General features: G+C 48.9%; 59 protein-coding genes, 1 other RNA gene, 1 pseudogene and 1 riboswitch (1 of these 62 running past the window's edge). Of the genes and pseudogenes, 43 read left to right on the top strand and 18 right to left on the bottom strand.

Annotated features, from left to right (window positions below; all coding sequences use genetic code 11):
* Positions 1-105: 105 nt before the first annotated feature.
* Both rpmE and O9X78_RS05285 read left to right on the top strand, forming a co-directional pair.
* Positions 106-324 (top strand): 50S ribosomal protein L31, encoded by a 219-nt coding sequence (gene rpmE / locus O9X78_RS05280; RefSeq protein WP_219042889.1) that lies wholly within the window; start codon positions 106-108, stop codon positions 322-324.
* Between the two features lie 322 nt (positions 325-646).
* A complete protein-coding gene (locus O9X78_RS05285) occupies positions 647-1,894 on the top strand; it encodes a malic enzyme-like NAD(P)-binding protein (RefSeq protein ID WP_269618571.1) in 1,248 nt (415 codons plus the stop codon).
* A gap of 83 nt (positions 1,895-1,977) precedes the next feature.
* Here O9X78_RS05285 and O9X78_RS05290 read toward each other — a convergent pair whose 3' ends face one another.
* Positions 1,978-2,886 carry a LysR family transcriptional regulator gene (locus tag O9X78_RS05290; RefSeq protein WP_269618572.1) on the bottom strand — a complete coding sequence of 303 codons (909 nt, stop codon included), beginning with the start codon at positions 2,884-2,886 and terminating at the stop codon, positions 1,978-1,980.
* Between the two features lie 126 nt (positions 2,887-3,012).
* Between O9X78_RS05290 and O9X78_RS05295 the strand changes: the two genes are divergently transcribed.
* From O9X78_RS05295 to O9X78_RS05315, 5 genes are all read left to right on the top strand, one after another.
* Entirely contained in the window at positions 3,013-4,233 is a 1,221-nt protein-coding gene (locus tag O9X78_RS05295; protein ID WP_269618573.1) for an acyl-CoA dehydrogenase family protein, read from the top strand.
* A gap of 30 nt (positions 4,234-4,263) precedes the next feature.
* Positions 4,264-5,079 (top strand): SDR family oxidoreductase, encoded by an 816-nt coding sequence (locus O9X78_RS05300; RefSeq protein ID WP_269618574.1) that lies wholly within the window; start codon positions 4,264-4,266, stop codon positions 5,077-5,079.
* A gap of 7 nt (positions 5,080-5,086) precedes the next feature.
* Positions 5,087-6,157 carry a phosphotransferase family protein gene (locus O9X78_RS05305; protein ID WP_269618575.1) on the top strand — a complete coding sequence of 357 codons (1,071 nt, stop codon included), beginning with the start codon at positions 5,087-5,089 and terminating at the stop codon, positions 6,155-6,157.
* Positions 6,157-6,858 (top strand): histidine phosphatase family protein, encoded by a 702-nt coding sequence (locus O9X78_RS05310; protein WP_269618576.1) that lies wholly within the window; start codon positions 6,157-6,159, stop codon positions 6,856-6,858. The genes O9X78_RS05305 and O9X78_RS05310 overlap by 1 nt, the downstream gene beginning before the upstream one ends.
* Positions 6,859-6,938: 80 nt before the next feature.
* The gene (locus O9X78_RS05315) at positions 6,939-7,685 is read left to right on the top strand and encodes an SDR family oxidoreductase (RefSeq protein WP_269618577.1); all 747 of its coding nucleotides are present in this window, start codon (positions 6,939-6,941) and stop codon (positions 7,683-7,685) included.
* A gap of 92 nt (positions 7,686-7,777) precedes the next feature.
* Here the strand turns inward: O9X78_RS05315 and ettA are convergent, their stop codons facing one another.
* Positions 7,778-9,439: an energy-dependent translational throttle protein EttA gene (ettA, locus tag O9X78_RS05320; RefSeq protein ID WP_269618578.1), complete on the bottom strand. Its 1,662-nt coding sequence runs from the start codon at positions 9,437-9,439 to the stop codon at positions 7,778-7,780.
* 409 nt (positions 9,440-9,848) lie between these two features.
* On the opposite strand from ettA, the gene glyA reads away from it, so the two are divergent.
* The 19 genes and pseudogenes from glyA (at position 9,849) to O9X78_RS05410 (ending at position 27,785) form a co-directional block, all read left to right on the top strand.
* Positions 9,849-11,111 carry a serine hydroxymethyltransferase gene (gene glyA, locus O9X78_RS05325; RefSeq protein ID WP_269618579.1) on the top strand — a complete coding sequence of 421 codons (1,263 nt, stop codon included), beginning with the start codon at positions 9,849-9,851 and terminating at the stop codon, positions 11,109-11,111.
* A 136-nt stretch (positions 11,112-11,247) separates the two neighbouring features.
* Positions 11,248-11,727 (top strand): transcriptional regulator NrdR, encoded by a 480-nt coding sequence (gene nrdR, locus O9X78_RS05330; protein WP_269618580.1) that lies wholly within the window; start codon positions 11,248-11,250, stop codon positions 11,725-11,727.
* Positions 11,724-12,887: a bifunctional diaminohydroxyphosphoribosylaminopyrimidine deaminase/5-amino-6-(5-phosphoribosylamino)uracil reductase RibD gene (gene ribD / locus O9X78_RS05335; RefSeq protein ID WP_269618581.1), complete on the top strand. Its 1,164-nt coding sequence runs from the start codon at positions 11,724-11,726 to the stop codon at positions 12,885-12,887. Before nrdR ends, ribD begins: the two co-directional genes overlap by 4 nt.
* Positions 12,888-13,547: a riboflavin synthase gene (locus O9X78_RS05340; protein ID WP_269618582.1), complete on the top strand. Its 660-nt coding sequence runs from the start codon at positions 12,888-12,890 to the stop codon at positions 13,545-13,547.
* 36 nt (positions 13,548-13,583) lie between these two features.
* Positions 13,584-14,714: a bifunctional 3,4-dihydroxy-2-butanone-4-phosphate synthase/GTP cyclohydrolase II gene (gene ribBA, locus O9X78_RS05345; RefSeq protein WP_269618583.1), complete on the top strand. Its 1,131-nt coding sequence runs from the start codon at positions 13,584-13,586 to the stop codon at positions 14,712-14,714.
* 50 nt (positions 14,715-14,764) lie between these two features.
* On the top strand, positions 14,765-15,226 hold the full coding sequence (gene ribH / locus O9X78_RS05350; protein ID WP_269618584.1) for a 6,7-dimethyl-8-ribityllumazine synthase: 462 nt from the start codon (positions 14,765-14,767) through the stop codon (positions 15,224-15,226).
* Positions 15,227-15,333: 107 nt separating this feature from the next.
* Positions 15,334-15,837: a transcription antitermination factor NusB gene (gene nusB, locus O9X78_RS05355; protein WP_269618585.1), complete on the top strand. Its 504-nt coding sequence runs from the start codon at positions 15,334-15,336 to the stop codon at positions 15,835-15,837.
* Positions 15,838-15,852: 15 nt separating this feature from the next.
* A complete protein-coding gene (gene thiL / locus O9X78_RS05360) occupies positions 15,853-16,821 on the top strand; it encodes a thiamine-phosphate kinase (RefSeq protein WP_269618586.1) in 969 nt (322 codons plus the stop codon).
* 19 nt (positions 16,822-16,840) lie between these two features.
* Positions 16,841-17,317, top strand: a complete 477-nt coding sequence (locus O9X78_RS05365; RefSeq protein ID WP_269618587.1) for a phosphatidylglycerophosphatase A family protein — start codon at positions 16,841-16,843, stop codon at positions 17,315-17,317.
* 47 nt (positions 17,318-17,364) lie between these two features.
* Positions 17,365-18,561 (top strand): formate-dependent phosphoribosylglycinamide formyltransferase, encoded by a 1,197-nt coding sequence (gene purT / locus O9X78_RS05370; RefSeq protein WP_269618588.1) that lies wholly within the window; start codon positions 17,365-17,367, stop codon positions 18,559-18,561.
* Between the two features lie 77 nt (positions 18,562-18,638).
* Positions 18,639-18,754, top strand: a riboswitch (TPP riboswitch).
* Positions 18,755-18,890: 136 nt separating this feature from the next.
* On the top strand, positions 18,891-20,789 hold the full coding sequence (gene thiC / locus O9X78_RS05375) for a phosphomethylpyrimidine synthase ThiC (protein ID WP_269618589.1): 1,899 nt from the start codon (positions 18,891-18,893) through the stop codon (positions 20,787-20,789).
* 6 nt (positions 20,790-20,795) lie between these two features.
* Positions 20,796-21,872, top strand: a complete 1,077-nt coding sequence (gene thiO, locus O9X78_RS05380) for a glycine oxidase ThiO (protein ID WP_269618590.1) — start codon at positions 20,796-20,798, stop codon at positions 21,870-21,872.
* A 16-nt stretch (positions 21,873-21,888) separates the two neighbouring features.
* The gene (gene thiS, locus O9X78_RS05385; RefSeq protein WP_269618591.1) at positions 21,889-22,092 is read left to right on the top strand and encodes a sulfur carrier protein ThiS; all 204 of its coding nucleotides are present in this window, start codon (positions 21,889-21,891) and stop codon (positions 22,090-22,092) included.
* Positions 22,093-22,122: 30 nt separating this feature from the next.
* On the top strand, positions 22,123-22,923 hold the full coding sequence (locus O9X78_RS05390) for a thiazole synthase (protein ID WP_269618592.1): 801 nt from the start codon (positions 22,123-22,125) through the stop codon (positions 22,921-22,923).
* Between the two features lie 132 nt (positions 22,924-23,055).
* The gene (locus O9X78_RS05395) at positions 23,056-23,697 is read left to right on the top strand and encodes a glutathione S-transferase family protein (protein ID WP_269618593.1); all 642 of its coding nucleotides are present in this window, start codon (positions 23,056-23,058) and stop codon (positions 23,695-23,697) included.
* A 244-nt stretch (positions 23,698-23,941) separates the two neighbouring features.
* Positions 23,942-24,772 (top strand): LLM class F420-dependent oxidoreductase, encoded by an 831-nt coding sequence (locus tag O9X78_RS05400; RefSeq protein WP_269618594.1) that lies wholly within the window; start codon positions 23,942-23,944, stop codon positions 24,770-24,772.
* Positions 24,773-25,104: 332 nt separating this feature from the next.
* Positions 25,105-26,220, top strand: a pseudogene (locus O9X78_RS21010) (monovalent cation:proton antiporter-2 (CPA2) family protein); the annotation flags it as partial.
* A complete protein-coding gene (locus O9X78_RS21015; protein ID WP_435056046.1) occupies positions 26,212-26,904 on the top strand; it encodes an NAD-binding protein in 693 nt (230 codons plus the stop codon). The pseudogene O9X78_RS21010 and the gene O9X78_RS21015, both read left to right, overlap by 9 nt.
* Positions 26,905-27,020: 116 nt before the next feature.
* Positions 27,021-27,785: a sulfite exporter TauE/SafE family protein gene (locus tag O9X78_RS05410; protein WP_269618596.1), complete on the top strand. Its 765-nt coding sequence runs from the start codon at positions 27,021-27,023 to the stop codon at positions 27,783-27,785.
* 7 nt (positions 27,786-27,792) lie between these two features.
* On the opposite strand, the gene O9X78_RS05415 is transcribed toward O9X78_RS05410, so the two are convergent.
* Entirely contained in the window at positions 27,793-28,197 is a 405-nt protein-coding gene (locus tag O9X78_RS05415; protein ID WP_269618597.1) for a PaaI family thioesterase, read from the bottom strand.
* Between the two features lie 226 nt (positions 28,198-28,423).
* Here O9X78_RS05415 and O9X78_RS05420 point away from each other — a divergent pair, with 226 nt between their 5' ends.
* The 4 genes from O9X78_RS05420 to ribA all read left to right on the top strand — a co-directional run bounded on the left by O9X78_RS05420 (position 28,424) and on the right by ribA (position 32,023).
* Positions 28,424-29,035, top strand: coding sequence for an outer membrane beta-barrel protein (locus O9X78_RS05420; protein WP_269618598.1), 612 nt, complete (start codon positions 28,424-28,426; stop codon positions 29,033-29,035).
* 190 nt (positions 29,036-29,225) lie between these two features.
* The gene (gene thiE, locus O9X78_RS05425; protein ID WP_269618599.1) at positions 29,226-30,707 is read left to right on the top strand and encodes a thiamine phosphate synthase; all 1,482 of its coding nucleotides are present in this window, start codon (positions 29,226-29,228) and stop codon (positions 30,705-30,707) included.
* Positions 30,704-31,348, top strand: coding sequence for a retropepsin-like aspartic protease family protein (locus O9X78_RS05430; RefSeq protein ID WP_269618600.1), 645 nt, complete (start codon positions 30,704-30,706; stop codon positions 31,346-31,348). The genes thiE and O9X78_RS05430 overlap by 4 nt, the downstream gene beginning before the upstream one ends.
* 90 nt (positions 31,349-31,438) lie before the next feature.
* Positions 31,439-32,023, top strand: coding sequence for a GTP cyclohydrolase II (gene ribA, locus O9X78_RS05435; protein WP_269618601.1), 585 nt, complete (start codon positions 31,439-31,441; stop codon positions 32,021-32,023).
* Positions 32,024-32,108: 85 nt separating this feature from the next.
* Here ribA and O9X78_RS05440 read toward each other — a convergent pair whose 3' ends face one another.
* The 6 genes from O9X78_RS05440 to O9X78_RS05465 form a co-directional block, all read right to left on the bottom strand.
* Entirely contained in the window at positions 32,109-32,534 is a 426-nt protein-coding gene (locus O9X78_RS05440) for an energy transducer TonB (protein WP_269618602.1), read from the bottom strand.
* 95 nt (positions 32,535-32,629) lie between these two features.
* Positions 32,630-33,190 carry a hypothetical protein gene (locus O9X78_RS05445; RefSeq protein WP_269618603.1) on the bottom strand — a complete coding sequence of 187 codons (561 nt, stop codon included), beginning with the start codon at positions 33,188-33,190 and terminating at the stop codon, positions 32,630-32,632.
* 79 nt (positions 33,191-33,269) lie between these two features.
* The gene (locus tag O9X78_RS05450) at positions 33,270-33,656 is read right to left on the bottom strand and encodes a tautomerase family protein (protein ID WP_269618604.1); all 387 of its coding nucleotides are present in this window, start codon (positions 33,654-33,656) and stop codon (positions 33,270-33,272) included.
* A 650-nt stretch (positions 33,657-34,306) separates the two neighbouring features.
* Complete coding sequence (dxs, locus tag O9X78_RS05455) at positions 34,307-36,235, bottom strand: 1-deoxy-D-xylulose-5-phosphate synthase (RefSeq protein WP_269618605.1); 1,929 nt, start codon at positions 36,233-36,235, stop codon at positions 34,307-34,309.
* A 142-nt stretch (positions 36,236-36,377) separates the two neighbouring features.
* On the bottom strand, positions 36,378-37,292 hold the full coding sequence (locus O9X78_RS05460) for a polyprenyl synthetase family protein (protein WP_269618606.1): 915 nt from the start codon (positions 37,290-37,292) through the stop codon (positions 36,378-36,380).
* 3 nt (positions 37,293-37,295) lie between these two features.
* Positions 37,296-37,529: an exodeoxyribonuclease VII small subunit gene (locus tag O9X78_RS05465; RefSeq protein WP_269618607.1), complete on the bottom strand. Its 234-nt coding sequence runs from the start codon at positions 37,527-37,529 to the stop codon at positions 37,296-37,298.
* Between the two features lie 147 nt (positions 37,530-37,676).
* Between O9X78_RS05465 and O9X78_RS05470 the strand changes: the two genes are divergently transcribed.
* Positions 37,677-38,216 carry a DUF924 family protein gene (locus tag O9X78_RS05470; protein ID WP_269618739.1) on the top strand — a complete coding sequence of 180 codons (540 nt, stop codon included), beginning with the start codon at positions 37,677-37,679 and terminating at the stop codon, positions 38,214-38,216.
* Between the two features lie 156 nt (positions 38,217-38,372).
* Positions 38,373-38,894, top strand: a complete 522-nt coding sequence (locus O9X78_RS05475) for a hypothetical protein (protein ID WP_269618608.1) — start codon at positions 38,373-38,375, stop codon at positions 38,892-38,894.
* Between the two features lie 51 nt (positions 38,895-38,945).
* On the opposite strand, the gene mscL is transcribed toward O9X78_RS05475, so the two are convergent.
* From mscL to O9X78_RS05490, 3 genes are all read right to left on the bottom strand, one after another.
* The gene (mscL, locus tag O9X78_RS05480; RefSeq protein ID WP_269618609.1) at positions 38,946-39,401 is read right to left on the bottom strand and encodes a large-conductance mechanosensitive channel protein MscL; all 456 of its coding nucleotides are present in this window, start codon (positions 39,399-39,401) and stop codon (positions 38,946-38,948) included.
* A 131-nt stretch (positions 39,402-39,532) separates the two neighbouring features.
* Positions 39,533-39,922, bottom strand: a complete 390-nt coding sequence (locus O9X78_RS05485; RefSeq protein WP_269618610.1) for a hypothetical protein — start codon at positions 39,920-39,922, stop codon at positions 39,533-39,535.
* A gap of 53 nt (positions 39,923-39,975) precedes the next feature.
* Positions 39,976-41,037, bottom strand: coding sequence for an NAD(P)H-dependent flavin oxidoreductase (locus O9X78_RS05490; RefSeq protein ID WP_269618611.1), 1,062 nt, complete (start codon positions 41,035-41,037; stop codon positions 39,976-39,978).
* 277 nt (positions 41,038-41,314) lie between these two features.
* Here O9X78_RS05490 and O9X78_RS05495 point away from each other — a divergent pair, with 277 nt between their 5' ends.
* From O9X78_RS05495 to O9X78_RS05505, 3 genes are all read left to right on the top strand, one after another.
* The gene (locus O9X78_RS05495; RefSeq protein WP_269618612.1) at positions 41,315-42,091 is read left to right on the top strand and encodes an SDR family NAD(P)-dependent oxidoreductase; all 777 of its coding nucleotides are present in this window, start codon (positions 41,315-41,317) and stop codon (positions 42,089-42,091) included.
* A 64-nt stretch (positions 42,092-42,155) separates the two neighbouring features.
* Positions 42,156-43,103: an alpha/beta hydrolase gene (locus O9X78_RS05500; protein WP_269618613.1), complete on the top strand. Its 948-nt coding sequence runs from the start codon at positions 42,156-42,158 to the stop codon at positions 43,101-43,103.
* 80 nt (positions 43,104-43,183) lie between these two features.
* Entirely contained in the window at positions 43,184-43,813 is a 630-nt protein-coding gene (locus O9X78_RS05505; protein ID WP_269618740.1) for a DUF998 domain-containing protein, read from the top strand.
* A 267-nt stretch (positions 43,814-44,080) separates the two neighbouring features.
* Here O9X78_RS05505 and O9X78_RS05510 read toward each other — a convergent pair whose 3' ends face one another.
* Entirely contained in the window at positions 44,081-44,452 is a 372-nt protein-coding gene (locus O9X78_RS05510) for a hypothetical protein (RefSeq protein WP_269618614.1), read from the bottom strand.
* Between the two features lie 33 nt (positions 44,453-44,485).
* On the bottom strand, positions 44,486-45,712 hold the full coding sequence (gene serA / locus O9X78_RS05515; RefSeq protein ID WP_269618615.1) for a phosphoglycerate dehydrogenase: 1,227 nt from the start codon (positions 45,710-45,712) through the stop codon (positions 44,486-44,488).
* 92 nt (positions 45,713-45,804) lie between these two features.
* On the opposite strand from serA, the gene O9X78_RS05520 reads away from it, so the two are divergent.
* Complete coding sequence (locus O9X78_RS05520; protein WP_269618616.1) at positions 45,805-47,217, top strand: FAD-binding oxidoreductase; 1,413 nt, start codon at positions 45,805-45,807, stop codon at positions 47,215-47,217.
* Between the two features lie 36 nt (positions 47,218-47,253).
* The gene (locus tag O9X78_RS05525) at positions 47,254-47,913 is read left to right on the top strand and encodes a fumarylacetoacetate hydrolase family protein (RefSeq protein WP_269618617.1); all 660 of its coding nucleotides are present in this window, start codon (positions 47,254-47,256) and stop codon (positions 47,911-47,913) included.
* A 117-nt stretch (positions 47,914-48,030) separates the two neighbouring features.
* On the opposite strand, the gene rpiA is transcribed toward O9X78_RS05525, so the two are convergent.
* A complete protein-coding gene (gene rpiA, locus O9X78_RS05530) occupies positions 48,031-48,702 on the bottom strand; it encodes a ribose-5-phosphate isomerase RpiA (protein ID WP_269618618.1) in 672 nt (223 codons plus the stop codon).
* A 127-nt stretch (positions 48,703-48,829) separates the two neighbouring features.
* Between rpiA and O9X78_RS05535 the strand changes: the two genes are divergently transcribed.
* The 6 genes from O9X78_RS05535 to O9X78_RS05560 all read left to right on the top strand — a co-directional run bounded on the left by O9X78_RS05535 (position 48,830) and on the right by O9X78_RS05560 (position 54,335).
* Positions 48,830-49,033 carry a hypothetical protein gene (locus tag O9X78_RS05535; protein WP_269618619.1) on the top strand — a complete coding sequence of 68 codons (204 nt, stop codon included), beginning with the start codon at positions 48,830-48,832 and terminating at the stop codon, positions 49,031-49,033.
* Between the two features lie 155 nt (positions 49,034-49,188).
* Entirely contained in the window at positions 49,189-50,706 is a 1,518-nt protein-coding gene (ilvA, locus tag O9X78_RS05540) for a threonine ammonia-lyase, biosynthetic (protein WP_269618620.1), read from the top strand.
* A 406-nt stretch (positions 50,707-51,112) separates the two neighbouring features.
* On the top strand, positions 51,113-51,616 hold the full coding sequence (locus O9X78_RS05545) for a hypothetical protein (protein ID WP_269618621.1): 504 nt from the start codon (positions 51,113-51,115) through the stop codon (positions 51,614-51,616).
* A 142-nt stretch (positions 51,617-51,758) separates the two neighbouring features.
* Positions 51,759-52,886, top strand: a complete 1,128-nt coding sequence (locus tag O9X78_RS05550; protein WP_269618622.1) for a DUF3800 domain-containing protein — start codon at positions 51,759-51,761, stop codon at positions 52,884-52,886.
* Positions 52,887-53,000: 114 nt separating this feature from the next.
* Positions 53,001-53,837: a GIY-YIG nuclease family protein gene (locus tag O9X78_RS05555; protein ID WP_269618623.1), complete on the top strand. Its 837-nt coding sequence runs from the start codon at positions 53,001-53,003 to the stop codon at positions 53,835-53,837.
* Positions 53,838-53,942: 105 nt separating this feature from the next.
* Positions 53,943-54,335, top strand: a complete 393-nt coding sequence (locus O9X78_RS05560) for a hypothetical protein (protein WP_269618624.1) — start codon at positions 53,943-53,945, stop codon at positions 54,333-54,335.
* A 166-nt stretch (positions 54,336-54,501) separates the two neighbouring features.
* On the opposite strand, the gene O9X78_RS05565 is transcribed toward O9X78_RS05560, so the two are convergent.
* From O9X78_RS05565 to O9X78_RS05575, 3 genes are all read right to left on the bottom strand, one after another.
* Positions 54,502-55,092, bottom strand: coding sequence for a 5-formyltetrahydrofolate cyclo-ligase (locus O9X78_RS05565; protein WP_269618625.1), 591 nt, complete (start codon positions 55,090-55,092; stop codon positions 54,502-54,504).
* An 84-nt stretch (positions 55,093-55,176) separates the two neighbouring features.
* Positions 55,177-55,357, bottom strand: a non-coding RNA gene (ssrS, locus tag O9X78_RS05570) — 6S RNA.
* Positions 55,358-55,423: 66 nt separating this feature from the next.
* A protein-coding gene (locus O9X78_RS05575) for a cell division protein ZapA (RefSeq protein ID WP_103683104.1) crosses the window boundary here: on the bottom strand, positions 55,424-55,600 show its 3' portion. The gene runs 132 nt beyond the window's last position; only the last 177 of its 309 coding nucleotides appear in the window; the start codon falls outside the window, past its right edge; the stop codon is at positions 55,424-55,426.

Below are 55,600 nucleotides of genomic sequence, written 5' to 3' on the forward strand. Positions count from 1 at the left end.
TCTGTTAATATTCGCCGCCTGAATTTCAAGCTATTTTTGAAGCTTGTCAGCCCTGCGCGGTGCCCGGCAAAAGATCGGGTGGCGGCGACCAATGAGGAAAGACCCATGAAAGCAGATATCCATCCGAATTATGTTGCTATCAACGTAACGTGCAGCTGTGGTAACGCCTTTGAAACGCGTTCTACTCTCGGCCAAGCGCTTCACGTTGACGTATGTGCAGCGTGTCACCCGTTCTATACCGGTAAGCAAAAAATGCTTGATACTGGCGGCCGTGTTGATAAGTTCCGCAAGCGTTTCGGCAGCCGTGGTACCACTAAAGCGTAATATCGCCGTAGTGCTTGGTGGCCTGCTTAGGCAGCCACTCAAAGAAAGTGCCTGGTTAATCAGTTGACCGGGCATTTTTGTTTACAGCTTTTGTGTTTGAGCACCTAGTTACAAAACGTTGCTATAGCGAGGTGCATTTTTCGCGTTATTAGCAGCAGTCGTGCAAAGTACGCTGATGGATCTGTTGTCGATTCCTTTGCGCAATAGCGTATTTTCATTTGGCTGCAATGCGGCGCTGTCACACTGCTGTTATTGCTAGCGCGAATACTTTTACACATGCTTTTCCACCCTTTGTGAAAAAGCGAAAATCGGGAAAAAAAGAATGTCCAAAGATGTGAAACAAGCGGCTCTGGATTACCACTCTCTCCCCACGCCGGGCAAAATTGGCATTACGCTAACCAAGCCTGCTGAAACGCAGTATGACCTGTCATTGGCGTACAGCCCAGGTGTTGCTGAGCCGGTGCGTGAAATCGCAAAAGACCCTGCCAATGCCTATAAATACACCAGTAAGGGTAATTTGGTCGCGGTTATTTCTAATGGCACAGCAATTTTGGGACTGGGTGATCTCGGTCCGCTGGCGAGCAAACCTGTTATGGAAGGTAAGGCGCTTCTATTTAAGCGTTTTGCTGATATAGATTCGATCGATATCGAGGTCGATGCCGAAGACAGTCAGGCATTTATCGACACCGTTAAACGTATCGCCATTACCTTCGGCGGCATCAATCTAGAAGACATAAAAGCACCAGAGTGCTTTGAGATTGAGCGTGTGCTCAAAGAGCAGTGCCCAATTCCCGTTTTTCATGATGACCAGCATGGCACGGCCATTGTGACAGCGGCGGGTATGCTGAATGCGCTAGAAATTCAAGGCAAACGTCTTGAAACTGCAAAAGTGGTTTGTCTTGGCGCGGGCTCGGCAGCGATCGCCTGTATGCGTTTACTAGTGAGCTTGGGCGCGAATTATCAAAATATTTATATGATCGATCGTCGCGGTGTTATTTATCCTGGCCGTGCCGGTTTGAACAAATATAAGGAAGAGTTTCAGAACGACACCGATGCGCGGACTTTAAGTGATGCGATTAAAGACGCTGATGTCTTTGTAGGTTTGTCGGGTGCGAATTTACTCAGCGCCGACATGCTGCGTTCTATGGCGCCTAAGCCTATTGTATTTGCCTGCTCAAATCCCGATCCAGAGATTGAACCCGAATTGGCCCTGTCTGTGCGTGATGACTTAATCATGGCGACCGGCCGCTCTGATTATCCTAATCAGGTAAATAACGTTTTGGGTTTTCCGTTTATTTTCCGTGGCGCTTTGGATGTGCGTTCATCGGCGATTAACGAAGAAATGAAAATCGCGGCAGTACATGCAATTCGCGAATTGGCAAAAGAAGACGTACCGCAAGCTGTTATTGATGCCTGTGGCGTGGACGAGCTTAAATTTGGTCCAAACTATATTATTCCTAAGCCAGTTGATCGCCGTTTATTGGGCAAGGTATCTGCAGCGGTAGCGCAGGCTGCTATCGATAGTGGTGTGGCCCAACTTCCTTATCCTGAACATTACCCTTTGAGTTAATCAAAGACCTTGTTCGGCTAAAAAGCCGCCTTGCGAAAATCGCGGGCGGCTTTTTATTTTCTTAATTATTAATTTCTCTTGCTTCAGCCTGTCGCGCTGACGTCATTTTTTGCGATCACTCGTTCGATACAGGCTCTCAGCCATTCATGCGCGTTGTCATTACTCGCACTGCGATGCCAATACATCATCATTTCTAGCGCTGGAATTTTTAATGGCAGCGGTGTGATGTGCAGCGGTAAAAACTCTTGAAAACGCAGTGCTAGATGTTTTGGCAGTGTTAGAAGTAGGTCAGAGGTGGCGACAATATGACTCGCGGAATAATAGCTTTGGCCACGGAAAATGATATTTCGACTCAAGCCTTTGCGATTCAGCGTGGCATCTTCCAGTACAGTTCCTCGGCTCCGTCCAGATACGGTGATATGTCCAGTATTTAAATACTGTTTTAAGCTAAGCGTGTCTCTGCTTAGCGGGTGGTCATGGCGCATTAGTACACATAAATTATCTTTGAATAAAAATTGTTGTTGGATGCTGCTATCGACAGACTGCGGTATATCTACCGCCATAGATACTTCACCACTGATCAGTTGACGGCTTAATTGATCGCGAACTAAACGCTGGCTTTGCAGGCGAATGCCGGGTGCGTACTGCTGTAGTTGCGAAATGAGCTCTGGTAGCGCGACAAATTCTATTGGGTCACCCATGCTGATAATAAAGCGGCGTTTTGATGTGCTCGGGTCAAATTCCTGTCCCTTATGCAGGCTTTCCTGCAGGGACATAAGTGAATTGCTGATGTCGCCTGCGATGCTGTCGGCAAGGGGAGTCGGGGCAATGCTACGACCTCTGCGCACGAACAGTGGGTCGTCAAAATGCTCTCGCAGCCTTGCAAGGGCATTGCTTACTGCGGGTTGGGTGATGTGTAAATCTTTGGCGGCCTCGGTTAATGAATTGGCTCGGTAGACGGCGTCAAATACTTTAAACAGGTTCAAATCCATAGCACTGCCTAGGTCTTGGTAGGTTTTAAACATTCACACAGATGATTATAAGGCATTTATATAATAAATTAGACTGATGTATTGATGGGGGCTATCGTTAACTGGTTAATAACAGGAGAACACACCATGGATTTTAGCCACAGCCCACGTTGCCAAGAACTTATTGAGCGGGTTCGCAGTTTTATTAAAGAGCGAATTGTGCCGCTTGAAACCGATTTAATGCCTGAGATTCTTGCCGGAAACAGCGGGGGAGATTGGACGCAGTGGCGAGTTGATCCGCGAATTGAAACACTCAAACAAGAAGCGCGGGATGAGGGGCTGTGGAATTTGTTTTTACCAGATGCTGAGCGTGGCGCCGGTTTGTCTACCTTGGAATATGCGCCCTTGGCGGAAGAAATGGGTCGCTCTCATCTCGCGCCGCAGATATTTAACTGCAATGCGCCCGACACCGGCAATATGGAAGTACTCTGGAAATACGGCAGCGAAGAGCAAAAGCAGCGTTGGCTTGAGCCCTTATTGAATGGTGAAATTCGTTCAGTATTCTTTATGACCGAACCGGACGTGGCGTCTTCCGATGCGACCAATATGGAAGCCACCATCATTGAAGATGGTGACGAGCTTGTTCTTAACGGCAAAAAATGGTGGTCCAGCGGTGCCGGTGATCCGCGCTGTGAGATCGGTATTTTTATGGGAGTGAGTAATCCCGACGCAAATCGCCACAACCGCCACTCAATGGTGCTGGTGCCGATGAATACCCCAGGTGTCACCATCAAACGGATGTTGCCGGTATTTAATCACTATGATGCCCCCGAAGGACATGGTGAGGTGTGGTTCGATAATGTACGGGTACCTAAAAGTAATATGATCTTGGGCGCTGGGCGGGGTTTTGAAATCGCGCAGGGGCGTCTCGGGCCTGGTCGTATCCACCACTGCATGCGGGCCTTGGGTGCCGCAGAACATGCTCTTGAGTTGATGATAAAGCGCGGTCGTTCACGTATCGCCTTTGGTAAGCCGCTAATCAACTTGGGCGGTAATCAGGAGCGGGTGGCCAATCTTCGTATCGCGATTGATCAGGCGCGATTGTTGACCTTATACGCCGCGTGGAAAATTGATTCTGTCGGGGCGCTAGCGGCGCTAACCGAGATATCGGCGATTAAGGTAGTTGCCCCCAATGTGCTGCAAGATGTGGTTGATGCGGCGATTCAGATTCACGGTGGTGCGGGTGTTTCTAACGATACCCCGCTGGCCAATATGTTTGCTATGGCGCGGGTGTTGCGTTTAGCCGACGGCCCGGATGAAGTCCATCGTGGCTTAATCGCCAGAATGGAATTGGCCAAGTATAAATAACAATAAATATGACGCGGGAGCGGATTGAATATGGGATCTAAACGAGTTTTTATTACCGGTGGTGCGTCGGGCTTGGGTCGCGCTCTAGCAAATCGTTTTGCTGACGCGGGATATTGGGTTTGTATTGGCGACGTTGACGATGGTCGTGGCGCAGAGGCGCTTGCGGAATTAAAGGCCAAGGGCAAAGCGCATTATGTGAATTGCGATGTTACCAAAGAGCACGCTTTACAAAGTGTTGCGGATTGGTTGCTTAGTAATTGGGGTGGTGTAGACGTTGTTATTAACAACGCGGGCGTTGCTTCAGCCGGCGGTATTGCCGAATTTTCCATGGACGATTGGGAGTGGATTGTAAATATTAATTTGCTCGGTGTAGTGCGTGGCTGCAAGGTTTTCACGCGTTTGATGCGTGAGCAGGGCAGCGGTCATATTGTGAATATTGCATCGCTTGCCGGTTTAATTTATCCACCGAAAATGGCGTCTTACTGCGCCACTAAGGCAGCTGTTGTGGCTCTGTCTGAGACCATGACACTTGAGTTAGATGCCGACAATATCAAGGTGTCGGTAGTCTGCCCGAGCTTCTTTAGAACCAATCTCGCCGAGTCTGTGCGGGCCTCGGACGCGGATAGTCAGGCGGCAACGCAGCGTTTGGTAAACAAGGCGAAGTTAGGTGCCGAGGAGATTGCTGGCCGTGTGTTTAGCTCAATAGAGAAGGGTGATTTCTATATTCTGCCGCACCCAGAGGGGCGCACTATTTGGCGTTTAAAACGCTGGCTGCCATTCAAACGTTATCGCGCCATGATGCTGAAACAAACAGCTCGAATGATGACGAACAAGCGCAGGGGTTGAGCGCGAAATGGAAACTAAGGCAGTGATCGATGTGGCAGGCACCGTGCGCAGCGGCGAAGAGTTGGATATTGCTGCAGTGGATGCATGGTTAAAACCACGGATTGATGGGTTATCTGGCGACGCTGTCGTCACGCAATACAGTGGTGGCGCATCGAATTGGACTTATCGGCTGGAATATCCCAGTCACGACCTTATCTTGCGGCGTCCGCCGAAGGGCACCAAGGCGAAGTCGGCCCATGATATGGGGCGAGAGTTTAATGTGCAGTCAGCCCTCGCTCCGGTATTTCCTTTTGTGCCGGAGATGCTTGCGTTTTGTGATGATGCCTCGGTTATTGACTGCGATTTTTACGTGATGCGTAGAATCGAGGGTTTAATCCCCCGCGCCAATATGCCAAAAGGCTTAGCGCTTAGCCCAGGTCAAACTCGCGACCTGTGTTTGTCGGTTGTTGATAAACTCGTGGCATTGCATCAGGTGGATTATGAGGCGGCGGGCTTATCATCGCTGGGTAAAGGTGATGGTTATTGCGAGCGTCAGGTGCGCGGTTGGACGGGGCGTTATCAAAAATCAAAAACCTGGAATGTGCCGAGCTTTAAAAAGGTAATGACATGGTTGGCGAATAACACTCCCAAAGATGTGCGGACTTGCGTTATTCACAATGATTTCCGCTTTGATAATGTGGTGTTGAACCCTGATGATCCCTCTGAGGTTTTAGGTATTCTCGATTGGGAAATGGCGACTCTTGGCGATCCCTTGATGGATTTGGGCAGCGCTCTAGCGTATTGGGTGCAGGCCGATGACGATAAGATATTACGTGCCACGCGCCGCCAACCGACCCATCTACCGGGCATGTTAAGTCGTGATGAGGTGGTGTCTTACTACTGCGAAAAAATGGGATTGAGTGCTGATAACTGGGCGTTTTACGAAGTGTTTGGTTTGTTTCGATTAGCCGTCATTATTCAGCAAATTTACTACCGCTATCATCACAAGCAAACTAGTAACCCTGCCTTCAAAAACTTTTGGTTAATTGTCTGGTATCTCGATCGCCGTTGTCGACGAATTATTCGGGAGCAGCGCTAATGCCTGCTTTGTATTTAATTCGCCACGGTCAAGCCTCATTTGGAGCGGAAGACTATGACCAGCTTTCCGAGCTTGGTATGCAGCAGTCGTGGCACTTGGGTGAGTTCTTCGCTGCCCAGAGTGTCATTCCGACCTCTGTTATTTGTGGTGGTATGAAGCGCCATAAGCAGACAGCTGAGCAATGTCTGACTGCAATGGGTTTGAGTGCCAATGTTCAAGATGAATCGATGAATTTGTCCTTCGATGCCGATTGGAATGAATACGATCACCTGCAAATACTAGAAACCTATACTGCCTTGCCCGGAGTGGGTGACCGAATGATTCAGGATATGGCGGGGGATAATCCCAAAGCCGGTTTTCAAAAACACTTTTCTCTTGCAATGCAGCGCTGGTGTGACGGTGAGCATGATTCGGAATATGCGGAAACGTGGTCAGCGTTTTGTCTTCGTGTTGAGCGGGGATTAGCCGCAGCGGCAAATGGTAGTGGCAATGTATTTATTTTTACTTCCGGCGGCGCTATTTCCGCGGTAAGCAGGCGGTTACTGGAATTAAGCGACGCCAAGTCTTTGGCGCTGAGTTGGACGTTGGCGAATGCCGCGTATAGCAAAGTGCTAGCAGGACGTAGGGGTTTGGTACTGGCCAGTATGAATGAGCACAGCCATTTGGATGGTAAAAACAAAGAGCTACTCAGTTATAGATAGTGTTGGCTTGGGCGAGGTTTTATCTCTTAGGCGTCGTTCACTTCTGTTAACACTACGAACCAAAATGATAGGAATTTGAAATGCGTAAAAATATATTAATTACCGGCGCGAGTTCGGGGCTGGGCGAAGGCATGGCGCGGCAATTTGCGGCGAGTGGTTGTAACCTCGCGCTGTGCGCAAGGCGCATGGAGCCAATGCAGGCATTGAAGGCAGATATTGAGGCGAGCTATCCTAATGTGAAGGTAACTATTCGCGAGTTGGATGTTTGTAATTACCCGCAGGTATTTGACGTATTTCGCGCGTTTCAAAAAGACATGGGCACGATCGATCGTGTGATAGTAAACGCCGGTATGGGTAAGGGCGCATCCCTTGGAACCGGTTATTTTGACGCAAATCGTCGCACCGCCGAAACTAATTTTGTGGGTGCTCTGGCCCAGTGCGAAGCTGCCTTAGAAATCTTTAGAGAACAAAACAGCGGCCACTTAGTGACGGTATCATCAATGAGTGCAGTACGCGGCATGCCGCGCGCGATTAATATTTACGCAGCTAGCAAGGCGGGTTTGCGTACTCTTAGTGAAGGTATTCGTGCTGATTTGATTGGTAGCCCGATAAAAGTGAGCTGCATATTACCTGGTTTCATATTGACTCCGATTAATGAGAATTTAAAAAAGGCACCTTTGCGCGTCGATTTAGAAACCGGCTGCAAGGCCTTGGTTAAGGCGATAAATAAAGAGCCAGCCGAAGCCAAAGTGCCTGCGTGGCCATGGGTGCCGATGGGTTTGATTATGAAATTGGCGCCATTAAAAATGGTCGCTAAAATGACGTAGGTATTCAGGGAGACGCTTGATGGGAGGCGGTAAACGCAAAGAATAAGCGGCGCGCAAAAAAGCGTCTCCCATCCTCCGTCAAGCATTTAGCATCACTTCAGTTTCTTATACTTCACCCTCTTTGGTCCCGCATTTTTGCCTTTTCTCGCGACAAAGTCTGCGTGGTACTCGGTGTAGTTTCCTTCAAAGAAGACAATATCGCTGTCGCCTTCGTAGGCTAAAATATGCGTCGCAATGCGGTCGAGGAACCAGCGATCATGCGAGATGACCATGGCGCAGCCGGGGAAGTCGAGTAGGGCGTCTTCCAGTGCACGCAGAGTTTCTACGTCTAAATCGTTTGAGGGTTCATCGAGCAGCAATACGTTGCCGCCTTCTTTAAGCGTACAGGCTAAGTGTAAGCGGCCGCGTTCACCACCCGACAATTCGCCCACTCTTTTTTGCTGATCGCTACCTTTAAAGTTGAAGCGGCCGATATAGGCACGGGATGGTACTTCGTAGCTACCAATGCGCAAGATGTCTTGGCCTTCTGAAACCGCTTCCCAAACGGTCTTTTTGTCGTCGAGGCCGTCGCGCATTTGTTCAACTGACACTAGCTTTACGGTTTCGCCGATATCAATGCTGCCGCTATCGGGGGTTTCTCTGCCGGTGATCATGCGTAGCAGGGTAGATTTACCCGCGCCGTTACCACCGATAATACCGACGATCGCGCCCTTGGGTATCGACATGCTTAAGTTGTTGATCAGTAAGCGGTCGCCGTAGCTCTTACTCACGCCGTTCACTTCAATGACTTTGTCGCCCAAGCGTGGTCCTGGTGGTATATAAATTTCGTTAGTTTCGCTGCGGCTTTGGAATTCCTGCGAATTCATTTCTTCAAAACGCGCTAGACGTGCCTTGCTTTTGCTTTGGCGGCCCTTGGCGTTGCTGCGCACCCACTCCAATTCGGCGGCGATGGTCTTTTTGCGCGAGGCATCGGATTTCGCTTCTTGCGCTAGGCGGGCATCTTTGGCTTCAAGCCAGTCGGAGTAATTTCCCTCGTAGGGAATACCGCGACCGCGATCCAGTTCTAGAATCCAGCCGGCGGCGTTATCGAGGAAATAGCGGTCATGGGTTATCGCCACCACTGTGCCGGGGAAGTCGCATAAAAAGCGTTCCAGCCAATGTACCGATTCGGCATCCAAATGGTTGGTGGGCTCGTCAAGCAATAACATGTCGGGGTTAGAAAGCAGTAATTGGCAAAGCGCAACACGGCGGCGCTCACCGCCAGATAGCGTGGTGACGTCAGCATCCCAAGGTGGCAGGCGCAGTGCGTCAGCGGCGACTTCGAGTTTATGGTCGAGGTTGTGTGCGTCGGTAGCTTGAATAATGTCTTCTAATTGAGCTTGGCGCTTGGCCAGTGCATCGAAGTCGGCATCCGGTTCGGCGTAGGCGGCATATACTTGGTCGAGTTCGGTCAGTGCATTCTTAGCCTCCGCGACACCTTCTTCGACGTTGCCGCGAACATCTTTATTTGGGTCTAACGGTGGCTCCTGTGAAAGGTAGCCGATTTTGGTGCCGGGCTGGGGCCGCGCTTCGCCATTAAACTCGGTATCGAGGCCGGCCATAATTTTAAGTAGTGTAGATTTACCGGAACCGTTTAGGCCTAGTACGCCTATTTTTGCGCCGGGGAAGAAGGATAAAGATATATCGTGAAGAATTTCGCGCTTGGGCGGTACAACTTTGCTCACGCGGTTCATGGTAAAGACGAATTGCGCCATGCTGACTCCTGAAAAACACCTTGCCATCGACGCTTCGGTGGCAATGAAATAGCGGAAAAGGTACCGAAAGCGGCGGTGTTCCGCAATGGTTTTCGGGGCTTGCGATGAGGAGTGCATCTACGGCTAATTAGTCATGATACTGGGTGGCGCTCTGGGCCAAGTTCTGGACTAGCCTTTAGGTGACGTTATGCCTGAGCTCAAGTTGGCTCCTGTTCTTATGGGCGTCGCTCCGATATTAAAGTGCACTTTTTAGACCTGAATTGCGTGAGTTGACGATTTTCGAACGAATTTACGCCCAATGTCGCATACGGGCTTTTTCAATTTTACCGACGTATAAACGGTGCCGATAACGTGCATTTATTGTACAATGCGCGGCTTTTCAAAGCCTGTGTATGCCTCGGGGGTAGTAATGTTTAGCAAAGAGATGACAATTGCCGGTTTCGACGATGAAATCTGGTCTGCGATTCAGGAAGAAGAGGTGCGTCAGGAAGAGCATATCGAGCTGATCGCTTCTGAAAACTACACCAGCCCGGCAGTGATGCAGGCGCAGGGTACCGTTCTGACCAATAAGTACGCTGAAGGTTATCCTGGCAAGCGTTACTACGGTGGTTGCGAATACGTCGATAAGGCTGAAACACTGGCCATTGAGCGCGCTAAGAAATTGTTCGGTGCAGATTATGCCAACGTGCAACCCCACTCGGGTTCGCAGGCGAATGGCGCGGTTTATCAAGCCTTAGTATTGCCGGGTGAGACTGTTCTGGGCATGAGCCTAGATGCTGGTGGTCATTTAACCCACGGCGCTAAACCCAATTTCTCGGGCAAAACCTATAACGCTGTTCAGTATGGTTTGAACAACGAAACCGGCGAGATCGACTACGCGCAGGTTGAAGCGCTGGCCCTTGAGCACAAGCCAAAAATGATTGTTGCGGGCTTCTCTGCTTACTCAGGTATTGTTGACTGGGCTAGATTTCGCGAAATCGCCGACATGGTTGGTGCCTACCTGATGGTTGATATGGCCCACGTTGCCGGTTTAGTGGCGGCGGGTGTCTATCCCAACCCAATGAAATACGCGGATGTGGTAACCACCACAACCCATAAAACTCTACGTGGTCCACGTGGCGGTTTGATTCTGGCCAAGGCCAATGAAGAGATTGAGAAAAAACTAAATTCGGCGGTATTCCCCGGTGGTCAAGGCGGTCCTTTAATGCACGTGATAGCGGCGAAGGCTGTGAGCTTTAAAGAAGCGATGACGCCTGAGTATGTGGTTTACCAAAAGCAGGTTGTGACTAACGCTAAGGCAATGGCCAAGACCTTCATTGAGCGCGGTATAAACATTGTGTCTGGCGGTACTGAAAACCACTTGATGCTAGTTGATCTGATCGGTAAGTCATACACAGGTAAAGATGCTGATGCGGCGCTGGGCGCGGCAAACATTACCGTTAACAAAAATGCGGTTCCTAACGATCCACGTTCACCGTTCATCACTAGTGGTCTGCGTGTAGGTACGCCTGCGGTGACAACTCGTGGCTTTAAAGAAGCCGAATGTATCGAGTTGGCGAACTGGATGTGCGACGTACTAGAAGCGCTAGAGGCAGGCGATGCTACTGCCAAAATCAATGAAGTGAAAGCCAAGGTGCTGGAAATTTGTAAGCGTTATCCTGTTTACGCTTGATGCTGGACGGGAGATGGGAAACGCTAAGATCACGGCGCGATAAGCGCCGCAAACGCTTTGCGTCTAACGTCTCCCATCAAGCGTCTCCCGCTATATGCTAGACTTCAGCAATATCCCCAGCCCTTGAGGCAGAGTCATGCGTTGTCCGTTTTGTAATTTTGACGATACCAAAGTAATCGATTCTCGCTTGGTCGCCGACGGTGGTCAGGTTCGTCGTCGTCGCGAGTGTTTGTCGTGTTCTGAGCGCTATACAACCTACGAAAGCGCCGAGTTATTAATGCCTAAAATCATCAAAACAGATGGTTCACGGGAACCCTTTGACGAGGCAAAGCTGCGTTCTGGGGTATTGAAGGCGCTAGAAAAACGGCCAGTCAGTGTTGAGCATATCGAAGCTGAAATAAGTGGTATTAAACGTCGCTTGCAGGCCACCGGCGAGCGTGAAATTGATAGTCGCGACGTGGGTGAGCAAGTGATGGAGGCGCTTAAGGCATTGGATCATGTTGCTTATGTACGTTTTGCGTCGGTATATCGCAGTTTCCAAGACCTAGAAGAATTCCGTGCTGAAATTGATCGACTCTCCGCTGAACCACGTTCAGGCTGTAGTGAATTGAAATGAGCTTTAGCGACGTGGATCGGCAGATGATGGCTGAGGCGCTTCGCTTAGCGGAGCATGGTCGTTATTCTACTAGTCCTAATCCTCGCGTTGGCTGTGTGATTTTTCGTGATGGTCATATTGTTGCCCGGGGCTGGCATCAGCGAGCGGGCGAGGGCCATGCCGAGGTCAATGCCTTGGCGCAGTTAAGTGATGCCCGCGCCAGTACAGTGTATGTCACCTTGGAACCCTGCAGCCACCAAGGCAGAACACCGCCCTGCGCAGATACCTTGCTCAATGCCGGGGTGCGCCGCGTTGTTGTTGCCATTGAAGACCCAAATCCCTTAGTTGCAGGTCGGGGTATTACGCGTTTGCGCGAAGCGGGTGTTCAGGTCGATGTGGGTTTGATGGCGGAGCAAGCGGCCCTATTGAATGTGGGTTTTATGCGCCGTATGCGCGGTGGCTTGCCTTGGCTGCGATTGAAGTCGGCTAGCAGTATTGATGGCCGCACGGCGATGGCATCGGGTGAGAGTCAGTGGATCACCGGCCCTGCGGCGCGTGCCGATGTGCAAAAATTGCGCGCCCAAAGCTGCGCAATTTTGAGCGGCGTAGAAACTATTTTGCACGATGATGCGGCCCTGACCGTGCGGCCTGAAAATTTTTCCGCTAATGATGTGTCGGCACAGAAATTAGCAAATGGATGGCGTCAGCCTATACGGGTGATCGTCGATTCGGCACTTCGTACGCCAACGACGGCAACGCTATTTAAGGCGGGCGGCGAAGTCGTGATCGCAACGAAAGTGGCTAATAGTAAGCGTCATGCACCACTGATTGCCGCGGGTGCAACGGTCGTCGTCCTAGAAGATGACGGCAGTGATAAGGTGTCATTGCCAGCGCTAATGCAGTATTTGGCTGAGCGAGGCTGCAATGAAGTGTTGCTTGAGGCTGGCGCGGTCTTGGCTGGCGCTGCCTTGCGAGCAGGTTTGGTTGATGAATGGTTTGTGTATATGGCACCGTGCATTATGGGCAGTAGTGGTCGTCCATTACTCGATTGGCCGATGGCGGCGATGGCAGAGCAGCAGGCGATTGAGATAATTGATATTCGGGCGGTTGGTAAAGATTGGCGAATACAGTGTCGTGTGCCGACGACAAGTCAATCCGATAACGCGGCGGGACAGCTATAAATGTTCACCGGTATTATTGAGGCCTTGGGCAGTATTGCCGCGACTGAAATGCGCGGTGGCGATATGCGTTTGCGCATCAGTAGCGCAAGCTTACCGATGGCTGAGGTGAAGCTAGGTGATAGCTTTGCCACCAACGGGGTGTGCTTGACGGTTGTTGCGGTGCTGAGTGACGGTTTTTGGGCGGACGTATCAAATGAGACCCTGTCGCTGAGTACCTTTGCTAATGCAAAGCCAGGACAGGTGGTGAACCTAGAGCGAGCGATGTTGGCAAGCAGTCGTTTAGATGGCCATATTGTGAGTGGTCATGTTGATGGTGTTGGGCGAGTGCTGTCCTACACAAACGATGCGCGGTCGATCAGAGTTGGCATAGAAGCGCCGGCTAACTTGGCGCGTTATATTGCGACCAAGGGATCTATTTGCGTCGACGGTGTTAGTCTCACCGTAAATCGTATTGATGGTAGCGTATTTGAGTTGAATGTTGTGCCTCATACCGCAGCGGAAACGATTATTCAGCAATATCGTGTGGGCACGCAGATTAATTTGGAAGTGGATGTGGTTGCGCGTTATCTTGAGCGCTTATTACAAGCCGACAAACCTACAGAGAGTGGGATTTCAATGGCCACTTTGGCCGACAATGGATTTTTGAGAGCACGTAAATAAACGCGTTTAGCGTGTTTTAAAAAACAAGGCATCACTATGGCAATGAGCAAAATAGAAGACCTGATTCAAGATATCCGTCTGGGTAAGATGGTTATATTAATGGACGACGAAGATCGCGAGAACGAGGGCGACTTGGTGATGGCCGCGGAGTGCGTGCGTCCGCAAGATATTAATTTTATGGCTAAGTTTGGTCGTGGTTTGATTTGTATGCCGATGACCCGCGAGCGCTGCAAACAGCTAGCCCTGCCGCTTATGGTAGATCGCAATGCTTCTGGTTTTGGTACCAAGTTCACCCTGTCGATAGAAGCGACCAAGGGCGTGACGACGGGTATTTCTGCTGCGGATCGCGCGCATACAGTAAGAACCGCTGCCGCTCGCAATGCTGTTGCTGCTGATATTGTGCAACCCGGCCATATCTTTCCGCTGATGTCGGAGCCGGGTGGTGTGCTTAGTCGCGCCGGTCATACGGAAGCTGCCTGTGATTTAGCGCGCTTAGCCGGTTTTGAAGCGACGGGTGTTATCTGTGAAATTATGAATGAAGACGGCACGATGTCCCGTCGTGCGGATCTGGAAATTTTCGCTGCCGAACACGATTTGAAAATGGGCACCATTGCGGATCTGATTCATTACCAAGTTTTGAATGAGCAGACTATTGAAAAAATCAGCACTGGAACGATTTCAACTGACTTTGGTGATTTTCTTTTGCACGCCTACAAAGACTCCGTTGCCGGTGATATACATTTCGCGGTTCAGAAAGGTGATATTAGTTCTGACGTGCCGACCTTGGCGCGGGTGCATTTAGGGTCGTCAGTGCGGGATTTACTGCAAACTCAACCACCTGGTTCAACAACCGGCTGGAATATGCACCGCAGTTTGCAAACTGTGGCAAAGCACGGCGGGGTAGTTGTGCTTGTGGCGAACAGAGAAACACCAGATTCGATTCTGGCAGACCTTGGGATTGCGCAGGGCACAAAGTCACCACTTCAGGGCGATAGCGTGCAGTATCAAACCACCTATTTTAATATTGGGCTTGGTTCGCAAATCCTGCGCGATGTTGGTGTGGGTAAGATTCGCTTGATGGGGGCGCCGGTTAAATACAATGCAATCTCCGGTTTTGATTTGGAAGTGGTGGAATTTGTCAGCCCTGATGATTTTGCCGCCAGCTAATTGCTGAATGAACATGTAGCCGTCGCTATAAATTGGAAAGGATATAAAGTATGAAAACTATCGAAGGTAACTTTGTTGCGGTAGCCGGAAAATTTGCGATTGTTGTAGGTCGTTGGAATAGCTTTGTCGTTGAAAGTTTGTTGGAAGGCGCATTAGATACACTGCGTCGTCACGGCGTTGCCGAGGATGATATTACTATCGTTCGCGCACCCGGTGCGTTTGAAATACCGCTGGTTTGTCAGAAAGTGGCAGACAGTAAAAACTACGACGCCATTATCGCCCTTGGCGCAGTGATTCGAGGTGGCACTCCTCATTTTGAATACGTTGCTGGTGAGTGCGTTAAAGGTCTAGCCCAAGTTACCATGCAATATAGTGTGCCGGTTGCCTTTGGTGTGTTGACGGTTGATAGCATTGAGCAGGCTGTTGAGCGCGCGGGTACTAAGGCGGGTAATAAAGGCGAAGAGGCGGCAATGTCTGCTATTGAGATGGTCAGCCTTCTCAAACAGTTGTAATTTTTGTAGTAAGAACTGAGCGCAAGCTCGGTATTGTTTCGTACAGCCTTAACGCGCTAGTACGGTTTTTTAAGTGTGGTTGTATCCACTGAGCATGAGAATAGTTTGTGGCTAATCGTCTAGAGAATCCATCCCGTAATCAGCTTGCAGCAGATCGGCGTAAAGCGCGTCATTATGCTATGCAGGCATTGTATCAATGGCATATGGCTGGCCAGGCATTAAACGAAATCGAAGCACAGTTTCAAACTGACTACGATATGACCCATGTTGATAAAGAGTTTTTTCACGACCTAGTGCACAATATTCCCGCACAGCTAACTGCTTTACACGGTTTGTTTGAAAAACATCTGGATCGCAAATTGACAGATCTAGATCCGATCGAACTGTGCCTGTTGCGTATGGGATCATACGAGTTACTGCGTCGTATTGATGTGCCCTATAAGGTCGCGATCAACGAAACGATTAATCTTGGTAAGCGTTTTGGTGCCACTGATGGCTATCGTTATTTAAACGGCGTTCTTGATCGCGTTGCGGTTGAATGCCGCGCAGTGGAAGTCGCCGCAGAAAAGGGCAAAGCGGTCAAACCCAAGGCTCCGGATGCCGCAGAATAATCTGCGGTTCTCGCCATGTCTGCATCAGAATTCGACATAATCCAACGTTATTTTCGCAATGGTGCCGGACGCGTTTCCGGCCCTAGTGCGGCGTCTATTCGCTGTGGTATTGGTGATGACTGCGCAGTGCTATCTATTCCCGCTGGCGAGGAGTTATTACTGTCGGTGGATACCTTAGTTGAATCAGTTCACTTCCCGCTGGGCTATTCCCCCGCCTTGCTCGCTTACCGTGCGCTCGCTGTCTGTGTTAGTGACCTCGCTGCAAGTGGCGCATCGCCTATAGCGTTTACACTGGCCTTAACCTTGCCGTCGGTAGATGAGGCGTGGTTGAGCGGTTTTTCTTCGGCGCTGGCAAGAGCTGCGGCCGAGTTTGGTATTGTGTTAGTTGGCGGTGATACCACCCGCGGTCCGCTGTGTTTGAGCCTGCAGGTGATGGGTAGCGCACCCGCTGGCCAAGCCTTATTGCGCGGTGGTGCACAAGTTGGTGACGTGATCTATGTGTCTGGTAGTCTGGGTGACGCCAACGCGGCCTTGGCATATTTAGATAGTGATAGTTCAGTATTATCGCCAAACCAAAAATATCTTTTAGAGCGTTATCATGCCCCTGTGCCGCGTTTAAAGCTGGGGCAGCAACTGCGTAGTCTAGCCACCGCTGCAATAGATATTTCTGACGGCTTAGCAGCGGATTTGGCGCATATTTTAACGGCCAGCAGTGTTGCTGGCGTGCTGCGGATTCAAGACTTGCCTTTGTCCGATGCGCTTGTTGATCATGGTGGTGCGATTGCGGCCGCGCTGAGTGGTGGCGATGATTATGAGCTCTGTTTTACTGTGCCAGCGTCTCGACGTGCTGATATCGAGATTCTCGGTGCGGAATTAAATTTAGCGTTAACTGAAGTTGGCTATATTGAAACTGGCGTAGGATTGCGCTGTGTCGATGCGCAAAATAAGGCGTATTCACCTGCCGGTGGCTACCAACATTTTTAAAAACTGGGTTCTATAAATTATGGCGACAAAAATTCCAGTTTCATTATTAAAGAATCCAGTGCATTTACTGTCGGTGGGTTTTGGTAGTGGCTTGGCGAGTAAGGCACCTGGCACCTTCGGTTCTTTGGCGGCGCTACCGTTTTGGTTTTTTCTGCAATACCTGTCGCCTGCTAATTATATTTTTGCCTTAATACTCGCCTTTGTTGCGGGAGTTTATTTTTGCGGTGAAACAGCAAAGGCCTTGGGTGTACATGACCACGGCGGTATCGTTTGGGATGAATTTGTCGGTTTGTGGATCGCGCTATTTTTAGTGCCGGTTAATATTTATTGGGTGGCCTCGGGTTTTGCCTTATTTCGTTTATTCGATATTTGGAAACCCTGGCCGATTCGCGTCTTAGATGCAAAAGTGCATGGTGGCTTTGGCATAATGATCGACGATGTGTTGGCTGGCGTATACGCATTTTTGGTCCTGCAACTGTGTTTTGTGCTCAGTTAATCGTGTTGAAATAATCGTTCAGAAAATGAAAATTTGAGAGGAAAGTCATGGTAACTCTAGGCACCCCATTCAGTGAAAGTGCATGCAAAGTTTTACTTTGTGGTGCGGGAGAGCTCGGTAAAGAAGTGGCGATCGAGCTGCAGCGTCTGGGTGTTGAAGTGATTGCCTGCGATCGCTATGAAAACGCACCGGCCATGCAAGTGGCTGATCGCAGCTATACCTTTTCGATGCTGGACGGCGCTGAATTGCGTCGTGTGATTGAACTGGAGAAACCGGATTATATCGTTCCAGAAATCGAAGCGATTGCCACCGATACGCTTATTGAATTAGAGCGCGAGGGCTTCAACGTAGTGCCCACCGCACGCGCTGCGCAGCTGACCATGAACCGAGAAGGTATTCGTCGTCTTGTAGCAGAGAAGCTTGAATTGCCCACCTCGGCGTATCGATTTGCAGACAGCAAAGAAGAATTTGATGCGGCGATTGCCGAGATTGGCCTGCCCTGTGTGGTGAAGCCGATCATGAGTTCTTCGGGCAAAGGTCAGAGTTTAGTTAAACGTTTGGCTGACGTTGATGCCGCATGGAGCTACGCTCAGGAAGGTGGTCGCGCTGGCGCGGGCCGCGTTATTGTTGAAGGCTTTGTGGATTTCGAATACGAGATTACTTTGCTCACTATCCGTCATCGCGGTTCTCAGGAAGACACGGATACAAGTTACTGCGCACCTATCGGTCACTTGCAAAAAGACGGTGACTATCAGGAATCTTGGCAGCCACAGCCGATGTCTGACAAAGCGCTGCAACGTTCAAAAGATATTGCTAAACAAGTGACATCGGCCCTAGGCGGCTGGGGTTTATTTGGTGTGGAGCTATTCATAAAAGGCGACGACGTGATTTTCAGTGAGGTCTCGCCACGGCCGCACGACACAGGTTTGGTGACCCTGATTTCCCAAGATCTCTCTGAGTTTGCATTGCATGCCCGCGCTATTCTTGGCCTACCTATTCCTAATATTCAGCAGAATGGTCCGTCGGCATCTGCGGTTATCTTGGTGGAAGGGGAGTCCAAACGCGTTTCGTTTGGCAATCTTGGATTTGCCCTTGAGGCGCCGGACACTCAGCTGCGGTTATTTGGTAAGCCCGAGGTAAGTGGCAAACGTCGTATGGGCGTTGGCTTGGCGCGTGGTGCCGATATTGAAGAGGCGCGAGCCAAAGCGCTTGCGGTTACTGGCGCAGTGATTGTGACCTTGTAGTCACTGGTGTTTTAAAATTTTAGTCTAATCAATACTTATAATGGCTTGTGATTCGTTTTTCTAAAGTCTACACTTCTTAACTCTTGTCGGGGTGCCCGCGTAGATTTTTTGCGCAATGTGGCTGAGATCGTTTTCGAATCCCGTATTACCTGATCTGGATAATGCCAGCGTAGGAAACAAGATCTCTTCAATATAGGGCCTCCTGTCTTGTGTTGATTCTGCGTTAATCTACGCACCGATCTTAATTTTCTTCCCTGGTCTTATTCTTCGAATCTGTTGTTAAAACATCGCGAATGCGTCCTACGTTTTTGCGTCGAAGGGGAATGATTATGAGTTTATCGGACTACCCACTACTACGTGATACCGCTCGAGTTGACGCTGCGTCGGTCGAACCTTTACCTGGCTCGTCGAAGATTTATGTGCAGGGCAGTCGCGCTGATATTCAAGTGCCAATGCGTGAGATTAAACTAACACCAACGCCGGTTCAGGCTGGTGATGGCGCAACCCGTCTTGAACCTAATCCTCCAGTACGCGTATATGACACTTCCGGTGCGTACACTGATCCTAAGGCAAATATTGATATTCGTCGCGGCCTTGACGCAATTCGCGAGGGGTGGATTTTAGATCGCGCAGATACCCAGCTACTTGCCGGTGACAGTTCTGAGTATAGCCGTCAGCGGGCTGCCGACCTAAGCCTGCAGCAATTGCGTTTTAATTTAAAACGCAAACCACGCCGTGCAATTGCCGGTAAAAATGTCAGCCAAATGCATTATGCACGGCAAGGTATTATTACGCCGGAAATGGAATATATTGCGATCCGTGAAAATATGGCCTTCGCGGCAGCGCGCGAGGCAGGTGAGCAGTTCGGTGAATTGGGTTTCCAACATCCCGGAAATTCATTTGGTGCTAGTATCCCGAAACAGATTACACCGGAGTTTGTGCGTGACGAAGTCGCGCGCGGTCGCGCCATTATTCCTGCAAATATAAATCACCCCGAACTTGAACCAATGATTATCGGCCGTAATTTTTTGGTTAAGGTAAATGGCAATATCGGTAACTCAGCGCTAGGGTCGTCAATAGAAGAAGAGGTCGCCAAGCTTACATGGGGTATTCGCTGGGGGGCGGATACTATGATGGATTTATCCACAGGAAAAAATATCCACGAAACCCGCGAGTGGATTGTGCGCAACTCCCCTGTGCCAGTGGGCACCGTACCCATTTATCAGGCACTCGAGAAAGTGGATGGCGTTGCCGAAGATCTAACGTGGGAGATTTTCCGTGACACCTTAATCGAACAAGCGGAGCAGGGCGTAGATTACTTCACCATCCATGCCGGTGTGCTTCTCCGCTATGTGCCGCTGACAGCAAAACGAGTGACGGGCATTGTTTCTCGCGGCGGCTCTATCATGGCTAAGTGGTGCTTGTCTCATCACAAGGAAAATTTTCTCTACACTCATTTCGATGATATTTGCGAAATTATGAAAGCTTACGATGCCTCATTTTCACTCGGGGATGGTCTGCGTCCCGGTTCGGTGGCGGACGCCAATGATGAAGCACAATTCGGTGAATTGAGAACGTTGGGTGAGTTAACAAAGCGCGCTTGGCAACACGATGTGCAGGTGATGATTGAAGGCCCCGGTCATGTACCTATGCATATGATTCAAGAGAATATGACCGAGCAACTCAAACACTGCGACGAGGCTCCGTTTTATACACTTGGGCCACTGACTACAGATATTGCGCCTGGCTACGACCATATTACCTCTGGCATTGGCGCTGCTCAGATTGGTTGGTATGGCTGTGCCATGTTGTGCTATGTGACGCCGAAAGAGCATTTGGGTTTGCCTAATAAAGACGATGTTAAAACCGGCATTATTACTTACAAAATTGCGGCGCATGCTGCTGATCTAGCCAAAGGGCATCCGGGCTCGCAATTGCGTGATAACGCTTTAAGTAAAGCGCGGTTTGAGTTCCGCTGGGAGGATCAATTTAATCTTGGGCTTGACCCAGATACCGCTCGCGCCTATCACGACGAAACTCTGCCGAAAGAGTCTGCTAAGGTCGCGCATTTTTGCTCAATGTGTGGCCCGAAATTTTGCTCCATGAAGATCACTCAAGACGTTCGCGACTATGCTGCTAAGTTGGAAGCTGAAGAGCTGGAAACGGAAATGCAGAAAAAATCAGCGGAGTTTAGGGAGCAGGGTAGCAAGATCTACCGGAAGGTCTGAGTTCTTATGACGGGTGCTAGAAATAGTCAGCGAAGAACCATAGGAATTGCCGGTGCGGGCTTACTTGGGCGATTACTTGCGTGGAGGTTGTTACGACAAGGCCATCACGTCAGCTTATTTGATCGCGGTAGTCGTGCCGGTGAACTCAGTGCAGCGAAGGTCGCCGCCGCTATGTTAGCACCCTATAGCGAAGTAGTTAGCGCAGAGGCGTGCGTCTTTGATTGGGGGCGAATGGCATTGACGTGGTGGCCCCAGGAATTAGCCGCCTTAGCTAACGTGACTGGGCAGCAGGTAGATTTCGCCGCTAATGGCAGTTTGGTGATTGCCCATGAGTTGGATAAATCTAGCTTAAATCACTTTGAGCAAACCTTGCGCAACAAGGTGCCGGATTACGCACAGTATATTGAGCGTATTGATAAACGTCGCTTATCTGAATTAGAACCAGAAATAGCGAGTCGCTACCAAGGTGGTTTGCTTTTAGTAGAAGAAGGCTACCTGGATAATGAGGCGCTGCTAGAAGGTTTAGAAACCGCCATTTCTTCTCTCGATGGTGTGTGGCACGAGTACGCCGAGGTACAAAGTGCAAACGCCGGAAGGATAAGGGCAAATGCCCAAGATTATGTATTCGACTTGGTTATTGATAGTCGCGGCGTGGGCGCCAAAGCGCAACTGCCAACACTGCGCGGGGTTCGTGGCGAAGTTTTGTGGGTACATGCGCCAGAGGTGACATTGCAGCGCCCGGTGCGGCTGATGCACCCGCGCTACAAATTGTATATTTCTCCCCGTGCAGGTAACCGTTATGTGATCGGGGCAACAGAGATTGAAAGCGAGTCGATGAAGCCGGTGACGGTGCGTTCAAGTCTTGAATTAATGTCGGCTCTCTATAGTGTCCACAGTGGTTTTGCCGAGGCGACACTAGAGCACGCCTATGCCCACTGTCGTCCGGCGATGCCAGATAATTTACCAGAAATAAAATGCTTCGACGGTTTGCTTATTGTGAATGGGCTTTATCGACATGGCTATTTGCTTAGCCCGCACGTGCTTGAATCGGCCTTGGCGATGCTTACAGAAAACGGTTATTGAGAAGAACGAAGGACATATGATTACGGTAAGTGTAAATAATGAAAGTAAAGATTGTTCTTCTTCGCAGTCTTTGTCGGAGCTGCTGAGCCAGTGGGGATTTGAGTCAGGAAAAGTAGCCGTCGCGGTGAATGAAGATTTTGTCCCGCGCTCGAAATACGACAGCTGCCGTCTCAAAAATGGCGACAAAGTAGATGTGTTGGCACCAGTGCAAGGTGGTTAAAGTCTATGCGGATAAATCGGATGTTTAATTATGAGTAGCCCAATAAAAGATACATGGATACTCTACGGCGAGACATTTCACAGTCGTCTGCTAATAGGTAGTGCGCTCTACCCATCGCCGGCGGTAATGAGTGACGCCATACATGAATCGGGCGCGGACATTGTTACGGTGTCGTTGCGGCGGCAATCGCCGGAGCAAGGCGGTGGTGATAATTTTTGGCGGCAATTAAAAAAATTAAATAAAACAATGCTGCCAAATACCGCTGGCTGCCACAGCGTTAAGGAAGCGGTGACGCTCGCGCAAATGTCGCGGGAATTATTTGAAACAGATTGGCTAAAGTTAGAAGTGGTCGGTGATGATTACAATCTTCAGCCTGACCCGATTGCGACCATCGATGCAGCGGCCCAGTTAGTTAAGCTCGGCTTTAAAGTCTTTCCCTACTGCACCGATGATTTAGTGGTTTGTCAGCGACTTCGCGATGTTGGTTGCCAAGTTTTAATGCCTTGGGGTTCACCCATTGGCACGGGCCGGGGTTTGATGAACCCTTATAATTTGCAAACCATTCGCGAGCGTATTCCTGACATTCCTCTAATTGTGGATGCGGGCATAGGTAAGCCGTCTCATGCAGTGCAAGCATTGGAGCTAGGCTACGACGGTATTTTATTGAACACCGCAATTGCTCAAGCGGGGAATCCGGTGATGATGGCGAGCGCATTTAGACATGCCGTCGATGCCGGTCGACGTGCCGCTTTGGCGGGGGCTGTGGCAGAGCGCCAAACTGCATCGCCGTCCACGCCAACACTGGGTATGCCTTTTTGGCATCAATCCTAAATACCCTATTAGCTTCATCGGGCGGAGCGTTGAATCCGATAGACTGCTAATTGCGTAAAAACACGTTCGGTATCGCCTGAATTCTGTATTGTTTGACGTAAGCCGATAATAACTAAAAGAGCGGAGGATCTAATGCTAAAAATTCATCATCTCGGTATGTCTCGTTCAGATCGGAGTATCTGGTTGGCTGAAGAGCTTGGTTTGCAGTACGAATTAATTACCCACACTCGTAACCCCGAAACCTTTCGTTCTCCCCAGTCTTTATGGGATGTTAGTCCGATGGGCAAGGCGCCGCTTATCGAGGATGATGGCAAAACTATTCCTGAGTCCGGCGCTATTGTTGAGTATATTTTAGATAAATATGGCGAGGGGCGTTTACGGCCAAATCGCGATACAGCAGCCTATATTGATTATTTACATTGGATGCATGCGGCGGAGTCCACGCTGATGACGCCAATACTGATTGATATGCTCAGCGCGATGACGGCAACCAGCTCGCCGGGATTGAAGGGATTTTGCGAGGGTGAGTTTAAGACCGTATTCACGCATATGAATCAGATTCTTAGCGAGCGAGAGTATATCGCCGGCGCATTTTCTGGCGCCGATATTATGGTGGCCTTTCCTCTTATGATGCTGGAGTCGCCACTGTTTGCGTCGCCTGAAGTCGAAACAGGTGCGGCGTTTATCCCGTATCCTGCGATTCAGTCATATTTGAATCGCCTGCGCGCAAGGCCAGCCTGGGTTAAAGCGGAAGCTATTTTTAAATCGGCGTAAATTACTAGTAAATACGAACACCGCGCCACGTTTCACAACTCGGCGCGGCCTGTTCCTGCTTAAGTCACTATCCTGTCGAATACAATAATTTTGGCTTGATCTCCCAGATACATCAGCGTGACGGCCACATGACGTTAATTTAACCCTCATCAAAGTGGGGGATGTAAGCAGCGATGATGGTGCTCTACACTCTTCAATAGATATAACAATAAGAGGGTGTGATATGCATCTCGGCTTTAGCTCAATGAACACAGTTAACGATCAAGATCCGGCGACGCTCGCGCGGATTCTCGAAGAGGCGGGCTTTGAATCCCTTTGGTATGGCGAGCACAGCCATATTCCTCGCTGCCGGACAACGGCTTACCCTCCAGGCGGAGAATTGCCAGAGCCGTATAAAGAGATGATGGATCCGTATGTCTCCCTGATGGCGGCGGCATCAGCGACGACAACCTTAAAATTGGGGACGGGTATTGCGCTGCTCATGGAGCGGGAGTTGTTTTCCCAAGCCAAGACAATCGCAACGCTTGATCGCCTGTCTGGCGGGCGGGTCATTATTGGCACGGGTGTGGGCTGGAATCAGGAAGAGTTCGAGAACGCCACTAGCTTGCCTTGGCAGCGGCGTTATTTGGCGATGAAAGAAACGGTGGCCGCGACACGGGCATTGTTTACTGAAGAGTCACCCGAGTATCACGGCGAATTTATTGATTTTGATCCGGTGTGGTTTGAACCCAAACCTATACATATACCCGAGATGGTCTTCGGTGCCATGGGACCACTAGGTGTGCGCCATGCAGCGCAGTGGGCTGACGGCTGGATGCCGGTTGATGTTGCGCTGCCTGATGTGGCGAAATCAATCAAAGATTTTCGCCAGCAGGTGAGTGAGTTTGGTCGCGACCCTGCCAACGTCGACATTACCTTGGTGGTAATGGCAGAGGTTACGCCAGACGTCCTTAAACACTACCGAGATTGCGGGGTAAGTCGCTGCAATATTGGCGTTGGTATGCAAAATTGGAACAAGCCAGAAATTGTGATGCCGATGATTGAGCAATACTCGAAAATTATTGCTGAGTTATAAGCGTGGCCGCCGCCCTAATCTGCGTTTGGGGTGGCGTTATTTTTAAATAGTTGATGCCACATGGTTTTAAGCAATCTCTCCGATTGACCCTCCGAGCATGCCCTAAAAAAGCCCGTTTCCTATACACTTATCCTCAATCATCGCACTTTTAGTCATCCGCGCGTCTATCACTTTCCCCCCGCTCGTAGATGCGATTTTAGATGTCTCTTTTCTAGTGAGGTTAGTGGCAGTCTTGTGTAAATTGGTTTACTTAAATCGTCCTATTCAGAGTGAAGACAGTTATTATTGTTACCTACTATTTTTAGTGATCTTTTTGCTGACAGGAGTCGCAAATGCCACATGAAAGCAGTCTATTACAGGCAACCGTCGTTTTATTACTGGCGGCGGTGTTTGTTGTGCCCTTGGCAAAACGCTTACAGCTTGGCGCCGTGCTGGGCTATTTGATTGCGGGTGTGGTGATCGGCCCGGCAGCGCTATCTCTTATCCATAACCCTGAAAATGTAGCGCATTTTTCTGAATTCGGTGTGGTTCTGCTGCTGTTTATTATTGGCCTTGAGCTTTCTCCGAAGCGCCTATGGTTAATGCGCAAAGCGGTGTTTGGGGTGGGCTTGGCTCAGGTCGTGTTAAGTGGCCTGGTCATTGGTGGCGTCGCTTATTTTGGCTTTTCCCAGCCTTGGCAGACCAGTGTGGTGTTGGGTTTGGGTTTGGCCTTGTCCTCTACTGCCTTTGGCTTGCAAATTTTGGCGGAGCGCAAACAACTGACAAGCTCCCATGGTCGTATGGCTTTCGCAATACTGCTATTCCAGGATATCGCGGCAATACCCTTGATTGCCTTGGTACCATTGCTGAGTAGTGGCGGTGTTGCGGATGACGCGAGCGCTGTGTCTGTGGTGCGTATATTAGTCAGTATTGCTGCGGTGGTTGTGGGTGGGCGTTATTTATTGCGTCCGGTATTCCGTATGGTCGCAAAAACCGGATTGCAAGAAGTCTCAACCGCTACCGCGTTATTGGTGGTGGTGGGCACGGCGTGGTTGATGGATGCGGTTGGTGTATCGATGGCCTTGGGTGCATTTCTCGCTGGCCTCCTGTTAGCCGACTCTGAATATCGCCATGAATTGGAATCACAAATAGAGCCTTTTAAGGGGCTGCTACTGGGCTTGTTCTTTATAAGCGTTGGGATGAGTGCCGATGTACATTTGCTGGTAACCATGCCGCTGACCGTGCTGGGATTAACGGTGTTGCTGATGGGGATCAAACTTCCGATTCTTGCCTTGGTGGGCAATGCGTTGGGCGGCCTAGATCGTCGTAGTGCGTTGCGCTTGGGTATTGTCTTGGCAGCCGGGGGCGAGTTTGCCTTTGTGATATTTCAAATTGCAAAAGATCAGCAATTGCTGACGACTCAGCTTCATAGCATCTTAATATTAGCGATTACCCTATCAATGGCCCTCACTCCGCTGTTAATTATAGTTTTGACAAAGGTGCTTAAACCCAAGCCGATAGCGAAGCCAGTCCCACCAGAATATGAGCAAATAGAGAGTGATGAACCCCGCGTTGTGATTGTTGGTATGGGGAGGATGGGACAGATTGTCGCCCGTATTTTGCGTGCGCAGCGAGTACCTTTTGTCGCCTTGGATCTGTCGGTAGATACCATTGATCTGTCGCGCAGCATCGATAGCACTCCGGTGTTTTATGGTGACCCTTTGCGTCCCGAGATCCTGCGTGCAGTTGATGCCGATAAAGCAGAGTACTTTGTACTGACAGCGGACGACCCAGAGACAAATATCAAAATCACCGAGTTGGTGAGTCGCTTGTATCCCCATATTAAGTTTATTGCGCGAGCCCGTAGCCGCTTTCATGTACATAGACTTTTGGAGTTAGGCGCGCGGCCAATTCGGGAAACCTTTCATTCAAGCTTGGAAATCAGCCGGGAAACGCTTATTGGACTTGGTTTAAGCCCCGAACGGGCCGAGGCACGTATACAGCGTTTTCAGCGCCACGATGAAGAACTGCTGGCGGAGCAACATAGAATGTTTAACGACCGCGAAGCACTCATCCAAAGTGCCCGTGATGCCCATGACGAATTGCAGGCACTTTTTGATGCGGATGTGATCGAGGAGAAGGGGGTTGTCTGAATGATGCTACATCAAGAAATTATTTCACTTATCAGCGTAGAGCGAAGCGCGCTGGTTTTATAAAAAATGGCGTCTGTTACGCTGAATAATCGTTTTACTTATAAGGTTTTTGATTTGTGATAACCGATCCATTTTTCTATTTTTGCGCAGTGCCTGCGATATTGATTTTTGGTATGGCAAAAGGCGGATTCGGTGGCGGTATTGCGGTGGTTTCCGTACCGCTAATGAGTTTGGCTATTTCACCTATTCAGGCAGCGGCGATTCTGTTGCCAATTTTGTTGGTCATGGATGCGGTTGCGTTATGGAGTTTTCGTGGGCGGTGGGATAGGGCGAACTTGAAAATATTGCTACCAGGTGCGGTAGTTGGTATTGCCTTGGGTAGTATTGGATTTCGCTATTTATCAGAGGATATGATTCGTATTTTAATTGGTGTTATTGCGGTAGTGTTCTGTCTAAATTATTGGCTTAAAACCCAGCCAATTGATGCCCGTGGCCCAAGTAAACTGCGGGGCGGTTTTTGGGGCGCGGTGGCGGGTTTTACTAGTTTTGGTATTCATGCAGGTGGGCCGCCGGTAAATATGTACTTGCTGCCACAACGTTTAGAAAAATCGTTGCTAATGGGTACCATGGCTATCTTTTTTGCGGTGGTTAATGTGATTAAGCTTGTACCCTACAGTCTGCAAGGCAGTTTTGATCACACAAATCTAATCACTGCCGCTGTGTTGATGCCGGTGGCTCCTGTTGGCGTGCGCTTAGGGTTTTATTTACTGCATAAAGTCAGTGAGAAGACCATTTATCGAATCTGTTATTTCTTCCTATTTATAGTGGGTATTAAGCTATTGTTTGACGGTGTCAGTGGCGCATACCTATCTCGGTTTTAAGCTGCTTTCAAATGCGCGGAATTGCGTAGGTTCCCACCGCGTGAGCGACCATACGATCATCGCCTTCGGAGTATAAAGATACCTCGCCAATCACTAATTGGCGGCCAATTTTAATAAGCCTACATTCGCCAATAATGTCTCTGCCAGCGCTGGGTTTGCGCAAAAAATTAATATTCAAGTTTGTGGTGACGGCTAATGCGACGATACCAATTTCGCCAAGAATAGCGGCGTAAAGACCAACGTCGGCGGTAGTCATTAATACCGGGCCAGAGACGGTACCCCCGGGGCGTAGTGAGTTTTCGTCAACGCGGTAACGTACAGTCGCTGACTGGGGGCCGATGGCGTCGATAGCACATGGACTTTGTGGGAATTCCTCGGCGAGAAAATCGCGTATTTCTTGTAGACCATTCATTTCTTATGCTCTTTATTTCTTGGTAAATGGGACGAGAACCACGATCCTATGAGTCAGATTCTCCCATATTATATTGGTTTTCGGTTCTTTTAAGTTGATCTCACTTTTGCGGGTGGGCTAAAATTCCAGCGCTATTAAATTATAGTGCCGGTCTAATATTGATGGGGCGTCTTTTGGCGCAAGGTCATCAAGTAAGCATATTTTAAACACAGGGAAGGTGGTATCCATGTCGCGTAGTATTATCCAATCATTTTTTTTCACAAGCGTCAGCTTGTTCTTTGCCTCAGTTGTTCACGCGCAAGAGACGCTTGCCGAAGAAAGCTTTTCAGTTCATCCGGTGCTAACGGCGGGATACACCAGTGGTGGCGATACGCTTGTGCAAGTTGAATTTGACGACGGTGACAGAGAAAAGCTAAAGGCTGGTGGTGCATTTTTATTTGGTTTTGGGGCGGAGTTTGTCTCGTCAGATAAGCAGCTAGCCGTGCGGCTTACCGCGAATTATCACTTCGACAGCATTGACGCTGAAAACGGTGAGACCTCTTTTGAGCGTTATCCTATTGAATTAATGTTTTTTGATCAGGGCGAAAGAAATCGATTTGGCGCGGGTTTTACGGTTCATCTTTCTCCTACCGCGCAGTTAAAAGTAGACGGGCAGAGACGGGAGTCCATAAACTTTGATACGGCGTTGGGACTCGTATTCGAATACAACTATCTGATCGGGAATGCCATGTGGTTGGGTGTTCGTTATACGTTTATCGATTACGAAACGCAGAATAATATTAATTCGGTATCGGTTGATGGTAACCACGTTGGTTTAATGGCCCACTTTATATTCTAAAGAACACTCAGGGGCGTTGCTGTCGGCATAGGTCTTGGTGCGCTGAGACATTTGGCGTTACTGCTGCCTGTTGATTTGCGTCGCCCTGATCCCAGGGGAACTATTGTTTTATCATTGCTTCACCTGAGACATGCCTAATCTCCAGCCTCCGCTATACTGGGTTTAGTATCAGTTTTTAAATAGAGGATTTATGGCAAGTCGTAAAAAACCCATCGCGTGGACAATTGCCGGTTCGGATTCTGGCGGTGGCGCGGGTATTCAGGCGGACCTAGCGACCTTTCACGATTTTGGCGTACATTGCTGCACAGTGATTACGGCAATTACGGCGCAAAATAGTTTTGCGGTCGGTCATGTCTCAGTTACGCCACGCCGAACCTTGGCTGCCCAGATAAATGCACTTGATAGTGACTTACAGGCCGACGTCATCAAACTGGGTATGCTGGCCTCCGAAGACGTTGTGACCATGGTGAGTAAATACCTAGAGACATTTCCCGGTTTTGTGGTGTGCGATCCGGTGATGATGTCCTCGACCGGCGACGAATTGATGGCGCACGGCGTATGCAATATGTTGATAGAGAAAATTGTGCCACGGGCTGATTTGCTGACCCCAAATTTAAGCGAAGCAGAGGCCATGCTAAATCGCACTATTGAAAGCCTTGATGATGTGGAACGCGCAGCGGCCGATATTGTTGCCTTGGGCGCTCGCTCAGTGTTACTTACCGGCGGTCATTTAAGCGCACGTAATAATGAGCGTCACGATTATTGGACTGACGGCGAAGAGGGGTTTTGGCTCAGCGGTCCAAATATAGACACCTTAAATACCCATGGGACAGGGTGCACCTTGTCTTCTGCTATCGCTGCGGCTATTGCGCGTGGTTATGGCATCCCCGACGCCCTTGTCATTGCAAAGGCCTATGTGAGTCAGGGTTTGCGTATGTCTGTGCAGATCGGCAGTGGCCCAGGCCCTGTTGGTCATATTGGTTGGCCGCAGCAATTAATCGATTTTCCGAGTTTAAGTCGTCGTCTACCTGATCATGGAAAACGACCTAAATTTGAATCTTGTGGTGGTGCGCTAGGTTTATATCCGGTGGTAGACAGTGCCGCATGGGTGGCTCGGCTGCTGACGTGCGGCGTAAAAACGATTCAGTTACGTGTGAAGGATTTAGACGGTGATGCGCTGCAGGACGAGATTCGGGCAGCCATAGCTCTTGGTAAGGAATTCCAGGCAAGGGTTTTTATTAATGATTACTGGCAGTTAGCCATAAATGAAGGCGCTTATGGCGTTCATCTAGGTCAGGAAGATCTAGATACAGCGGACATTGCTGCAATCGCCGCCGCCGGTCTGCGCTTAGGGGTGAGTACTCACACCTATTATGAGGTCGCACGAGCTCACAGTCTGCGCCCCAGCTATATCGCGATTGGGCCGGTTTATCCCACTACCAGCAAGCAAATGCCTTGGACTCCGCAAGGTTTGCCGCAGCTGCGGCGCTGGGTGGGTATTTTGTCGCCGTATTACACCCTCACCGCAATTGGCGGTATCGATGTTAAGCGCGCAAAAGAGGTGTTGGAAACGGGGGTTGGCAGTGTGGCGATGATCAGTGCGATTACGCAAGCGCGAGACCCTGAAGCGGTGGTGGCTGAGCTGATGGCATTACACGGGCCTGCAGCGTGATTTCGCGTTTTGTCGCAACACTTGTATTCCTTATTTTGAGTACGGCGTTGCAGGCAACTCCCGCCCAGTTGGTGGTGCGCGGCCTATTTGAAAAGGCAGCGTTATTAGAAATTGATGGTCGTTCGCAATTTCTCAGAGCTGGTCAGCGTGACTCCTCTGGCGTATTGCTTGTTTCAGCCACGCCGAAAATGGCGGTGGTAGACATTGACGGTCATCGCAAAACGCTTACCTTGAATAAGCAAGTTGGCACTATCTACCGGGAGTCGTCGCAAACCTCGGTGTCCTTACATAAAAACAACCGCCAAGAATATCGCACCCGCGTCGCTATTAACGGCCGCAGTGCAGATGCAGTGGTCGATACCGGCGCAACGTCCGTGGCGATGAGCTCCGCGCAGGCAGAGCAGCTGGGAATTTCCTATGCCAGTGGTGATGTGACAGCTGTTGCGACAGCTGGCGGCGTAAAAAAGGCATTTGGCATCACCTTGAATCGAGTCGAGGTGGGTGAAATTAAAACTCAGCAGGTGCGCGCAGTCGTGATTGAGGGTGATCATCCCCATGTAATCCTACTGGGAATGAGCTTTTTAGAGCATATTAATCTTCAAGAGCAGGACAATATTTTAGTCCTGACGCCACGTTACTAAGGTGTAAGGTTAAGGATTATTAGCCTAGTAGTCGCCTCGGCGGCGTCGTGCTGGTAAAATGCGCCACCGGATTTGCTCGTGGAGATACCCGTGGCAGTTAGCTTTATAGAATCCTCCAAACTACCCACCCCATGGGGGGTGTTTGATATTCATGGTTTTGAGGACACCGACAATGGTAAAGAGCACGTTGTTCTTACCCTTGGCGACGTTGGCGATGGAGAACCTGTGCTTGCGCGGGTACATTCAGAGTGCCTGACTGGCGATGCCCTGTTCAGCATGCGTTGCGACTGCGGCTCACAGCTGCGAGCCGCCCTAGAGAAAATTGCCGAAGAAGGCCGCGGTGCGCTGTTTTATTTGCGTCAAGAAGGTCGCGGTATTGGCTTGCTGAATAAAATTCGTGCCTATAAATTACAAGATGCTGGTGCCGATACCGTCGAAGCCAATGAGCAATTAGGCTTTGGTGCAGATATGCGCGATTACAGTCTGTTGGCGGTTATGTGCGAGCATTTGAAAATCACCAAAGTTCGCTTAATGACCAACAACCCACGTAAAGTAAACGCCCTTACCGATCAGGGTGTTGAAGTTGTTGAACGTCTTCCGCTGCAAACCGGCCAAAACCCACACAATGCAAAATACTTGGCGACTAAGTCGGGTAAGTTGGGGCATTTGTTTTAGACATGTTTTGTTGTAGATAAAGCAGGGACGCTCTTTTTGGGGTAGTCCCGTGTTTTATTTAAGCTTGTTTCCAAAAATCTAAATCTTACTCAGATCCTTGTTGAATACTATAGTCAAGTAACTGAACTATTCCTTTGGTCTGAGCAGCTGGGCCAGCACCCTCTATACGCTGATAGCGCAAACTCGAAATGGTTTTCTTTGCAACGTACTCGAAACTAAATTCGCTTTCTTTCGGGCTTGCATCTATTACTTCTATTTCTGCCGTGCTGCCATCAACTTCAATGGTGTAGCTGATCAAAACCCAGCCTTCGTATCCGTATCGAAGTTGCCGCCTAGGATAAAACCCTTGGAATGGGGTTTTAAGTTCCCAGCCGTTAACTGCAGCGCCTACACCTTGGTATGACCCCGTCTTTTCGTCGGGTACAGGCCTTGGGGGTGGTTTTATTTCTACTGGTTGTTGAGTGCATCCCGCGATTGAGATAATTAAACTCGCTAAGATATTTCTATTCATGTTTTATCTTTTACGCCTCGCCGGAATGATACCTTTTAATAAATATTTATATTGTTTGTATTGGTCTAAAGCCTGCGTCCTAGAATGTATTCTTATTAGTCATGTGCACAATGATTAAACTGATCACCTTGCCAAAAACCTTTGTACTCAACTTTTGGATATATCGCAGATTCAACGGGTGCTGGGTCGCCATTTACAAGTTCAAGGAGCGAGGTGGAACACTTAGCTTTACCAAATGACTTATGCGGAGTCATTTTTAATATATATTGATGACCTTCTTCGGGGGTGAAGTGAACAGAATTCCAGCAAGTCGTTACGTTGCCCCCTGCGTTCTCTTGTGAATTTGATGAAATAAGTAGTTTTTTTCCGCTAGGTATTGGGACTGTTTGAATGTTTTCTTTAGGTGTTAGGGTAGCTTTGCCTAAGTTTTGAGAACGAACTGCTTTTGGCTCGCCATCGATACACTCTGGGAATTCAGATAAGTAAACGTTAACCACTTTCGAGTTAATAAGCGGTATTGCGACATATCCTTTTAATTCACTGGCGTCTATTGTGAGAGCCGCCTTTGTGCTACCCAACTTTTCGTCGGATATTTTCATGGTCTGGGCACAGCCAGCTATAGTTAATAAAATGACGCATAGCGCTGGTGATTTCATAATCGTTCTCCATTTATTTTATTTATATCCCTTTAAAAAATATTACGATTTTAATTTGTTGTATAAATTTTTAGCGTCATTAGACGTTGACCCTATAATTGAGATCATTCGCTTCATCCCCCGTTATGCCACGAAACCCCCATTGATGTGGCGCTTGTTCTTTTATGATGATTTCAATGTTTACCGGTGGGATTGATAGTTGACGTTCTATTTCTAGAAAAAGTGATTTAATTAACTTTTTTTGGGTGTCCACTTGTCTGCCAGCCATCATGTTGATTTCGATGACTGTATAAGTGTCATTGCGACCATCTGGATAGTAAAAATCCTCTTTTTCCATTGGAATAAAACGGTGCGCTCGTTTTCCTTCGGGCATGCCAAGAATTGACCGCATACAGTCATGGATAACGTCAGATAACTGAGATTTTATTGGGTTGAGGTTTTCTTTTATTCCAAAAATCACGATCATTTTTATTCCTTCTTGCTAGCTGGCGCGCGTTTAATCTTTGATGATGCGCGGCAGGATCGGGTATTGTTTGTGGGCAGCTAAATGTGTGTTACGTGTTTCTTGTGAAGTTGATTTTATCCCTGCTCCCTAGGTCGTAACGTCAGTCTCATAATTATTATTAATTCGCGCTCTTAATTTCCCATATAAGTTTCAATGTTTGTCGTTGCCAGTTGAGTCTGCTGAGCTTGCCAACGGCTATCGCAGCTGAAGTCATAAAACTATAAGGTTGAAAAAGCAGTGCTAGGTGACATTGTTTGTTTCCCAATCCATTGGTTGATGTGGATTACTTTTGGAATATTCATGCTTGTCGAACAATAAATCTGTCTTCGCCTTGTATCAAGTATTTCCTTATACTTAATCTTTTCTTTTAGGCGCTTTCTTGCAGGATTCATATGACTGTTATATTGGCGTTATGCCTGTTGCCTAATCTGTGCATTAATATGGCGATTCGGACGAAGCAACTTCGCATTTTGATACTGTGTGAAGGAAAGTCCGAACACTTGGGCCTAGTCATAGGGTCTCGCGTGAATGATCGGCAACTGTTGCGAGCACTGTGAGCGCGAGATTATCTAGGTGTTGGCAGCGGAAGTGCCGAGTAATCTGCTGCCGATTTAGCGCTGCGCGGCCTCAGTAAGACTAGCTTGAAGGCCTGGGATGGCGGCAGCCCGACGGCGAATACTGTCGATAATGCCTTGGCTGTCCAGCCCAGATTCGCTCAATAGCTGCTGATGTTTGCCGTGATCAATAAATTGATCCGGTAGGCCCAATTGTAGAATCGGTAGCCAGCGGCCTTGTTGATTGAGGTATTCACAAACAGCGCTGCCCGCGCCCCCTGCAATCACATTTTCCTCTAGCGTAACTAGCAAATCATGGTCATCAGCCAGCGCGTCTATTAAGTCTGTATCAAGGGGCTTAACAAAGCGCATGTCTGCAACCGTGGCGTTTAGCTCATCGGCGGCGCTGAGGGCGGAGCTGAGCAGGGTGCCAAAGCTAAGAATGGCTATCTTTTGGCCTTCTCGAACCAGTCGGCCTTTGCCAATTTCCAGCGGCTGCATGTCTTTTTGAATCGCGACGCCGGGGCCAGTGCCACGTGGGTAGCGAATGGCGGCGGGGCCAACATACTGGTAGCCGGTATGTAGCATTTGCCGCGTCTCGTTTTCGTCGGCGGGTGCCATTACGATCATATTGGGAATGCAGCGCAGGAAGCTTAAATCAAATGCGCCCGCATGGGTTGGGCCGTCTTCGCCAACTAATCCGGCGCGGTCAATACCGAAGGTCACGTCTAAGTTTTGCAGAGCAATATCGTGAATCAGTTGATCGTAGGCGCGCTGTAAAAATGTGGAGTAAATTGCGACGACCGGTTTGAGACCATCGCAAGCCATGCCAGCGGCAAGTGTTAGTGCGTGCTGTTCGGCAATGGCAACATCGTAGAAGCGATCGGCAAAACGCTCGGAGTACTCCAGCATGCCGGAGCCTTCGCACATCGCTGGGGTGATGGCGACTAGCTCGGGGCTTAATTCTGCTTGATCGCAGAGCCAGCTGCCAAAAATATCCTGATATTTTGGTAGTTTGGCTTTTGCCGCGGGAACCTGTCCATTTTTGGGTTTGGGTTCAATCTTTGAAATGGCATGAAAACCCACAGGGTCTTCTTCTGCGGGAGTAAAGCCTTTGCCCTTTTGGGTCATGATGTGCAGCATTTGCGGGCCGGGAAGCTCGCGCAGATTGCGTAGGGTTGGTACCAGAATGTTCAGGTCGTGGCCGTCGATGGGGCCGATGTAGTTAAAGCCCAGCTCCTCAAAAAGAGTTGCCGGTGACACCATGCCCTTCATGTATTCTTCGAGTCGCGCGGCAATCTCGGTGGCCGAGCGCGGGAATTTCTTAAGTACCGATTTACCGCCGCTGCGGATTTGATTGTAGGTCTTAGACGCCCACATTTTAGAGAAATAGGTATTCAGGCCGCCGGTATTTTTGGAGATCGACATTTGGTTGTCGTTAAGCACTACCAACATGTTTGCACCGGTGTGGCTGGCGTGGGTGATCGCCTCAAAAGCCATGCCTGCGGTCATTGCGCCGTCGCCGATAACGGCCACGGTATGCCGGTCAATTCCCTGTTGGCGGGCGGCGATGGCCATGCCTAAGGCCGCACTTATGCTGGTGCTGGAGTGGCCGACGCCAAAGGTATCGTAGGGGCTTTCTTCTCGCTTAGGGAAGCCCGCAAGCCCGCCAGCTTTGCGCATACCGCCCATAAGTTCGCGGCGGCCGGTCAAGATTTTATGTGGATAGCACTGGTGACCAACATCCCATACCAATCGGTCGTCTGGCGTGTTGTAGATGTAGTGGAGTGCAATGGTTAGCTCGACGACGCCGAGCCCCGCGCCAAAGTGGCCGCCGGTTTGGCCCACGGTGTATAGCAGGTATTCCCGGAGTTGCAGGGCCAGCTCGGTCAGATCGCTTTCATCTAACAGGCGGAGATCGGCTGGGGAGTCGATCGAGTCCAGTATCGGTGTAACTGGCCTTGTAAGTGGGATTTCCTGAAACATTAAGCGTTGAACCCAGAACCGGTGAAAGGGCGAGATTGTAAACGAATTTGGATTGATTTACCTATTTGTGTGCCTTCTTGCGCTGATTTTTGGCGACTCACTGTTCTCTATAAATGCCGATGATCATTCTTGTCGCCAGCAACTAATAATGACGATCTATGATGTAGTTCGACAGGGCGCGCAGCGATTCGGCCCGTTCATCGAAATCGGCGAGCGCCGTTAGTGCGCGTTGGTGCAGCTCGGTGGCGAGTGCTTTTGCGCCCGGCAAGCCCAGTAAGGCGGGGAAGGTCGGTTTATTCAGGGCTTGATCTGCGCCCTGCGCTTTACCTAGGGTTTCGGTATTACTTTCTATATCGAGAATGTCATCTTGAACTTGGAAAGATAGACCGATTGCTTGGCCGTATTCGTCTAGCTTAGCGGCCTGCTCTGGGCTGGCTCCACACCAGGTGGCGCTCATATTGATTGCAGCACGAATTAAGGCACCCGTTTTCAGCTGATGCATGGTTTGGAGTGCGCTTAAGTCAAGTTGCTGATTGACGGCAGCGAGATCAATCGCCTGACCGCCAACCATGCCGCGAGGACCGGCGGCGGCGCTGAGTTGACGGATTAGGGTGAGTTTGGCAACGGCATCTTTACCGGGCAGGTTGGCGAGTAATTCAAAGGCGCGAGCTTGCAGTGCGTCACCAACCAAAATGGCGGTCGCTTCGTCGTAGGCTATATGGCAAGTGGGCTTGCCGCGACGCAGATTATCGTTGTCCATCGCCGGTAAATCATCGTGAACCAGTGAGTAAGCGTGTACCATTTCAATGGCGCTGGCGATATCGTCGAGACCGTCGATATCCCCGCCGAGAGCTTGTGCGGTGGCGTATACCAGTGTGGCGCGTACCCGCTTGCCACCATTTAACATGCTGTACTCACTAGCGTCGCTAAGATTTTGTAAGCGTGCGGTAGCGTCGGCGTCGGCAAATTCGCTGCCGGTATTTTGCAGGCGTTGTGGCAGGGCGTGTTGCACCCTTTCTTGGCAGGCTGCGAGAAAGTTAGAAAACTCCCTGTTCATGCATTAGTTGTCCGTATCTAAGGTTTTGCTAACGATTTCGCCGTCTTTTTCCATTAAGAGCTGCACTTTCTGTTCGGCATCGGCAAGCGATTGCTGGCAATCTCTGCTTAGTTGCATGCCATTTTCGAAGGCCTTTAGTGAGTCTTCCAGACTCAGATCGCCAGATTCCATGCTCTGGACCAGTTTCTCTAGTTCGGTTAGCGAGGATTCAAAATTGACGATTTTTGCCTTGGGCATCAGTCTCTCCTAAGTGGTCGTATTCGGTTGTAGCAGAGTCGTATTCTATCAGTGTCTGGGGGAATCAGGGTAATTCCGCACTTCCTGTTTGCAGATTTATGGCCATAATAGACCGGCTAATGAAGAGACAAGGGAAAGTTGTAGGTGATGCACTATCGTTCGATTTTAGAGTTCTGGTTTGCTGAGCTGCCGTCCTCCGCGTGGTTTAGTCGCAGTGCTGATTTAGATAGCACAATAGCGCGGCGCTTTGGCGATATTCATCGGGCCGCTGTGGCGGGTGAACTCTACTCGTGGCGCCATAAACCACAGGGGCGTCTTGCCGAGATTATCGTGCTTGATCAATTCTCCCGCAATATTTTCCGCGACACGGCACTCGCCTTTGCCGCAGATGGTCAGGCTTTGGTGCTGGCCCAAGAGGCGATGCGCGTTCATGCCGACGCAGAATTGACAGAGGATCAGCGAGTATTTTTGTATATGCCCTATATGCACAGTGAATCAGTGGCGATACAAAACGCGTCGGTGCGACTATATGAGGCCTTAGGTTTAGAAAATAATTTTCAGTTTGCACTTGCCCACCAACGGATTATAGAGAAATTTGGGCGATACCCGCACCGAAATGCGATTCTGGCGCGCCCCTCTAGCGATGAAGAGCTGGCCTTTTTGGCAGAAGCGGGCTCGTCTTTTTAAGGTATCATGCCTTTTTAACCGAACGACGTGGCGCGTAATTTATCTGCGTTAGTTGTTCTATGCATTGAGTTTTGTGGCCACGGCCTCTGCAGGCGGTGGCTGAAAATGAATTTTCCTTGTAGGCTGCGGCAAGATAAATACAAAGGGAGTAAGGACATGCGACAGCTTTTGCCGCTGAGTTTGGTGTTTGGCTGCATATTTACTGCGTCGGCAAATGCTGAATGCGCTTACCCAGACAGTGACCGGCGCGACGCGCCAGAGTGGGTATGCAGTCTGGATGGATATAAGGAGGCTGAGTTTCTCGCCTATGGAGATAAAAGTCGTCTCCCGTCAATTTCTCTTCAAAATCGTCTTGCCGGTAAGGCTGCAATGGTGGCGGTGGTGAGTAGATTGCTTGAGTATGCAAGCGCAGAGGTCGCGTCACACTTACCGCCCGAAATTGCACTTGAAACACCGTCCGCTGAAGATTGGTCGCGGGTGGCAAAGTTTAAAGGTGTGAAAATTTTGGAAAAGGCAATAAGCCCGCAGCGTCATTTATATGTTTTGGCGGGTGTTAAGCCAGATACGCGTGAGGCACTTATTGCGGTTGCGCGTAAGGAAGTTTTGAGCGTGAATAAAAAAGCCATAATTGCCGAACTCGGACAAGACGGTTGGAAGAAGTTGGTCGTCGCAAAGTAAAGATAGTCATCAGTGGCGCTGACTGATGACTAGTCCAAGATTTTATTTTTTTTAAGCGAGTTCTGATGTACAGCTTGGGCAGCGCGTCGCTTTTATAGCAATTTGGCTAATGCAGTGTGGACACTCTTTTGTGGTCGGTTCTGCGGGTGCTGCTTCCTCTTCTTTGCGCTTCATATTATTCATGCCCTTGATAAGCATGAATACTGAAAACGCAACAATAATAAAACTGATAACGGTATTAATGAAGGTGCCATAGTTTATGGTGACAGCACCTGCGGCTTTGGCTGCAGCTAGATTGACGTATGGCCCAGCGACTTCCGTCCCTTCTTTTATAGTGACAAATAAATCTGCAAAATCAACGCCGCCCATCATAATGCCAATTGGCGGCATGATAATGTCGGCAACCATGCTCTTAACAATCGTGGTAAATGCGCCGCCGATAATGATACCCACCGCCATATCGACAACATTGCCGCGCATGGCAAATTTTTTGAATTCATTAAGCATAGAAGCTCCTTTTTGATGGTCAGAAATTTTTCTTGATGAATGTTGTATTATTCAATTTTAAAAAATAATTTAAGTAGATATCTGCGAGTTTAGTGTAGCGGTAAAAAAGTGCACGTTTTTCAGAAAATAAATTAACGCCCCAAACGAATACTTAATGCGGCAGCAAGCCCCCATACGCCGTTGACCAATAATACTAATGCGGGGGTGTACATTCCAAGCTCGATGCCGCCCATGCCTTTTCCGGCTTGCGGAAATATCAGAAAAAGCTGTACGGCAGTTGGCGCTAAACTGATGAGTAGTCCTTTAAATAATAAGCGAGATTGCAGCATGGGTAGAATAAAGAGTAATCCCCAAAGGCCACCCCATACTATCCTTGGGTAAAGCCAAGCTGGGTCAAGATGGGGCGCAATAGCGATATCAAAGCGCGCAGTATATCCGTAGTAGCCCAGCCACCAGAGCACCACGCTATTTGCCAGCGCACCGATGCTGCCAGCGGTAAAGTAGATCATTAATTTTTTCATTTCCTAGTATCCGTTTGGCAAATTGCTTCTGGTGATTGGGCATTAAGCGATATCTAGCAATATTTGGGTAGCCCTTTTGCTAATTCCGTCAGTAGCGCTGACGCCGGAATATTTTGGCAAAGACGGTAATTTACTCCTGCCCAAAGTGGGGAGAAATCGCCGATTAGCTTTTGCTCTGCATGGCTGCGCAACGGGCCGAGGGCCGTCGCCGCGAGTGGGAAGGCTGGTGCACTGGTGCTGATCGGGCCGAGCTCTCGTATGACCCGATTGATGATGCTGCGCGCAGGCCGTCCGGAAAACACATTGGTTAAGGTGGTTTCCATTTGTTGCTGACTACTAAGCGCTTGACGATGAACCGCGCTGGTATCTGCTTCGGGGCAGAGTAAAAAGGCTGTGCCTAGTTGGACCCCACTTGCACCGTTCGCCATAGCTTTGGCAATGTCTGTCGCGCTTGCTATACCGCCTGCGGCAATAATAGGAATAGTGACCTTCGACCGTATTGCTTGGAGTAGCTCTTGCAGTGGCAGTTGTTCTTCAATGTTTGTTGACAGGAACATGCCTCGGTGACCGCCGGCTTCAACTCCCTGAGCGATAATGACGTCTGCGCCGCGGGATTCCAGCCAGCAGGCTTCTTCAGGAGTGGTGGCTGAGGCTAGTATTTTTCCGCCCCACGCTTTGATGCGGTGGATAAGGCTGGCCTCGGGTAAACCGAAGTGGAAGCTGATAATCGGTGGCGAAAATTTTTCAATAAGATCAGCGGTGGCGCAGGTAAACGGTTTGCGTCCTTGCCCAGCCTTGATGTCGGCGATGTCTAAGCCAAGTTCGGTGTAGTAGGGGCTAAGCAGTTTTTGCCATGCAGCTTCAACTACGGGGTCGACAGAGGGAGGCGTGTGGCAGAAAAAATTTAAGTTATAAGGCTTATTAGTCTGTTGAGTGAGCGCATTGAGTTCGGCCTCAATTGCGTCATCACTCAACATGGCGCAGGGTAGCGAGCCTAGGCCACCTGCATTTGATACGGCAACGGCGAGACGGCTTTTTTGAACTCCAGCCATCGGCGCTTGCACTATCGGGAGCGTAATACCGAGTAAGTCGCTTAGAGTTTGGGTCTTGGCCATAGCGTTGTTATTTCCAATTAGGCTTTGCGTGGTCGATAAAATTTATTGATCAGCTTAGCCTAGAGCCCCAGACGATCACAAATATTTCATTTGCAGTTATTGTTGATCCGCTCTTTTGAAGAGTCGTTTTATCAACAGTGCCACCTAAGGTATTATTCCTTTCGGCGCTCAATGTTTATTTACGCTAGGGCTGATCAAAACGGTTTTTTAGTTAGATGGGTCGCCTTCGAAGCGGGTTTAGCAAGCGCTATTTGATGATGACGATAAGGGAAATACCATGAGCGCGCAGTCGCGAACAGAAATTACATTAATCACCGGCGCTTCAGCGGGTATCGGTAAAGCCTTCGCTCTGAAGTTGGCACCGCGTTGCAAAGGCATGATTTTAATCGGGCGTGACGCAGATAAATTAGCCGAGGTGGTTACTGAGTTGGAACAGCCTGGGCTCAGTATTGTGAGTTTTGCCTTAGATTTAACCACCACTGAAGGGCTTGCTCGGGTTATGGAAGCGATTCGTCAGAAGGGGCCAGTGACCATGCTGATTAATAACGCCGGTTTTGCGACCTACGGCAAATTTGCAGAATCGGATTTAGACGCCGAGATGGCCATGGTGAATTTGCACTGTAATGCGAGCTTGGCGCTGTGTCGCGCTGCCTTACCTTACATGAAAGAAGAGGGGCGTGGCGTCGTTATCAACGTGTCATCGATGGGCAGTTTCTTCCCTGTGAAATATTCTGCGGTCTACGCAGCAACAAAAACCTTTTTGAATATGTTTTCCCAAGCCCTGCAGCAAGAGGTGAAGGGCGACGGTATTCGCGTGCAGTGTTTGTGTCCGAGCTACACGCGCACTGATTTTAGTAAGCGGGAAGCCTTGGCTGATCTCGACTCCAGTAAAGTGCCGGATAAACTCTGGTGGACCGCAGAGGATATTGTTGAAGTCAGTCTCGCTCATTTGGCGTCTGACACTACATCTGTTTTGTGTTTGCCTGATGAGCAGAATCGTCAGTTAGTGCATCAGGTTTTAAGCGCGCAGTGTGCTGAATTTGAGACTGAATAATACGTAGGCACACACTGATGTTTAGGATAACTGCCAGCACGATATAATTTAGGAGCAATATCCATTGATTGATTGGTCACCAGATTTTGATCCGCTTGCGCTGCCAGATATACCAAATATCTCGGTGACGAGTTTCATTGCTGATGTGCCTTGGGCGCTGGACTACAGCCGTTACTACGATATAAATTTTGAAGACAGTTATTCCGGTCTCACTCATTTATTTGGTGCATTTAATAGCGCGGGCGAGCGTATCGCGATGCAGATTTTTAGCCTGCCGGAGGCTCACAGTACCGCGTTTGTGTACCACGGCTATTATGATCATGTTGGTCTTTTTAATAATGTAATAAATTATTTTTTAAAACACGGTTATTCGGTTGTTGCTTACGATCTGCCCGGTCATGGTTTGTCTACCGGTGAGCGTGCCGCGATTGATGACTTTATGCGCTACCGACAAGTGCTATGTGATGCTTTTCAGGTTGTGGCGAATTTTGGCTTGCCAGCTAGGAAAGTAGGCTTGGCACAAAGTACTGGGTGTGCGGTCTTAATGTCTCATTTGCTGAGTGGTGGCGAGCGTGATTTTGATCGTGTGGTATTACTCGCCCCGCTGTTAAAACCCTGTGATTGGTGGTGGGGTAAGCCCGCACATGCTGTGCTAAAGCACTTTATACATAGCCTGCCACGTAAATTTGCCGACAATTCAGATGACCAAGTGTTTTTGGAGTTTTTACGAGAGCGAGATCCATTACAGGCGAGATCACTACCCATTAGCTGGGTGGGTGCACTAAAAAAATGGCAGCCTTGGTTTCATCGGCAAACGCCGGTAGCAAGCTCAATGTTGATCTTGCAAGGTGATAATGACCATACCGTTGAGTGGCGTTATAACCTGCCAAGAATTCAAGCTAAGTTTCCGAATGCCAAGGTGATTTATGTGCCGGGCGCGAGACATCATCTTGCTAAAGAGGGAGAGCGCTTTCGCGAACAGTTGTGGCAGGCCTGTGATGATTATCTTTAATTGGCTCGGGAGTCGCTACAGAGGATATTTGTGTGGCTTGGGTTGCTAAGTAAGAAAGTACAAAGGAATGCGCGTTGAAAATGGAATTTAAAAACTTAGGATTCTTATCTGGTATCTTAACCCCAATCTGGTTGATAGTTGGCGTAACTGTTGCGGGCGCATTGTATCCAGGATATAGCCATTTCAACCAAGCTTTAAGTGAGCTTGGCGCGATTGGCGCGCCGACTCATCTCATTTCGCCAATGATTAATAATTACCCTCTCGGTGTTCTGTTTGCATTGTTTGGTACTTCTATAATTAAGGAGTTTCCGTACTCAAAACTCGCTAGATTTACAGGAGTCTTAATTGTTATACACGGAGTGGGCAGTATTACGGCCGGTTATTTCTCATGTGACGTTGGTTGCAACCCTCAAAGCCCTTCTGAGTCTCAGATAATTCATAATCTATCTGGCTTGGTGATGTTTCTTTCGCTTGTTATAGCCAGTGGTGTATGGGTGCATTTAGGGCCGAAGTTGGTAGAGTCTAAAGCCCTAGGTATTTTTTCTCTGCTATGCACCCTATTAGCTATTGTCGTATTGCTGCCTATGATTTTAGCTATTGAATCCGGTTTAGGTTTTGGCCTTTACCAGCGTCTTAATTATGGTGCCTCTGTTGTCTGGGTTTCGGGGCTAGCGTATGTTTTATTTAAGCGGAATAGTAGCCGTAGTTGATAAGTTGCGGTGGGGCTTATAGTCGCAATAGAGCCTTATTTAAACTAAGCCACTGCCATCCTCCGCTTGTACCGGGCTGTGCAAAAACCACTGTCACCCCCGATTCCCGTGAATCCATGCGAGCGTAAGCGAATGCTTTTGGTTTTAATGAGGTAGGCGTTTTGTACTGAATGTTTAATTTGACATGTGCAGGCATTGCGAAGGGAGTACGCTGATGCCGTTAAGGAATTCTTGCTTTGGTCGACGTTCTTTTTAGAGGTTCGAGGATTAACCCACAGACGGCGGTGTAGTATTCGCCACCCATTCCCACCACTGGTGTTCACCTTCAGGTTTGTTCGTGTCTTGGCAGCGATGCACAGTCCACGTAACCAGGTAGTCAGGGTTGCTAACGGATTCGCCATCACTGGTTTTGTAGTTGCCAGCGGGGGCGAGAAACCACGGTGCCATGGACGAGGGGAGTGTAAATTCTTCCTCATTTGTTTGGCGCAGGGTGATACCGTCGTTGGCGGTGACTCTGACTACTGTGCCCGCCAGCCTTCTTTGTTGTAGGGCATCGCCGTTGATGTCGAAATAATTGATACCGACCAGTGCGTGCTTATCGATTAGCGCGGCGAGTTCGGGTGAAAGTATATCGGCCATATTCGGCGGTATGCCCTTTGTTGCGGTGCTAGCTTAAAAAAGTACGCGACAGCGAATAGTGCCTTTTACATCCAGCAACTTCTCTACGGCAAACTCACTTGAGGCTTCATCAATATCAATGACCACATAACCAACCTTCTCGCTAGTTTGTAAGTACTGACTAGAGATGTTGATGTTGTTCTCAGAGAAAATCAGGTTGATCGCGCTGAGTATGCCCGGCACATTGTGGTGAATGTGCAGAATACGGTGTTTGCCAGGGTGGGCAGGCAGAGCAACTTCTGGGAAGTTGACCGACGATGTGCTGGTACCGTTGTCAGAATACTTCACTAACTTATCGGCGACTTCCATACCGATATTGAGCTGAGCTTCCACGGTCGAGCCGCCAACGTGTGGTGTTAAAAACACATTGTCGAATTCGCGCAGTGGCGAAATAAATTCATCGCTATTGCTGCGCGGCTCTTCTGGAAATACATCGATTGCAGCGCCAGCGAGTTTGTTGTCCTTTAATACATTGACCAGTGCATCGATATCAACCACGGTGCCGCGTGCGGCATTGATCAAAATTGCGCCGGTTTTCATTTGTGCCAGCTCATTTGCGCCGATCATCATTTGTGTTGATGCGGTTTCTGGCACATGTAGGCTGATAACGTCGGCCGTGGCGAGTAGTTCACCTAAGCTCACTTGGCTGGCATTGCCCAGTGGTAGTTTATTAACCACGTCGGTAAAGCAGACTTCCATGCCCAGGCTTTCGGCAATAACAGAAAGCTGCATGCCGATAGAACCGTAGCCGATAATACCAAGGCGTTTGCCGCGAATTTCGTAGGAGCCAACGGCGGTTTTCATCCACTCGCCACGGTGAGCGGCGGCGTTTTTCTCTGCTAGGCCGCGCATTAATAGAATGGCTTCGGCGATAACCAATTCGGCAACGGAGCGGGTGTTTGAGAATGGCGCGTTAAATACCGCGATTCCGCGCTCAGTAGCTGCCTGTAGATTGACTTGGTTGGTACCGATACAGAAGCAGCCGACGGCAATCAGTTTTTTCGCTTCATCTAATACTTCAGCGGTTAGCTGGGTGCGCGAGCGAATCCCGACAAAGTGGGCGTCGGCGATCTTTTTCTTAAGTTCGTCGTCAGGCAGGGCTTTTTGGTAGTAGTCGATATTGGTGTAACCCGCTGCATGCAGGGCATCGACAGCAGACTGGTGAAGTCCTTCCAATAACAGGAATTTGATTTTGGCTTTGTCGAGGGATGTTTTTGCCATGAGTTTGCTCGCCCCACTCTGAGGTACAGTGAAAGCGCAGTATGGTATCATATCCGCCTTTCCCAAGTGCTATTCAGAGAGGCATTTTTACCATGTCGGCAAGCCCTGTTCCGTCATCCGAAACCATTATTAGCGAGCTGCAGGCAATCGTCGGCAACGACAAGGTGCGTAGCGACGCCGAAATCCTGTTTAGTCATGGTCGAGATTGGACCAAAGCACATACGCCGGCGCCCTTGGCGGTGGTGTTTCCGCGCACGGCGGCGGAAGTGCAGGCGGTGGTGAAACTGGCGAATGCTCTGGAGTTCGCCATTGTGCCTTCAGGCGGTCGCACCGGATTGAGTGGTGGCGCCGTGGCAGCCAATGGTGAAGTGGTCGTGTCTTTCGACTATATGAGTCATATCAGCGACTTCGACCCGATTGATCGCACGGTCGTTTGTCAGGCTGGTGTTATTACCGAGCAGTTGCAGGATTTTGCCGAAGAGCGTGGTTTGTTTTACCCCGTCGATTTTGCCTCGGCGGGCTCGTCGCAAATTGGGGGCAATATCGCCACCAATGCGGGTGGTATAAAAGTAATTCGCTACGGCATGACCCGCGACTGGGTGGCCGGTTTAAAAGTGGTCACTGGCAATGGCGATATGCTGGAGTTGAATCGCGGTCTACTCAAAAACAATGCGGGCTACGATTTGCGTCAGTTATTTATCGGTGCGGAAGGCACCTTGGGGCTGATCGTCGAGGCGACAATGCAGCTGACGCGGCCCCCTAAAAATCTCACCGCCTTTGTCCTCGGGGTGGAGGATTTCAACGGCATTATGAGTTTGTTTAATCGCTTTCAGGCCGAAATGGATTTAACTGCCTTTGAGTTTTTCTCTGAGCAGGCGCTGCAAAAAGTGGTGGCCCATAGTGGTGTGCCGCGTCCCTTTGAATCGACCTGCCCCTATTACGCCCTGTTGGAATTCGAGTGCTTGAATGACGAGGTTGAGGCGCAGGCCATGGCCTTATTTGAGACCTGTGTTGAAGAGGGTTGGGTGACAGATGGCGTAATGAGTCAGAGCTTGGAGCAGCTTAAGAATTTGTGGCGTCTGCGGGAAGATATATCTGAAACCATTTCTAAATGGACGCCTTATAAAAACGATATTTCTACTATTATTTCTCGGGTACCGGATTTCTTAGAAGCTGTTGAAACGTTGGTGGATGCTCAATACCCTGATTTTGAAATCATTTGGTTTGGGCATATCGGCGACGGGAACTTGCATCTTAATATTCTCAAGCCCGACGATATGGACAAGGATGAGTTCTTCGAAAAATGCGGCACGGTTAGCACCGGCGTGTTTGAAATTGTCGCCAAATATGGCGGCAGCGTGTCGGCGGAGCATGGCGTGGGACTGCTGAAAAAAGCCTATTTGCCCTATTCTCGCTCTGAGACAGAAATTGCGCTAATGCGTCAGGTGAAGCAGGTTTTTGATCCCAAGGGGATTATGAATCCGGGCAAAATTTTCGATCTATGAACTTCGGAACAGCTTATAAATCTGCGGAGTATGTCAATGTATCGCCATCGCTTGTTGGGTAATGTCGACTTTCCCCATCCGCCGGGTAAGGTGGTGTGTGTGGGCCGTAATTATGCCGAACACGCGAAGGAGTTGGGCAATGCGGTTCCAACGTCGCCCTTGCTGTTTATTAAACCGGCGACCGCGATGGTGGCTATGGCTGAACCACTTTCTTTGCCCGAGGGTCTAGGTAGCTGTCATCATGAATTGGAAATGGCCCTGCTTATTGGCGAGCCGTTAACAAAGGCGGCGCCAGAAGCGTGCCGCGCCGCCATTGCCGGAATCGGGCTTGCCCTGGATTTAACCCTGCGAGAGCTGCAAGACGAACTCAAGAAAAAAGGCCATCCATGGGAGCGGGCCAAGGCCTTTGATGGTGCCTGCCCGCTTGCCGAGTTTGTGGCTTTTGATCCAAATTTAGACTTCACCGCGCTGACTCTGCGCTTAACGCGCAACGGCGGCGTGCAGCAGCAGGGCAGCTGTGGCGATATGTTATTCAGTGTTGAAAATTTATTGAGTGAAATTAGCCATAGTTTCACCTTAATGCCGGGGGATGTGGTGTTGACTGGCACCCCTGCTGGCGTTGGGCCGCTAAATTCAGGTGATAAATTACTGGCTGAGCTGGGTGATTTTTTACGGGTGGAAACGGTAGTGCTTTAAAGACGAGGCGGAGGTCTGGCGTCGGAGTTCTGACGAAAATTCAAAAGCAGCCTTGGCAGCACCTTCGGATATGCAGAAATTTTCCGACGTCCGACGTCCGACGTCCGACTTAGCCTTTCACGCCTTCAATGTTTTTACACCATCAGCCGTAGCAAGTAGCAAAACATCCGCTGGCCGACAGGCAAATAAGCCATTCGTAACCACGCCGGTAATGTTGTTTATCTCTTCTTCGGTTTTACGCGGTGTGCTGATCATAAAGTCGTATACATCGAGAATAATATTGCCGTTGTCGGTAACAACCCCTTCGCGATACACCGGATTGCCACCAAGCTTGATTAGTTCACGCGCCACGTAGCTGCGAGCCATAGGAATGACTTCTACGGGTAGCGGGAAGGCGCCTAGCTGGCCAACCAATTTGCTGCCGTCAGCAATACAGACGAATTCCTTGCTGGCTGCGGCCACAATTTTTTCACGAGTCAGTGCTGCGCCGCCGCCTTTTATTAATTCTAAGCGATCATTCGCTTCATCCGCGCCATCAACATATACCGCGATGTTGCCAGTGTAATTAAGTTCTAGCACTTCAATGCCGTGTTTGCGCAGGCGCTCTGCGGAGGCTTCTGAGCTGGCAACGGTGCCTTTTATGTCACCTTTAAACTCTGCCAAGAGATCGATAAAGAAATTGGCGGTTGAGCCGGTGCCAACGCCAATAATTTCGCCGTCGAGGATGGCGGGCTTGATGTGGTCTATTGCGGCCTGTGCTACCGCAAGTTTTAGCTCATCTTGTGTCATTGTCGGCCTTTGCTGTTGTACGCTGTTGGCGGGATTTGCGGGCAAGTATAAAATTCACGAGCAGTAATTGCGAGCGACTGTCTTGCTCCGTGCTTGTTTAACTGCCCTTTAGGCATGGGAATAGGGTATGAATTCAAATTATAAAAGCTACGAGGCATGGTTTGACGAATTCAAGCGGCTCGCGATTGCTGAGGATCTAGCGTGGTTAGTGTCTAGCGAGGGGGAGTCTCATAAGAAAGCGTTTGAGCTGGGTGATTCCCCAGCGGAAGAATTGATGGCACTGGCTGACATGGCCGAGTGGCGCGGTTGTGGTTGCGGCGGCGGTAGCTAGTGAAGTGTCCTTATATAAGCTCGGGCTAAAGCACCAGCTTATATAAGGACGCTTCACATGTTCGTCGTCTTGCTGCGCTTTGGCCGCATACGCGGTAGACTGGCCAGCTGAATTTTAGCGCTGTTTTAGCGTAGCAATGGAGGCCGTACAGAGTCATGCCACAGAGTTACATCAAAAAAATCCTCAAAGCTCGCGTTTATGACGTTGCTATAGAGTCGCCTGTTGACCGTATGTCGCTGATGAGCAAGCGCCTGGACAATGAGGTTTTGTTAAAGCGAGAAGATTTGCAGCCGGTATTTTCATTCAAGCTGCGCGGTGCTTATAACAAGATGATTAGTCTCACCGAAGACGAGCGCAGCAAAGGTGTTGTTGCGGCCTCGGCGGGTAATCACGCTCAAGGTTTAGCCCTGGCTGCACTTAAACTCGGTGTTCGGGCCACCATTGTGATGCCAAGAACAACTCCGGCAATTAAAGTCGATGCGGTGCGCTCTCGCGGTGGCAAAGTGGTATTGCACGGCGATACATACGACGAGGCGTCGACTTACGCTAAAAAATTAGTCGAAGAAAAAGGCATGGTTTACGTCCACCCCTACGACGATCCAGAGGTTATTGCTGGCCAAGGCACCGTGGGCATGGAAATTCTTCGTCAGGTTACCGGGCCTTTAGACGCGGTATTTGTACCCGTGGGTGGTGGTGGTTTGGCCGCGGGTGTTGCTGCTTATATCAAATATGTGCGCCCCGAAGTCAAAGTGATTGCGGTAGAGCCGGAAGACGCTGCCTGTCTTAAATTGGCACTGGAAAAAGGGCGTAGGGCCATTTTGCCGGAAGTGGGTTTATTTGCCGACGGCGTTGCGGTTGCCCAAATAGGTAAGGAAACCTTCCGCGTCTTACGCAAAACAATTGATGGCGTGATTACAGCAAATACCGATGAAATCTGCGCAGCGATAAAGGATATCTTCGACGATACCCGCTCCATTGCAGAACCAGCCGGCGCATTAGCGCTAGCTGGACTGAAAAAATACGTTCAAGAAAATGATTGCACTGGCCAAACCTTGTTGGCGATAGACAGTGGCGCTAACACAAATTTCGACCGGCTGCGCTACATTGCCGAGCGCACCGAAATTGGCGAAAAGCGCGAGGCGATCTTAAGTGTGACTATTCCAGAACGTCCCGGCAGCTTTAAAAAGTTTTGCGGCGCTTTAGGCCGTCGTAATATCACCGAGTTTAATTATCGCTTTGGTGACGACCGTGACGCGCAAATCTTCGTCGGTATTTCGGTGGCGGCAGGGGGTGGTGATAGGCAGGAGCTTGTCGATACACTGCAAAAAATGGATTACCCAGTGGCGGATTTTACCGACAACGAAATGGCTAAGCTGCATATTCGTCACATGGTTGGCGGGCATCGTCCAGCGGCAGTGAAAAATGAATTGCTTTACCGCTTTGAATTCCCCGAACGCCCGGGCGCCTTAATGAACTTTTTAACTAAGCTGGGCAATCGCTGGAATATCTCTTTATTCCACTATCGCAATCACGGTGCGGCTTATGGTCGCGTTTTGGTTGGTCTGCAGGCAGACAAAAAAGAGCGGGTGGAGATAGAGGCATTCCTAGATAAATTGGCTTACCCCTACCACGAAGAAACCGACAATCCAGCGTATCAGCTTTTCTTGAGTTAGCGCGGGCGTGGTATAGGGTTTGCCGCAGATAAGGGTTTATCCAAGGTCTTAAGGTGTTGATGAGAATAGCTCTCCATGTGAGAGCCATTTTTTTGTATGCCGTATTTTTGAAGGCGGCTTCGTCTCAATAGCGGTTAAACTCGTATTCAGCTGCATGGCGCTCACTAATATTGGCGGAATTCACTTAAGTAATTGATTTTTGTTGATAAGCGATTATGCTCATGGCTAAGGGATTCCACATCGAATGCAGGATGCACACAAATGGAAAAATCATTTCAGACTTATTATCCTCCTGATTTAAATAGAATTATCCTGCTTAATCACCTCAAACCTTCGTTTCGCCGTGTACACGAGTTATAAAGCGGAACGCATTTGAATTTGCTGTTATGCGCATTAAGAGAGAATCATGGAATTAACATCCCTAATTGAAATATGGAAATGGTTTAGGTGGATTCCGCCTTTAATTTTGAAACACATATTTACAAAAAGCCGTTTATCAGAGCTGGTATATATTGATGTAAGGCCGAGAGGTGACTCGGTAAGAGTTTGCTTGGGTGAAACCTCTTCTTTTGATATTTATCTTCAAATAATAAATATGACTCCATTTGAAATCGAGCTAGATCGAGCAGAGTTTGATTTAAACTTCAGTGGAGTGACTATAAAAAATAAACACCTCAAAAAATCCGTCATAAAAGCTGGACAAATTTATGATCTCTATATTTCTGATGGAATAGATGGATCTAAAGCCATAGTGATAGATAGAATGTCAAAATCAGGAAACGCATCGGCAATAGATGTTTATTGTGTTTTCAATTGCAAGCTAGGGCAGTTTGTAAAGGAATGCTTTCACTTGGGAAATGTAAATGTTAAATACAACGGAAATTTATCAAAAAGTGATCAGGGCGCATAACAAAAACCGGCAGTCGCCAAAACTTCACACCTTTTGTGCTACTCGCTGGCGCTCAAACATTAGCACAAAAGGTGCTCCGTTCTGTCTGCCGCTGCGGTAGGCGTTATATTCACAGGCCAACATGGTCACATTAAGGATAGATATGAGCAAAGATAAAGAAGGTGCTTTTATATATGCCGATGAGTCAGGACATTCAGGCAAAGATATTTTTAATGAAAAGTCACCTATTTATTATCAAGGCGCTGTAATATCCGTTGGTGAAATCGAAACCAAAGTCGCACCAATAATTCAAAAATATTGCACTGATAATGGACTGGAAAGATTGCATGGTTACGAGCTTGGAGAAGAGAAAGTAAATAGCCTTTGCTTAGAGTTGTTGGAAGCTTTAGATGGTACTCAATGGAGATTTCATTACACAACACTTCAAAAAAGGTATATAGCACCTACAAAATTCGTTGATACTGTCTTTGATTGTTGGGATAACCCCGCAGTCCATCCTTTCTGGTACACAACTGAACTATTCAGACACACACTATGTATATTAATAGACGACATGATGGAAGACGGTTTAGACGTTGAGTTTTGGAGCTGTTATTTAAAAGACGATCTGGATGGCTTAATTAATATATGTAAAGCCTTGCTGGAAAAAGCTCCATATATTTTCGATAAAAGAGCATGTGAAGTTGTCACGGCAGGGCTAAGCTACGCGATAAATAATCCCGATATCTTCACGCTAATATCAGCTAAAGGTAAAAGCGCATATAAAAAACAGACACCAAATATAATTGCTTTTTCTAGTTTATTAACTGCCACGCATAAGTTTTGCAATGAGTATGGCGTATCAGTTTCTGAGTTTATTCATGATCAGAGCGATGAGTTCAAAGGAACGATGCGAGAGTATCACCGCATATTTTTTGGTGTTGATTTTGAAGAAGATAAATTCGGTGGCATCCCACAATTTAAAGAAGTCGAATACGACCTGGGAGAATTCAAATTAGAATCTTCAAAGATATCCTATGGATTACAAGTAACCGATCTTTTCTTATGGGTAATTCAAAGAGATGTTAAAAATAATAGCCTTGAAGAAGCCAAGGCTAAGATATTAGACAACTCTGATGATTTCGTTATTTCAAGATCAATGTCTTTAGCAATTATCCAAGCTAGGCACTTTCAATTAATTCGGGAAGAGCTAACGCCTGAGATGATAAAAGCAGGTAAAGAATTAAACAAAAAAATTGAAGCCAACCAAAAAGCAGCAATGGATAAGTGAATATAAAAAAACGCATGTTGTCGGAATGGTTTTCTGAACTTGTACCGCTTTAGTGGACTGAATATTTTCAGGCACCATAGAGGTACAAGTTCACTCGCTGTTTAGCAGAGCGTTATGCATAAGGAAATCATGGACATCAACTTAAACGATATTTTGAATTTTGACGATCCTAAGAATTATAAGATTCATCTGGCAACGTGGAATGGAAAAGTTCAGCCCTTGGAAGTATTTGTGAGAGACCGAGAGGAATGGAAAGGCTGGAACTCTTGGCGCAGTGAAAAGGATGACTTTAATAGGCAATTTATTTTTAGCCTTATGGACTACTACCATGAGTCTAATGAGTGGTTGTTTGGTGGAGTATATGAAGTCGTCGAGCGGCTAAACCTGACAAGAGGGCGTGGTTACAAAATTTCTTTAACCGATCAGTTTGCTCCATATATCGGTAGACTTAAATTAAGTTGGAAAAGGTCAGGTAGAGCTAAATCGAGAAAACTTGAAAACTATCTTGAAGAATTTCGAGTGTCAGAAATACTGCGCGAAGAATACACAGGCGCATTATTTTGTGGTTACGAGCATATCAACCATGATTTCCATGTTCTCGAAAATATTTTTCTCACTTCCAAGCCAGATTGGAGAGCTGCACTCTATAGTGTAAAAGGAGTGTATCTCATAATGGACAAAAGCAATGGAAAAAAGTACGTTGGTTCGGCTTATGGTGTTGATGGAATCTGGTCACGTTGGTCTTGCTACATTGGTAACGGTCATGGTCATAATGACGAGCTTACAAAACTAATAAAATCTAAAGGTAAGGAATATGCTCGTCAGAACTTCAGATTTTCTCTTTTAGAGTATCGCCCGATGAAAACTGATGATTCTGAGATAATTTCCCGAGAGAGTTATTGGAAAGAGGTCTTACTCTCCAGAGGTGAATTCGGCTATAACAGAAACTAAATGCATAACAAGGCCAAGCACAGCGCCCGCAAAATACGCGGGCTGGACCTCGCTTCGCTCGGCCCGTGTTGGCGGCGTTATGCATTTTGGGGTCGGAGCGAAAATATGAGACTACTCGTAATTTTGGCGTTTTTATTTTCAGCCTATTCCTTTGGAGGAGAGCAGTCGTCTGACATAGTTGGCTGCTGGGATGCCGAGATTGAGGACTACCACAACGTTGTTACAGTCTGCGTTAACCATGATTTCGGCAGTATCTCTACACTATTTTCAAATGACGATGTGGGTGTGCCACTTACTCGGTGTACTCAGCCTGCAACAGTTGCGCTGGATTCTTCGGAGGAGATCACTTTAAAAGGACTCGGTGGCTTGTGCAGAAATGGAAACAGGCAGGGAGAAGTGACTATGAAGTGTAATCCTGCTGGGAGAGCTGAGATGCAGTGCAAAATTTTCACTTCTTATCACGAAGTAAAAGCCACTAAGCGAGAGATTTACAGATAATGCATAACAAGTACGCGCAGTTGCCGCTGAAAGACGCGGCTGGATAGCCAAAACTCCGCACCTTTTTGGCTGCCCCTGGCGTAGCGCGGTATGACGCGATACTAAAGTATTCTCGCCCCTGAGAAGGACAGTATTGATGATGATTTTTGAATTACTAGAGCCCCACCTATCGTCTTTTTGCTTTTATTACTTGCCGATCTGTCACAATAAAATCGAGGGGAATATCCCAGTCATCACTCGGTAAGGAGTTCACTTCTTGGCAGTGGTGGGCTAGGCCAATCATGATGGGTTTGCGCGTTTTATTATTTCGTTTGAACGCGAAAGCGCGGTCGTAGTATCCGCCGCCCATGCCGAGGCGTCGTCCGTTCTTATCAAATCCGGTTAATGGTAAAAGCACAATGTCTAGCTTGCGCGCCGGGTGTGGTTGCCGCCGTAAGCCTGTGGGTTCGCCAATGCCGTATTGGTTTGGACTAAGAGGTTGGCGGTGGTGGTAGGGGTAGAACGCCATCTTATTACTTGCGGCTGATTGCGATATTTTCGGCAGATAGCAGCGCTTTGCGCCTAGATTGGCGTAACGTAAAAGTGGTGCAGGCGATATCTCGCCGTCGCTTGCGATATATGCGGCAATATGGCGAGCCTTGCGAAAAGCAGCGAGTCGGATCAGGCGATGCATAATTAGCTTTGCGGCGACAGTTTGCTGTTTCGAGCTAAGGTTTTGGCGTCGCGCACGAAGCTCGCGTCGTAATTTAGATTTCAAGGTGGAATTCATACGGGCAGTATAGCGCCGACACAAAGAAAGTGTGATGGTTTGAAATATAGATGAATTACAAAAGAGGGTGAAAAAGGCCCCAAGATACCGCCGGCTACGTGGCCCTTGAACCCAGCGGTTCAAGGTGGAGTTCCCCGCAAGATTTTTAGGCTTTCCGACAAGCGGACATGCACACCAATCTCGGCTAGAGTCCTCCGGGGTAAAAAGCATCGGCTCAGGGGTCTAAGCAGCCTAGCTAATATCCCAGGGTGTAACAAAGTATACCGTTTGGCCCGGCCTAATAATAGGGTGGGCTTATAAGGGGATGTGCTTGTTTACACTAACTAATATCTAACTGACGACAGCGCTGTAAAGTTTGTTCAACTTTGTCGCTGATGCGGTTGACGGTTTGGGTTTCTGCTTCTGTTGGCGTGGCGTTTTGTTTGGCTTGCAGCATTTCATAGCTGATATTTAGTGCCGCCATGACGGCGATGCGCTCTAGGCCAATAACCTTGCC

The organism is Zhongshania aquatica (genome assembly GCF_027257955.1).
Taxonomy (GTDB): Bacteria; Pseudomonadota; Gammaproteobacteria; order Pseudomonadales; family Spongiibacteraceae; genus Spongiibacter; species Spongiibacter aquatica.

Coding starts and splice junctions, on each gene's coding strand:
- O9X78_RS05465 (WP_269618607.1), bottom strand. CDS start 37,529: ATGCCCAAGGCAAAAATCGTCAATTTTGAATCCTCGCTAACCGAACTA.
- thiO (WP_269618590.1), top strand. CDS start 20,796: ATGACGGGTGCTAGAAATAGTCAGCGAAGAACCATAGGAATTGCCGGT.
- O9X78_RS05300 (WP_269618574.1), top strand. CDS start 4,264: ATGGGATCTAAACGAGTTTTTATTACCGGTGGTGCGTCGGGCTTGGGT.
- ribH (WP_269618584.1), top strand. CDS start 14,765: ATGAAAACTATCGAAGGTAACTTTGTTGCGGTAGCCGGAAAATTTGCG.
- thiE (WP_269618599.1), top strand. CDS start 29,226: ATGGCAAGTCGTAAAAAACCCATCGCGTGGACAATTGCCGGTTCGGAT.
- thiS (WP_269618591.1), top strand. CDS start 21,889: ATGATTACGGTAAGTGTAAATAATGAAAGTAAAGATTGTTCTTCTTCG.
- O9X78_RS05290 (WP_269618572.1), bottom strand. CDS start 2,886: ATGGATTTGAACCTGTTTAAAGTATTTGACGCCGTCTACCGAGCCAAT.
- O9X78_RS05390 (WP_269618592.1), top strand. CDS start 22,123: ATGAGTAGCCCAATAAAAGATACATGGATACTCTACGGCGAGACATTT.
- nrdR (WP_269618580.1), top strand. CDS start 11,248: ATGCGTTGTCCGTTTTGTAATTTTGACGATACCAAAGTAATCGATTCT.
- O9X78_RS05440 (WP_269618602.1), bottom strand. CDS start 32,534: ATGAATAGAAATATCTTAGCGAGTTTAATTATCTCAATCGCGGGATGC.
- O9X78_RS05490 (WP_269618611.1), bottom strand. CDS start 41,037: ATGGCCAAGACCCAAACTCTAAGCGACTTACTCGGTATTACGCTCCCG.
- O9X78_RS05525 (WP_269618617.1), top strand. CDS start 47,254: ATGTATCGCCATCGCTTGTTGGGTAATGTCGACTTTCCCCATCCGCCG.
- O9X78_RS05310 (WP_269618576.1), top strand. CDS start 6,157: ATGCCTGCTTTGTATTTAATTCGCCACGGTCAAGCCTCATTTGGAGCG.
- O9X78_RS05305 (WP_269618575.1), top strand. CDS start 5,087: ATGGAAACTAAGGCAGTGATCGATGTGGCAGGCACCGTGCGCAGCGGC.
- O9X78_RS05550 (WP_269618622.1), top strand. CDS start 51,759: ATGAGCAAAGATAAAGAAGGTGCTTTTATATATGCCGATGAGTCAGGA.
- O9X78_RS05555 (WP_269618623.1), top strand. CDS start 53,001: ATGCATAAGGAAATCATGGACATCAACTTAAACGATATTTTGAATTTT.
- thiL (WP_269618586.1), top strand. CDS start 15,853: ATGTCTGCATCAGAATTCGACATAATCCAACGTTATTTTCGCAATGGT.
- O9X78_RS05505 (WP_269618740.1), top strand. CDS start 43,184: ATGGAATTTAAAAACTTAGGATTCTTATCTGGTATCTTAACCCCAATC.
- ribD (WP_269618581.1), top strand. CDS start 11,724: ATGAGCTTTAGCGACGTGGATCGGCAGATGATGGCTGAGGCGCTTCGC.
- thiC (WP_269618589.1), top strand. CDS start 18,891: ATGAGTTTATCGGACTACCCACTACTACGTGATACCGCTCGAGTTGAC.
- ribBA (WP_269618583.1), top strand. CDS start 13,584: ATGGCAATGAGCAAAATAGAAGACCTGATTCAAGATATCCGTCTGGGT.
- O9X78_RS05445 (WP_269618603.1), bottom strand. CDS start 33,190: ATGAAATCACCAGCGCTATGCGTCATTTTATTAACTATAGCTGGCTGT.
- serA (WP_269618615.1), bottom strand. CDS start 45,712: ATGGCAAAAACATCCCTCGACAAAGCCAAAATCAAATTCCTGTTATTG.
- glyA (WP_269618579.1), top strand. CDS start 9,849: ATGTTTAGCAAAGAGATGACAATTGCCGGTTTCGACGATGAAATCTGG.
- O9X78_RS05295 (WP_269618573.1), top strand. CDS start 3,013: ATGGATTTTAGCCACAGCCCACGTTGCCAAGAACTTATTGAGCGGGTT.
- purT (WP_269618588.1), top strand. CDS start 17,365: ATGGTAACTCTAGGCACCCCATTCAGTGAAAGTGCATGCAAAGTTTTA.
- O9X78_RS05415 (WP_269618597.1), bottom strand. CDS start 28,197: ATGAATGGTCTACAAGAAATACGCGATTTTCTCGCCGAGGAATTCCCA.
- O9X78_RS05545 (WP_269618621.1), top strand. CDS start 51,113: ATGGAATTAACATCCCTAATTGAAATATGGAAATGGTTTAGGTGGATT.
- O9X78_RS05495 (WP_269618612.1), top strand. CDS start 41,315: ATGAGCGCGCAGTCGCGAACAGAAATTACATTAATCACCGGCGCTTCA.
- O9X78_RS05420 (WP_269618598.1), top strand. CDS start 28,424: ATGTCGCGTAGTATTATCCAATCATTTTTTTTCACAAGCGTCAGCTTG.
- O9X78_RS05285 (WP_269618571.1), top strand. CDS start 647: ATGTCCAAAGATGTGAAACAAGCGGCTCTGGATTACCACTCTCTCCCC.
- O9X78_RS05560 (WP_269618624.1), top strand. CDS start 53,943: ATGAGACTACTCGTAATTTTGGCGTTTTTATTTTCAGCCTATTCCTTT.
- dxs (WP_269618605.1), bottom strand. CDS start 36,235: ATGTTTCAGGAAATCCCACTTACAAGGCCAGTTACACCGATACTGGAC.
- O9X78_RS05535 (WP_269618619.1), top strand. CDS start 48,830: ATGAATTCAAATTATAAAAGCTACGAGGCATGGTTTGACGAATTCAAG.
- O9X78_RS05315 (WP_269618577.1), top strand. CDS start 6,939: ATGCGTAAAAATATATTAATTACCGGCGCGAGTTCGGGGCTGGGCGAA.
- O9X78_RS05450 (WP_269618604.1), bottom strand. CDS start 33,656: ATGATCGTGATTTTTGGAATAAAAGAAAACCTCAACCCAATAAAATCT.
- ettA (WP_269618578.1), bottom strand. CDS start 9,439: ATGGCGCAATTCGTCTTTACCATGAACCGCGTGAGCAAAGTTGTACCG.
- O9X78_RS21015 (WP_435056046.1), top strand. CDS start 26,212: ATGGCCCTCACTCCGCTGTTAATTATAGTTTTGACAAAGGTGCTTAAA.
- O9X78_RS05460 (WP_269618606.1), bottom strand. CDS start 37,292: ATGAACAGGGAGTTTTCTAACTTTCTCGCAGCCTGCCAAGAAAGGGTG.
- O9X78_RS05470 (WP_269618739.1), top strand. CDS start 37,677: ATGCACTATCGTTCGATTTTAGAGTTCTGGTTTGCTGAGCTGCCGTCC.
- O9X78_RS05400 (WP_269618594.1), top strand. CDS start 23,942: ATGAACACAGTTAACGATCAAGATCCGGCGACGCTCGCGCGGATTCTC.
- O9X78_RS05485 (WP_269618610.1), bottom strand. CDS start 39,922: ATGAAAAAATTAATGATCTACTTTACCGCTGGCAGCATCGGTGCGCTG.
- O9X78_RS05510 (WP_269618614.1), bottom strand. CDS start 44,452: ATGGCCGATATACTTTCACCCGAACTCGCCGCGCTAATCGATAAGCAC.
- mscL (WP_269618609.1), bottom strand. CDS start 39,401: ATGCTTAATGAATTCAAAAAATTTGCCATGCGCGGCAATGTTGTCGAT.
- O9X78_RS05475 (WP_269618608.1), top strand. CDS start 38,373: ATGCGACAGCTTTTGCCGCTGAGTTTGGTGTTTGGCTGCATATTTACT.
- rpmE (WP_219042889.1), top strand. CDS start 106: ATGAAAGCAGATATCCATCCGAATTATGTTGCTATCAACGTAACGTGC.
- rpiA (WP_269618618.1), bottom strand. CDS start 48,702: ATGACACAAGATGAGCTAAAACTTGCGGTAGCACAGGCCGCAATAGAC.
- O9X78_RS05340 (WP_269618582.1), top strand. CDS start 12,888: ATGTTCACCGGTATTATTGAGGCCTTGGGCAGTATTGCCGCGACTGAA.
- O9X78_RS05395 (WP_269618593.1), top strand. CDS start 23,056: ATGCTAAAAATTCATCATCTCGGTATGTCTCGTTCAGATCGGAGTATC.
- O9X78_RS05365 (WP_269618587.1), top strand. CDS start 16,841: ATGGCGACAAAAATTCCAGTTTCATTATTAAAGAATCCAGTGCATTTA.
- O9X78_RS05520 (WP_269618616.1), top strand. CDS start 45,805: ATGTCGGCAAGCCCTGTTCCGTCATCCGAAACCATTATTAGCGAGCTG.
- ilvA (WP_269618620.1), top strand. CDS start 49,189: ATGCCACAGAGTTACATCAAAAAAATCCTCAAAGCTCGCGTTTATGAC.